This is a genomic window from Burkholderia alba (genome assembly GCF_034721475.1).
Taxonomy (GTDB): domain Bacteria; phylum Pseudomonadota; class Gammaproteobacteria; order Burkholderiales; family Burkholderiaceae; genus Burkholderia; species Burkholderia alba.
The window spans coordinates 55,357-111,917 of sequence record NZ_JAWJWL010000018.1 but is presented as its reverse complement, the minus strand read 5'-3'; the positions used below and the strand labels follow the sequence as shown (position 1 = coordinate 111,917).

General features: G+C 68.3%; 51 protein-coding genes and 1 pseudogene (1 of these 52 running past the window's edge). 22 read left to right on the top strand and 30 right to left on the bottom strand.

Going from position 1 to position 56,561, the window contains the following annotated elements; genetic code table 11:
- Positions 1-11 precede the first annotated feature (11 nt).
- On the bottom strand, positions 12-905 hold the full coding sequence (gene gluQRS / locus RZR99_RS20865; RefSeq protein WP_323121672.1) for a tRNA glutamyl-Q(34) synthetase GluQRS: 894 nt from the start codon (positions 903-905) through the stop codon (positions 12-14).
- A 10-nt stretch (positions 906-915) separates the two neighbouring features.
- Positions 916-1,803 carry a sulfurtransferase gene (locus tag RZR99_RS20860; protein ID WP_323121671.1) on the bottom strand — a complete coding sequence of 296 codons (888 nt, stop codon included), beginning with the start codon at positions 1,801-1,803 and terminating at the stop codon, positions 916-918.
- Between the two features lie 241 nt (positions 1,804-2,044).
- Between RZR99_RS20860 and dnaE the strand changes: the two genes are divergently transcribed.
- Together dnaE and RZR99_RS20850 are read left to right on the top strand one after the other, a co-directional pair.
- Positions 2,045-5,569, top strand: a complete 3,525-nt coding sequence (gene dnaE, locus RZR99_RS20855; protein WP_323121670.1) for a DNA polymerase III subunit alpha — start codon at positions 2,045-2,047, stop codon at positions 5,567-5,569.
- Positions 5,570-5,651: 82 nt separating this feature from the next.
- Positions 5,652-6,851, top strand: coding sequence for a glycosyltransferase family 9 protein (locus RZR99_RS20850; protein ID WP_407655481.1), 1,200 nt, complete (start codon positions 5,652-5,654; stop codon positions 6,849-6,851).
- A 68-nt stretch (positions 6,852-6,919) separates the two neighbouring features.
- Here RZR99_RS20850 and RZR99_RS20845 read toward each other — a convergent pair whose 3' ends face one another.
- The 3 genes from RZR99_RS20845 to RZR99_RS20835 all read right to left on the bottom strand — a co-directional run bounded on the left by RZR99_RS20845 (position 6,920) and on the right by RZR99_RS20835 (position 10,096).
- Positions 6,920-8,206, bottom strand: coding sequence for an O-antigen ligase family protein (locus RZR99_RS20845; protein WP_407655480.1), 1,287 nt, complete (start codon positions 8,204-8,206; stop codon positions 6,920-6,922).
- Between the two features lie 148 nt (positions 8,207-8,354).
- On the bottom strand, positions 8,355-9,197 hold the full coding sequence (locus tag RZR99_RS20840) for a glycosyltransferase family 2 protein (RefSeq protein ID WP_323121668.1): 843 nt from the start codon (positions 9,195-9,197) through the stop codon (positions 8,355-8,357).
- 143 nt (positions 9,198-9,340) lie between these two features.
- Positions 9,341-10,096: a glycosyltransferase family 2 protein gene (locus tag RZR99_RS20835; RefSeq protein WP_323121667.1), complete on the bottom strand. Its 756-nt coding sequence runs from the start codon at positions 10,094-10,096 to the stop codon at positions 9,341-9,343.
- A 215-nt stretch (positions 10,097-10,311) separates the two neighbouring features.
- Between RZR99_RS20835 and msbA the strand changes: the two genes are divergently transcribed.
- Positions 10,312-12,063, top strand: coding sequence for a lipid A export permease/ATP-binding protein MsbA (msbA, locus tag RZR99_RS20830; RefSeq protein ID WP_323121715.1), 1,752 nt, complete (start codon positions 10,312-10,314; stop codon positions 12,061-12,063).
- Between the two features lie 114 nt (positions 12,064-12,177).
- Positions 12,178-12,537, top strand: coding sequence for an RcnB family protein (locus tag RZR99_RS20825; RefSeq protein ID WP_323121666.1), 360 nt, complete (start codon positions 12,178-12,180; stop codon positions 12,535-12,537).
- 85 nt (positions 12,538-12,622) lie between these two features.
- Here the strand turns inward: RZR99_RS20825 and RZR99_RS20820 are convergent, their stop codons facing one another.
- From RZR99_RS20820 to RZR99_RS20795, 6 genes are all read right to left on the bottom strand, one after another.
- Positions 12,623-13,180: an FUSC family protein gene (locus RZR99_RS20820; RefSeq protein ID WP_323121665.1), complete on the bottom strand. Its 558-nt coding sequence runs from the start codon at positions 13,178-13,180 to the stop codon at positions 12,623-12,625.
- 33 nt (positions 13,181-13,213) lie between these two features.
- Positions 13,214-14,464 carry an MFS transporter gene (locus RZR99_RS20815; RefSeq protein ID WP_323121664.1) on the bottom strand — a complete coding sequence of 417 codons (1,251 nt, stop codon included), beginning with the start codon at positions 14,462-14,464 and terminating at the stop codon, positions 13,214-13,216.
- Positions 14,461-15,438 (bottom strand): PRC-barrel domain-containing protein, encoded by a 978-nt coding sequence (locus RZR99_RS20810; protein ID WP_323121663.1) that lies wholly within the window; start codon positions 15,436-15,438, stop codon positions 14,461-14,463. Before RZR99_RS20810 ends, RZR99_RS20815 begins: the two co-directional genes overlap by 4 nt.
- Positions 15,439-15,630: 192 nt before the next feature.
- Positions 15,631-17,223, bottom strand: coding sequence for a hypothetical protein (locus RZR99_RS20805; RefSeq protein WP_323121662.1), 1,593 nt, complete (start codon positions 17,221-17,223; stop codon positions 15,631-15,633).
- Positions 17,224-17,348: 125 nt separating this feature from the next.
- The gene (locus RZR99_RS20800) at positions 17,349-18,455 is read right to left on the bottom strand and encodes a ComEC/Rec2 family competence protein (protein ID WP_323121661.1); all 1,107 of its coding nucleotides are present in this window, start codon (positions 18,453-18,455) and stop codon (positions 17,349-17,351) included.
- 352 nt (positions 18,456-18,807) lie between these two features.
- The gene (locus tag RZR99_RS20795; RefSeq protein ID WP_323121660.1) at positions 18,808-19,725 is read right to left on the bottom strand and encodes a LysR family transcriptional regulator; all 918 of its coding nucleotides are present in this window, start codon (positions 19,723-19,725) and stop codon (positions 18,808-18,810) included.
- 114 nt (positions 19,726-19,839) lie between these two features.
- On the opposite strand from RZR99_RS20795, the gene RZR99_RS20790 reads away from it, so the two are divergent.
- Positions 19,840-21,063: an MFS transporter gene (locus tag RZR99_RS20790; RefSeq protein ID WP_323121659.1), complete on the top strand. Its 1,224-nt coding sequence runs from the start codon at positions 19,840-19,842 to the stop codon at positions 21,061-21,063.
- A 1,322-nt stretch (positions 21,064-22,385) separates the two neighbouring features.
- Positions 22,386-23,039, top strand: a complete 654-nt coding sequence (locus RZR99_RS20785) for a hypothetical protein (protein WP_323121658.1) — start codon at positions 22,386-22,388, stop codon at positions 23,037-23,039.
- A gap of 255 nt (positions 23,040-23,294) precedes the next feature.
- Here the strand turns inward: RZR99_RS20785 and RZR99_RS20780 are convergent, their stop codons facing one another.
- The 13 genes and pseudogenes from RZR99_RS20780 to upp form a co-directional block, all read right to left on the bottom strand.
- Entirely contained in the window at positions 23,295-23,486 is a 192-nt protein-coding gene (locus tag RZR99_RS20780; protein ID WP_323121657.1) for a 4-hydroxyphenylacetate 3-hydroxylase C-terminal domain-containing protein, read from the bottom strand.
- A 144-nt stretch (positions 23,487-23,630) separates the two neighbouring features.
- Positions 23,631-23,828 (bottom strand): annotated as a pseudogene (locus RZR99_RS33355) (4-hydroxyphenylacetate 3-hydroxylase N-terminal domain-containing protein); the annotation flags it as partial.
- Between the two features lie 52 nt (positions 23,829-23,880).
- Positions 23,881-24,240 carry a hypothetical protein gene (locus RZR99_RS20775; protein ID WP_323121656.1) on the bottom strand — a complete coding sequence of 120 codons (360 nt, stop codon included), beginning with the start codon at positions 24,238-24,240 and terminating at the stop codon, positions 23,881-23,883.
- A 142-nt stretch (positions 24,241-24,382) separates the two neighbouring features.
- On the bottom strand, positions 24,383-25,294 hold the full coding sequence (locus tag RZR99_RS20770) for a JmjC domain-containing protein (RefSeq protein WP_323121655.1): 912 nt from the start codon (positions 25,292-25,294) through the stop codon (positions 24,383-24,385).
- Positions 25,295-25,927: 633 nt separating this feature from the next.
- Positions 25,928-27,397 carry a ribonuclease G gene (gene rng / locus RZR99_RS20765; RefSeq protein WP_323121654.1) on the bottom strand — a complete coding sequence of 490 codons (1,470 nt, stop codon included), beginning with the start codon at positions 27,395-27,397 and terminating at the stop codon, positions 25,928-25,930.
- Positions 27,398-27,405: 8 nt separating this feature from the next.
- The gene (locus RZR99_RS20760; RefSeq protein WP_323121653.1) at positions 27,406-28,041 is read right to left on the bottom strand and encodes a Maf family protein; all 636 of its coding nucleotides are present in this window, start codon (positions 28,039-28,041) and stop codon (positions 27,406-27,408) included.
- Between the two features lie 47 nt (positions 28,042-28,088).
- A complete protein-coding gene (gene rlmH / locus RZR99_RS20755) occupies positions 28,089-28,559 on the bottom strand; it encodes a 23S rRNA (pseudouridine(1915)-N(3))-methyltransferase RlmH (RefSeq protein WP_323121652.1) in 471 nt (156 codons plus the stop codon).
- A gap of 22 nt (positions 28,560-28,581) precedes the next feature.
- Entirely contained in the window at positions 28,582-29,040 is a 459-nt protein-coding gene (gene rsfS / locus RZR99_RS20750) for a ribosome silencing factor (protein ID WP_323121651.1), read from the bottom strand.
- A 5-nt stretch (positions 29,041-29,045) separates the two neighbouring features.
- Complete coding sequence (locus tag RZR99_RS20745) at positions 29,046-29,795, bottom strand: nicotinate-nucleotide adenylyltransferase (RefSeq protein ID WP_407655484.1); 750 nt, start codon at positions 29,793-29,795, stop codon at positions 29,046-29,048.
- Positions 29,786-30,709, bottom strand: a complete 924-nt coding sequence (gene hemF / locus RZR99_RS20740) for an oxygen-dependent coproporphyrinogen oxidase (protein ID WP_323121650.1) — start codon at positions 30,707-30,709, stop codon at positions 29,786-29,788. The genes RZR99_RS20745 and hemF overlap by 10 nt, the downstream gene beginning before the upstream one ends.
- 110 nt (positions 30,710-30,819) lie before the next feature.
- Entirely contained in the window at positions 30,820-32,097 is a 1,278-nt protein-coding gene (gene purD / locus RZR99_RS20735) for a phosphoribosylamine--glycine ligase (protein WP_323121649.1), read from the bottom strand.
- Between the two features lie 100 nt (positions 32,098-32,197).
- Positions 32,198-32,926: a YebC/PmpR family DNA-binding transcriptional regulator gene (locus RZR99_RS20730; RefSeq protein WP_323121648.1), complete on the bottom strand. Its 729-nt coding sequence runs from the start codon at positions 32,924-32,926 to the stop codon at positions 32,198-32,200.
- A 177-nt stretch (positions 32,927-33,103) separates the two neighbouring features.
- Positions 33,104-33,754, bottom strand: a complete 651-nt coding sequence (upp, locus tag RZR99_RS20725) for a uracil phosphoribosyltransferase (RefSeq protein ID WP_323121647.1) — start codon at positions 33,752-33,754, stop codon at positions 33,104-33,106.
- A gap of 259 nt (positions 33,755-34,013) precedes the next feature.
- On the opposite strand from upp, the gene RZR99_RS20720 reads away from it, so the two are divergent.
- The 16 genes from RZR99_RS20720 (at position 34,014) to RZR99_RS20645 (ending at position 51,323) form a co-directional block, all read left to right on the top strand.
- Positions 34,014-34,793 (top strand): SDR family oxidoreductase, encoded by a 780-nt coding sequence (locus tag RZR99_RS20720; protein ID WP_323121646.1) that lies wholly within the window; start codon positions 34,014-34,016, stop codon positions 34,791-34,793.
- A gap of 64 nt (positions 34,794-34,857) precedes the next feature.
- Complete coding sequence (locus tag RZR99_RS20715; protein WP_323121645.1) at positions 34,858-35,250, top strand: methylglyoxal synthase; 393 nt, start codon at positions 34,858-34,860, stop codon at positions 35,248-35,250.
- A gap of 123 nt (positions 35,251-35,373) precedes the next feature.
- A complete protein-coding gene (locus RZR99_RS20710; protein WP_323121644.1) occupies positions 35,374-36,348 on the top strand; it encodes a quinone oxidoreductase family protein in 975 nt (324 codons plus the stop codon).
- 288 nt (positions 36,349-36,636) lie between these two features.
- On the top strand, positions 36,637-36,729 hold the full coding sequence (locus tag RZR99_RS20705; protein WP_323121643.1) for a potassium-transporting ATPase subunit F: 93 nt from the start codon (positions 36,637-36,639) through the stop codon (positions 36,727-36,729).
- Complete coding sequence (kdpA, locus tag RZR99_RS20700) at positions 36,726-38,534, top strand: potassium-transporting ATPase subunit KdpA (protein WP_323121642.1); 1,809 nt, start codon at positions 36,726-36,728, stop codon at positions 38,532-38,534. The genes RZR99_RS20705 and kdpA overlap by 4 nt, the downstream gene beginning before the upstream one ends.
- Before the next feature lie 59 nt (positions 38,535-38,593).
- Entirely contained in the window at positions 38,594-40,678 is a 2,085-nt protein-coding gene (gene kdpB, locus RZR99_RS20695; protein ID WP_323121641.1) for a potassium-transporting ATPase subunit KdpB, read from the top strand.
- 12 nt (positions 40,679-40,690) lie between these two features.
- Positions 40,691-41,272, top strand: a complete 582-nt coding sequence (kdpC, locus tag RZR99_RS20690) for a potassium-transporting ATPase subunit KdpC (RefSeq protein ID WP_323121640.1) — start codon at positions 40,691-40,693, stop codon at positions 41,270-41,272.
- Positions 41,273-41,414: 142 nt separating this feature from the next.
- Positions 41,415-44,270: a sensor histidine kinase KdpD gene (locus tag RZR99_RS20685; protein WP_323121639.1), complete on the top strand. Its 2,856-nt coding sequence runs from the start codon at positions 41,415-41,417 to the stop codon at positions 44,268-44,270.
- On the top strand, positions 44,263-44,961 hold the full coding sequence (kdpE, locus tag RZR99_RS20680) for a two-component system response regulator KdpE (RefSeq protein ID WP_323121638.1): 699 nt from the start codon (positions 44,263-44,265) through the stop codon (positions 44,959-44,961). Before RZR99_RS20685 ends, kdpE begins: the two co-directional genes overlap by 8 nt.
- Before the next feature lie 215 nt (positions 44,962-45,176).
- A complete protein-coding gene (locus RZR99_RS20675) occupies positions 45,177-45,473 on the top strand; it encodes a putative hemolysin (protein WP_323121637.1) in 297 nt (98 codons plus the stop codon).
- Positions 45,474-45,666: 193 nt separating this feature from the next.
- Positions 45,667-45,987, top strand: a complete 321-nt coding sequence (gene sugE / locus RZR99_RS20670) for a quaternary ammonium compound efflux SMR transporter SugE (RefSeq protein ID WP_323121636.1) — start codon at positions 45,667-45,669, stop codon at positions 45,985-45,987.
- 216 nt (positions 45,988-46,203) lie between these two features.
- On the top strand, positions 46,204-46,821 hold the full coding sequence (locus tag RZR99_RS20665) for a DUF4126 domain-containing protein (RefSeq protein WP_323121635.1): 618 nt from the start codon (positions 46,204-46,206) through the stop codon (positions 46,819-46,821).
- Positions 46,822-46,835: 14 nt separating this feature from the next.
- Positions 46,836-49,388 (top strand): ABC transporter permease, encoded by a 2,553-nt coding sequence (locus RZR99_RS20660; protein ID WP_323121713.1) that lies wholly within the window; start codon positions 46,836-46,838, stop codon positions 49,386-49,388.
- A gap of 48 nt (positions 49,389-49,436) precedes the next feature.
- A complete protein-coding gene (locus RZR99_RS20655; RefSeq protein ID WP_323121634.1) occupies positions 49,437-49,847 on the top strand; it encodes a group II truncated hemoglobin in 411 nt (136 codons plus the stop codon).
- A gap of 103 nt (positions 49,848-49,950) precedes the next feature.
- Positions 49,951-50,685, top strand: a complete 735-nt coding sequence (locus tag RZR99_RS20650) for an alanyl-tRNA editing protein (protein WP_323121633.1) — start codon at positions 49,951-49,953, stop codon at positions 50,683-50,685.
- 20 nt (positions 50,686-50,705) lie between these two features.
- Positions 50,706-51,323: a DUF924 family protein gene (locus RZR99_RS20645; protein ID WP_323121632.1), complete on the top strand. Its 618-nt coding sequence runs from the start codon at positions 50,706-50,708 to the stop codon at positions 51,321-51,323.
- 75 nt (positions 51,324-51,398) lie between these two features.
- Here the strand turns inward: RZR99_RS20645 and RZR99_RS20640 are convergent, their stop codons facing one another.
- From RZR99_RS20640 to RZR99_RS20615, 6 genes are all read right to left on the bottom strand, one after another.
- Positions 51,399-53,291 carry an ArnT family glycosyltransferase gene (locus tag RZR99_RS20640; RefSeq protein ID WP_323121631.1) on the bottom strand — a complete coding sequence of 631 codons (1,893 nt, stop codon included), beginning with the start codon at positions 53,289-53,291 and terminating at the stop codon, positions 51,399-51,401.
- A gap of 261 nt (positions 53,292-53,552) precedes the next feature.
- Positions 53,553-54,311 carry an SDR family oxidoreductase gene (locus tag RZR99_RS20635; RefSeq protein ID WP_323121630.1) on the bottom strand — a complete coding sequence of 253 codons (759 nt, stop codon included), beginning with the start codon at positions 54,309-54,311 and terminating at the stop codon, positions 53,553-53,555.
- 56 nt (positions 54,312-54,367) lie between these two features.
- Entirely contained in the window at positions 54,368-54,955 is a 588-nt protein-coding gene (locus tag RZR99_RS20630; RefSeq protein ID WP_323121629.1) for an LOG family protein, read from the bottom strand.
- On the bottom strand, positions 54,952-55,680 hold the full coding sequence (locus tag RZR99_RS20625) for a TetR/AcrR family transcriptional regulator (protein WP_323121628.1): 729 nt from the start codon (positions 55,678-55,680) through the stop codon (positions 54,952-54,954). Before RZR99_RS20625 ends, RZR99_RS20630 begins: the two co-directional genes overlap by 4 nt.
- 172 nt (positions 55,681-55,852) lie before the next feature.
- A complete protein-coding gene (locus RZR99_RS20620; RefSeq protein WP_407655483.1) occupies positions 55,853-56,374 on the bottom strand; it encodes a diacylglycerol kinase in 522 nt (173 codons plus the stop codon).
- An 8-nt stretch (positions 56,375-56,382) separates the two neighbouring features.
- Positions 56,383-56,561: the end of a glycosyltransferase family 4 protein gene (locus RZR99_RS20615; protein WP_323121627.1), read on the bottom strand. Its footprint extends 856 nt past the window's final position; only the last 179 of its 1,035 coding nucleotides appear in the window; its start codon lies off the right edge, out of view; the stop codon is at positions 56,383-56,385.

Below are 56,561 nucleotides of genomic sequence, written 5' to 3'. Positions count from 1 at the left end.
TCGGTAGCCGGCTACCGGGCATCGGGGCCGAAGCGGACGGACCACGCGGCCGTGGCCGCCGCGAGGAACGCGTCGAGCGACGCGTGCGTGCCGGCATCGAGCGTGAGACCGAGATGGCCGGCCGCCTCGGCGAGCGCGGCCAGCGGCGCTTGCGCATCGAGCGCGGCGGCGCCCGTCTGCTTGCTGAGTTTCTCGCCATGGGCGTCGACCACGACCGGCACGTGCAGATAGGCCGGCACCGGCAGGCCGAGGCAGTGCTGCAGGCGGATCTGGCGCGCGGTCGAGTCGAGCAGGTCGGCGCCGCGCACCACGTGCGTGATGCCCGCGTCGCCATCGTCGACCACGACCGCGAGCTGATACGCCCATTGGCCGTCCGCGCGCTTCAGCACGAAGTCGCCGACTTCGGTCGAGAGATCCTGGACTTGCCGGCCTTGCCAGCGATCGTCGAACGCGACGCGCGCCGCCGCGCCGTCCGGCACCCGCAGCCGCCACGCGCGCGCGGGCTTGCCATGCAGCCCGCCGCGGCAGGTGCCGGGGTACGCGAGCGTGGTGTGCCGTTCGTGCGCGGTGCGCAGCGAATCGGCGATCTCCTTGCGCGTGCAGCCGCACGGGTAGACGAACCCCGCCGCGATCAACCCGTCGAGCGCTGCCGCGTAGCGCGCGCCGCGGGTGCTTTGCCACAGCACCGGCTCGTCGGGGACGAGGCCGAAGCGCGCGAGCGTCGCGAGGATCGCGTCGGCGGCGCCCGGCACGGTGCGCGGGCCGTCGATGTCCTCGATCCGCACGAGCCACGCGCCGCGATGCGCGCGGGCGTCGAGCCAGCTCGCGAGCGCGCCGACCAGCGAACCGATATGCAGCGCTCCGGTGGGCGAAGGCGCGAAGCGTCCGCGATAGCCGGCGGCCATGCGGCGGGCGTTAGACGGCGCTGGCCGCGCCGACGTCGGCGCCGGGCCGCCGGGGCGCGTCCGGATGGCACGCGGGACACGACGCGCCCGACACGTAGTGCGGCGAGCGCTGATCCGCCGCCGATACGACCGACCGGCACGCGAAGCAGGTGATGTCGGCCGTCGGCTCGAGCCGCGGGTTGAGCGCGGTGCGGTAGTCGAACACGAAGCAGTCGCCGTGATAATGCGCGCCGCCCACTTCCTCGAAGTACTTGAGGATGCCGCCTTCGAGCTGATAGACGTGATCGATGCCGACGTCCTTCATGTGGATCGCGGCTTTCTCGCAGCGGATGCCGCCGGTGCAGAACGACACCACGGTCTTGCCTTCGAGATCGGCGCGGTTGGCCTCGATCACGCCGGGAAATTCGCTGAACTTGTCGATCCGGTAGTCGAGCGCGTGGTCGAAGGTGCCGACGTCGACCTCGAACGCGTTGCGCGTGTCGAGCATCACGACCGGCCGGCCCGCGTCGTCGTGGCCGCGGTCGAGCCACGCCTTCAGGGTGCGCGCGTCGACCGACGGCGCGCGGCCCAGCTCGGGCTTGATCGCGGGCTTTTTCATCGTGATGATCTCGCGCTTGAGGCGCACGAGCATCCGTCGAAACGGCTGCGTGTCGGACAGGCTTTCCTTGAACTGCAGGGTCGCGAACTTGCCTTCGAACAGCGGATCGCGGCGCAGGTAGCCGATGAACGCATCGGTGGCGTCGCGCGGGCCCGCGACGAACAGATTGATGCCCTCGGGCGCGAGCAGGATGGTGCCGCGCAGCCCGAGTTCGTTGCAGCGCGCGGTGACGAGCGGCCGCCATTGTTCGGTCGTGTCGATCGACACGAAGTGATAGGCGGCGAGATTGACGATGCTCATGATGATCGGACGATAAAGCGGCGGCGGCCGCGTCGCCGACGATTCGCATAAAAGGGGTGCGAAGCCTGGGCGGACGGAGCCGGAGCGTGGAGAACGGAAACCGCCATTATCCCGCAAACGCCCGGGTTGTTCCTGGTCGGCTGTTCGGGCGGGCCGCGGCCGGTCGCCGCGGCGGCCGGCGCGGCAATTTTTTGGGCGGCTTCGACCATGGGCCGGCGGCGACGCGGCTACAATAGCGCCCATGTCAGATCCCCGTTTCGTCCATCTCCGCGTTCACTCCGAATTCTCGATTGCCGACGGCATCGTGCGCCTCGACGACGTCGTCAAGGCGGCCGCCGCGGACGGTCAGGGCGCGCTCGCCCTCACCGATCTCGGCAACGCGTTCGGCCTCGTCCGTTTCTACCAGGAAGCCCGCGGCAAGGGCATCAAGCCGATCGCCGGCTGCGATGTCTGGATCGCCAATCCCGACGATCGCGACAAGCCGTCGCGGCTGCTGCTGCTCGTCAGGGACAAGCGCGGCTACCTGAATCTGTGCGAGCTGCTGTCGAAGGCGTGGCTCACGAACCAGTACCGGGGCCGCGCCGAACTCGATCCGCAGTGGCTCGAGACCGAACTGGCCGAGGGCCTGCTCGCGCTGTCCGGCGCGCAGCACGGCGACATCGGCCTCGCGTTCGCGGCCGGCAACGACGAGGCCGCGCGCCGGCATGCGCAGCGCTGGTCGCGGCTGTTTACCGGCGGTTTCTATATCGAACTGCAGCGCTATGGCCAGCCGGGCGCCGAGGCGTACATCCAGCAGGCGGTGACGCTTGCCGCCGAACTGAAGCTGCCGGTCGTCGCGACGCACCCGCTGCAGTTCATGATCGACGACGATTTCACCGCGCACGAGGCGCGCGTGTGCATTTCCGAGGGCGACATCCTCGCGAATCCGCGCCGCCAGAAGCGCTTCACGACCGACCAGTTCTTCCGTACCCAGGACGACATGGCGGCGCTGTTCGCCGATCTGCCGTCGGCGCTCGCCAATACGGTCGAGATCGCGAAGCGCTGCAACCTCACGCTCGAGCTGGGCAAGCCGAAGCTGCCGCTGTTCCCGACGCCCGACGGCATGTCGCTCGACGACTACCTGGTGCAGCTGTCGAAGGAGGGGCTCGAGAAGCGTCTCGAACAGCTGTATCCGGACACGGCGGAGCGCGATCGGCAGCGCGACACCTACTACCAGCGCCTCGAATTCGAGTGCGGCACGATCACGAAGATGGGCTTTCCGGGCTACTTCCTGATCGTCGCGGACTTCATCAACTGGGCGAAGAACAACGGCGTGCCGGTCGGGCCGGGCCGCGGCTCGGGCGCGGGCTCGCTCGTCGCCTACGCGCTCGGCGTCACCGATCTCGATCCGCTGCGCTACAACCTGCTGTTCGAGCGTTTCCTGAATCCGGAGCGGGTGTCGATGCCCGACTTCGACATCGACTTCTGCCAGCACGGCCGCGATCGCGTGATCCAGTACGTGAAGGAGAAGTACGGCGCGGATGCGGTGTCGCAGATCGCCACGTTCGGCACGATGGCCGCGAAGGCGGCCGTGCGCGACATCGGCCGCGTGCTCGACCTCGGCTACATGTTCACGGACGGCGTCGCGAAGCTGATTCCGTTCAAGCCCGGCAAGCACGTGACGATCGCCGACGCGATGAAGGAAGAGCCGCTGCTGCAGGAGCGTTACGACAACGAGGACGAGGTCCATCAGCTGCTCGATCTCGCGCAGCGCGTCGAAGGCTTGACCCGCAACGTCGGCATGCACGCGGGCGGGGTGCTGATCGCGCCCGGCAAGCTCACCGATTTCTGCCCGCTGTACACGCAGGGCGACGACGGCGGCGTCGTCAGCCAGTACGACAAGGACGACGTCGAAGCCGTCGGCCTCGTGAAATTCGACTTTCTGGGTCTCACGACCCTGACCATTCTCGACTGGGCCGAGCGCTACATCCGCCGCCTCGATCCGTCGAAGGCGGACTGGTCGCTCGCGCAGGTGCCGCTCGACGATCCGGCGTCGTTCCAGATGCTCAAGAAGGCGAACACGGTCGCCATCTTCCAGCTGGAAAGCCGCGGCATGCAGGGCATGCTGAAGGACGCCCAGCCCGACCGCTTCGAGGACATCATCGCGCTGGTCGCGTTGTACCGGCCGGGCCCGATGGACCTGATCCCGAGCTTCTGCGCGCGCAAGCACGGCCGCGAGAGGACCGAGTACCCCGATCCGCGCGTCGAGCCGATCCTGAAAGAGACCTACGGCATCATGGTCTACCAGGAGCAGGTGATGCAGATGGCGCAGATCATCGGCGGGTACTCGCTCGGCGGCGCCGACCTGCTGCGCCGCGCGATGGGTAAGAAGAAGCCCGAGGAAATGGCGAAGCACCGCGAGCTGTTCCGCGAGGGCGCCGCGAAGAACGGGCTGACGGGCGAGAAGGCCGACGAGATCTTCGACCTGATGGAGAAGTTCGCGGGCTACGGCTTCAACAAGTCGCACGCCGCCGCGTACGCGTTGCTCGCGTATCACACCGCTTGGCTGAAGGCGCACCATCCGGCCGAATTCATGGCGGCCAACATGACGCTCGCGATGGACGACACCGACAAGGTGAAGATCCTGTTCGACGACTGCGTGACGAACAACCTGGCCGTGCTGCCGCCCGATATCAACCAGTCGCACTACCGGTTCGAGCCGGTCGCCGAGGCGGACGGCAAGCGTTCGCGGACGATTCGCTACGGGCTCGGCGCGGTGAAGGGCAGCGGCCAGAACGCGATCGAGGAAATCCTGCGCGCGCGTGAGGAAAAACGCTTCACCGACCTGTTCGATTTCTGCGAACGGATCGACCGGCGGGTCGTGAACCGCCGCACGGTCGAGGCGCTGATCCGCGCGGGCGCGTTCGATTCGATCCATGCGAACCGCGCGCAGCTGCTCGCATCGGTGCCGCTCGCGATGGAGGCGGCCGAACAGGCGGCGGCCAACGCGCTGCAGGCCGGCCTGTTCGACATGGGGGCGGAATCCGAACATCGGCACGAACTGCTCGACGAGCCGGCATGGGACGACAAGCGGCGCCTGCAGGAAGAGAAGGGCGCGCTCGGCTTCTACCTGTCCGGCCACCTGTTCGATGCGTATCGGGACGAGGTGCGCCGCTTCGCGCGGCAGAAGCTCGGCGAGCTGAAGGAGGGCCGCGACAAGCTGGTGGCCGGCGTGATCGCGTCGCTGCGCACGCAGATGACCCAGCGCGGCAAGATGCTGATCGCGCTGCTCGACGACGGCACCGGCCAGTGCGAGATCACGATCTTCAACGAGCAGTTCGAGGCCAACCGCGCGCTGTTCAAGGAAGACGAACTGCTGATCGTGCAGGGGCAGGCGCGCAACGACGCGTTCACGGGCGGCATCCGCTTCACGTCCGACACCGTGATGGATCTGGAGCGCGCCCGCAGCCGCTACGCGCAGGCGGTGCGACTGACGGTCAACGGCAACGCGGACGCGCTGGCGCTGCGTCGCGTGCTCGACGCGCACGCGGCAAAGACCGATGCCGCGCCAGCGGTCGAGGCGCCCGCGCCGCGCGGCGGCCGCGACGGCGGCCGGCGGCCCCAGCCGCCGCTGCCGAACGGGCTCGCGGTGCAGATCGCGTACCGCAACGCGCGCGCACAGGGCGAAATGCGCCTGAGCGATGCGTGGCGCGTGAAGCCGAGCGATACGCTGCTCGCCGATCTGCGCGACGCGTTCGACGGCAGCGTGGTCGAGATCGCTTATTGAGTGATGCGCCGCCGCCGCGTGCGCCGTCACGCGGCGCGGCGGAATCGAGTACATTGCCAGCCCATCAGCCAGCTATACGGACATGCCCTTGGCCGCTCTCTTTCCCGACCACCGCCCGCCGCGCACGATCCTGGTCGTCAGCACCCGCCGGATCGGCGACGTGCTGCTCACCACGCCGATCGTCCGCTCGCTGAAGGCGCGCTGGCCGGACGCGCAGATCGACATGCTGGTGTTTCGCGGTACGGAAGGGGTGCTCGAAGGCAATCCGGATCTGCGCAGGGTGATCGTCGTCGCGCAGCGGGCGAAGTTCGGCGAGCGGTTGCGCGACGCGGCCCGTTTGTGGCGCCGCTACGATCTGGCGTGCGCTGCGCTCAGCTCGGACCGGCCGCGCTTTTACGCATGGTTCGCCGGGCGCCGGCGCGTCGGCCTCGTCGATCCGAACCGGGTGAGCTGGTGGACGCGCCTGATGCTGAACGGCATCGCGATCAACCATCACGAGTCCGCCCACACTGTCGTCAGCACGCTCGCGCTCGCGCCCGTGATCGGCATCCCGCCGGTCGCCGAGGTGGTCGCGCCCGGCATCGGCGACGATCCCGCCCGGCGCGCGCGCTTCGACGCCTTGCTTGCCGGCTCGCCCGCCCTGGCCGCTGGGCGGCCGCTCGTCGTGCTGCATCCGTATCCGATGTATGCGTACAAGCAGTGGCGCAGCGACGGCTGGATCGCGCTGATCGGCTGGCTGCGCGCGCAGGGTTACGCGATCGCGCTGAGCGGCGGGCCCGCGGCCGGCGAGCGCGACTACGCGGAGCGGGTCGCGGCGGGCGCCGGCGGCGACGTGCTGAATCTGGTCGGCCGGCTGAGCTTCGGCGAGAGCGCGGAGCTGGTGCGGCGCGCGCGGCTGTTCGTCGGCCCCGACACGGGCGCGACCCATGTCGCCGCCGCGACCGGAACGCCGACCATCGCGCTGTTCGGGCCGTCGGACCCGGTGCGCTGGGGACCGTGGCCGCAGCATTGGCCGGCCGACCTCAATCCGTGGCCGCTGCGCGGCTCCGGACGGCATGGGAATGTCTGTCTGCTGCAGGGCGAGGCGGCGTGCGTGCCGTGCCGGCATGAGGGATGCGAGCGGCATGTCGACAGCCGCAGCGACTGTCTGGTCAATCTCGGCGTCGGGAGGGTGATCGGCGCGGCGGCCGAGATGCTCGGGCTGCCGCCCTCCGCCGCGGCCGCGGCGGCTTCAGCGACGATCGATACCTCGGCGCTCGCGCGCCCGCCGCGCGCCGGCTGACGGGGTGCGGCCGCCGATAGAGCGAACCGCGGTCCGCTCGAGCGCGGCGGTCCGTCGTCCCTTGCGCGTCAACCGCGCAGCGCGGCCGGCCGTTGCGCGGACGCGGGCGCGGAGCGATAGCCGCAGCCAAGCAGGATGCCCGCGAGCAGCACCAGCAAATGCCCTTCGGCGAAATCCAGCAGCAGCGAATTGGCCAAACTGCCGATCGCGAAGATCGCGAGCCAGGCAAGCAGCAGATGTCGCGAGCGGGCGTCGAGCGACCGGCTGTCGCGCAGGATCTGCACGAGCAGGTTCACGAACAGCAGTACGCCCACCGTGCCGAGCTGCACGGCCATCAGCAGATATTCGTTGTGCGGGTTCGACGTGGCCTGGCCTTCGGCCTTGGTCCGGCCTTCCGTCAGCTTCGCGAATTCGAACTGGAGGCCGCCCGCGCCATAGCCGAGGACCGGACGCTGCGCGTACAGATCGAGGCCCTTGCGGTACCACTCGAGGCGCAGGCCGGTCGACGTCACCGCGTCGGTCTGCTGGTACTGGCGCACTTCCGTCGTCACCTTCATCAGCCGGCCGCCGTGCATCGTGCAGGCGACGATCACCAGCGCGGCCACGCCGGCCACCAGTACGCCCGCGGTCAGCGCGGCGCGCACCGGCGCCTGCTTGCGCTGGACCAGGATGAAGCGCAGCGCGACGACCAGCGCGAGCGCGATGGCGATCAACTGCCCGGTGCGTCCCTGCAGCATCACGAATACGTTCAGCAGCGCGAGCGCGCCGATCGCGGCGAAGCAAAGCCGCGCGGCGTTCGTGCGGGCGGCGAGCATCAGGTCGGCGGCCTGGTAGAACAGCAGCGCGCCGAACATGCCCGCGGCGATGTGGTTCTTGAAGACCCACGCACGCGACAGCGGCAGCTCGATCTTGTGCGCCGGCCCGATCGCGGTGAGTCCGAGGTAGTTGGTGGTCGACAGCAGCAGGATCACGCACAGCGTCGCGAACCAGCTCCAGCGCGCGATGGCGGACCAGTTGGGGTTCGAATCCTTGAACGCGATCACCGCGAACGGCAGCAGCAGCACTTTGTCGTACTTGGCGACCCATTCCCACGCGATCGATTTGGGGATCATCACCGTGTAGGACACGCTGAGCGCGAGCGCGCCGATCAGCAGCAGCGCGGCGAGCGACGAACGATGGCGGATGAGCGACGACAGGTTGCGCCAGAATTCCGGCGCGCTCAGCAGCGCGACGGCGAAGAGTGCGCAGAACACGTTGGTGAGCGCGGTGGACACCGGCACCATGCACAGCGCGATGATGGCGAAGATGCGGGCGACGCTCAGGCGTCGCGTCACGGTTTGCGAAACGGATTGCATCGGGAAGGATTCGGCGAGTGGTGTGAAGGGCCGGCGCGTCCAGCGCCGACGGGGTCGCATCCGTGTGCGGCGGCGCTCACCGCGACGGTCGACGGCGAAGTATACGTGATGCGCGCAGGCCGTCGCGCCAATTGGGCGCGGCGCACGCTCAGCCGAACGCGCGCTTGATGCGCGAGCGCAGCAGCGCCCGCTTCAGCCGGCCGTCGGCCGTCGGCTCCGCGAGCGCGAGCGTCGCGCCGGCCGGCTCGCCGCGATGCAGGTAGAAGCGGTCGAAGGTGGCCTGGGTCATGCCCCATTTGTTGAGGAACTGCTTGCGGCCGTTGTTCTTCACGACCTTGCCGGTGCTTTTCTGCTGGAAGTGATAGACGAGGCTGTCGCCCGCGCCGAGGAAGATCCGGCAGCCGGCATCCCACATCTTCATCGAGAAATCGTTGTCGCTGCTCATGCCCGGGCTCAGTTCGCTGCTGTAGCCGCCCACCCGGTGCCACCAGTCGCGATGGACGAGGGTCGGCGGCCAGGTCGCGCCGAGCCAGTCGGCGCGCTTCAGCGTGTCGACCGAGCCGACCAGGCCGGCCGTGTCGAGCAGGTGCGCGTCGCGGCCGAAGTCGCGCACGACCACGCACGGATTGCCGGTGTCGACGGGCTCGATCATCGTGCCGGACAGCATGAACAGGTCGGTCGGCATCCGCGCGATACGTGCTTCGAGCGCCGTGTCCCAGCCCGGGCAGCAGTACATGTCGTCGTTCATGTAGACGATGTAGTCGCGGGTCGCGCGCGCGGCGGCCAGGTTCACGGCGTGGCAGATGCCGATGTTGCCGGGCGACGCGGTGTGTTCGATGCCCTCGCCGCGGACCCAGTCCAGCGTGCCGTCCGACCCGTCGTTCACGTGCACGATGATCTGGTGGGCGTGCCTGGAATGCTCGCGCAGGCTTGCGACGACGAGCTTCAGATAGGGAAGGTTGTTCCAGGTCGGGATGATGATGGAGAACATGGCGATCGGGCTCGAGTCTTGGGAATGCCGCAAGGGCGGGTCACGCGGTTCGCGACGCCGGTCGCGCGACGGAGTGGCCCGCATTGTACCGTCGCGCGTCGGCGGGGCCGCGCGATTCGGCCGAGGGTGGGCGGGGGCGGGCGTTACGCGCCGTCGCGCGGTTCGCCGAGCTTCAGGAAGCGGTAGTAGACGGTTTCCGCGTTGAACACGGCGATCATGAAGCCCGCCCGGCCGTCGAGGAAGCCGCGCCGCAGCAGGTAGGTGCGAACGAATGCCCAGGCGCCGCGGCCGACGGCCTTGCCGAAACCGCCGCGCTGGCCCGCCGCGCGGCGCTGGCGGGCGCCGGCGCTCGAATAGGCGTCGAGCTTGCGCAGCACCGTTTCGAAATCTTCATAGGAATAGTGCATCAGCTTGCCGCCGAGCCGCCGCGCCGGTCCGTCGAACACCAGCCGCTCGTGCACGAGGTCGTCGGAAAACCGCGCGGCGCCGCGCTTGAACAGCCGCGGCACCCAGTCCGGATACCAGCCGCTGTGATGCACCCACCGGCCGCAAAAGCTCGACAGGCGGTCGAGCGCATAGACGGCGGCGTCCGGCGCAGCGAGCGCCGCGCGGATCGAGCCGGCCAGCTCCGACGACACGATCTCGTCGGTGTCGATCGACAGGATCCAGTCGGTGTCGAGCGCCGCCAGCGCACGGTTCTTCTGCGGACCGAAGCCAGGCCAGTCGGGCGCGACGATCACGCGCGCGCCGTGCGCCCGCGCGATCGCAACGGTGTCGTCGCTGCTGCCGCCGTCGACGACGACGATCGCGTCGGCGAACGACAGCGCGGCGAGGCACTGGGCGAGCCGCGCGGCGGCGTTGTGGGCGATCAGCGCGACGCCGAGAGTGGGGTCTGCCATGAAGTCGTAAGAGGCGTGCAATGGAACAGAGCGCGAGTATACCTGCGGCGCCTCGGGCGGCGCGCGGTGCCGCGGGAGCGGTGCGGCTATAATGTTTCGCCTTTTCGGCATGCATGCCGCCGTCTGTGGCCGGAGGCCGCCCGGTGCGATCGCCGTGGTCCGGCTGCGGCATTGGAAGGATCGTCTTGGAAACCCAGAACACTCTACGCAAATCGATGGACCCGGCCGGCACGTCGCCGCGATCGGTACTGCGGCGCCTGTGGCCGTACATCAAGCCGTTGCTCGGCGCGATCGTGCTCGCGGTCGTCACGATGGGCGTGGTCGCCGCGACGGAGGCCGGGATCCCGGCGCTTCTCAAGCCGCTGCTCGACCATGGCTTCGGCTCGCGCGGCAGCGACCTCGCGAAATGGTACGTGCCCGCCGCGGTGATCGGCCTCGCGCTGGTGCGCGGCGTCGCGCAGTACGCCTCCAACTACCTGCTCAACTACGTATCGAACCGCATCCTGCTGCAACTGCGGCTCAAGATGTTCGACCGCCTGATCCACACCAGCGCGTCGTTCTTCCAGCGCGAGACCGCGAGCACCGTGATCAATGCGGTGGTGTTCGAGGTCAACCAGATTCTCGCCGTGCTGACGGGCGTGATGATCACGCTGGTGCGCGATTCGCTGACGGTGATCTTCCTGCTCGGTTACCTGTTTTACCTGAATTGGCGACTGACGCTGATCGTCGCGGTGATCCTGCCCGGCATCGGCTGGCTCGTCAGCAAGATCAACCGCCGGCTGCGCCGCCTGAACCGCGAGCACCAGACGCTGACGAACGAACTGTCGTACATCGTCGAGGAGACGGTGGCCGGCTACAAGGTGGTCAAGGTCCACAACGGCGAGCCGTACGAGCTCAATCGCTTCACCGAGATGAGCAAGCGCCTGCGCGGCTACGCGATGCGCATGGCGGTGTCGGGCGGGCTCGCGCAGCCGCTCACGCAGTTCCTCGCGTCGATCGCGCTCGCGGTCGTGATCACGATCGCGGTCGTGCAGTCGACCAGCGACCAGACGACGGTCGGCGGCTTCGTCGCGTTCGTCACGTCGATGCTGCTGGTGATCTCGCCGCTCAAGCACCTGATCGACGTCAATCAGCCGCTGCAGCGCGGGATGACCGCGGCCGAACTGATTTTCGGGCTGATCGACGAACCGGTCGAGCCGAAGGGCGGCGGCCGTCCGCTCGCGCAGGCGCGCGGCGAGATCGAGTTCCGCAGCGTGTCGTTCGACTACGGCGCGACCGAGCGGCCCACGCTCGACCGGATTTCGTTCAAGGTCGCGCCGGGCGAGATGATCGCGCTGGCCGGCCCGTCCGGCAGCGGCAAGACGACGCTGGTGAACCTGCTGCCGCGCTTCTTCGATCCGACGGGCGGCGCGATCCTGCTCGACGGCGTGCCGATCAACGAGTTCGACGTGCACGCGCTGCGCAGCCAGATGGCGATGGTGAGTCAGGACGTCGTGCTGTTCAACGACACGATCGCGGCGAACGTCGCATACGGGCATACGCCGGACCGCGCACGCGTGCAGGCGGCGCTCGAGGCGGCCAATCTGGCGGACACGGTGGCGGCGATGCCGAACGGCCTCGATACGCTGGTCGGCGGCAACGGCATGCGCCTGTCGGGCGGCCAGCGGCAGCGCCTCGCGATCGCCCGGGCGATCTACAAGGACGCGCCGATCCTGATCCTCGACGAGGCGACGTCGGCGCTCGATTCGGAGTCCGAGCGCCACGTGCAGGCCGCGCTCGAGCGGCTGATGGAAGGCCGCACGACGCTCGTGATCGCGCACCGGCTGTCGACCATCGAGCGCGCCGACCGGATTCTCGTGCTCGAGGGCGGCCGGATCGCCGAAGAGGGCAGCCACGATGTGCTGCTGCAGCTGGGCGGTCTGTACGCGCACCTGCATCGGATCCAGTACCAGCAGCAGGCGGCGTAACGTCGCGCGGCGGGCGCCCGCCCGCCGGCGAAATGTCCGCCGACACCCGGCTGTGCTAGTCTGGTCGGACCTCCTCGCAAAGGGTGCGGGGTGGTTCGACACGGGAGATCATCGATGAGAATGCATCGTGTGTTGCTGGCTTCACTGGTTGCAGCCACGCTCGGATCGCCGCTTGCGTTCGCGCAGCAGTACGGTCCGGGTCCGGGTGACGAGCATGGACGGCCGGAGCGGGGTGAGATGGCGCCCCCGGGGCATCGTCCGGACGCGCCGCCGCCGCGTGTCGAGGAGCAGCACCGCGACTGGCGCCGGGGCGACCGGCTGCCGCGCGAGTACTGGGACCGCCAGTACGTGATCGACGACTGGCGCTCGTATCGCCTGACGCCGCCGCCGCGCGGCTATCACTGGGTCGGGGTGGGCGGCGATTACCTGCTGGTGCAGATCTCGAGCGGCATCGTGCTGCGGATCGGGCCGTGACGCGGCTCGCATGACGCATGGGCGCCGGTCGCCCGACCCCTGCAGAACGGGCGCCGCGGCGCCCGTTTTTTTCTGTCGCGCCGCTTCAGCGTTTCGCGAACCCGCGCCGCTCGATCACCGACAGCGTCCAGCTGACGGCCACCGCGCAGACGGTGCCGAGCGTCACCTCGCCGAGCCGCACGAGCGGGATGTCCCAGAGCGGCCCGTTGCCCGGGAACAGCAGCACGATCGTCGCGGTGATCGCGCCGAGCCGGGCCGCGCTGCCGACATTCAGGCACCAGCAGCAGACGATCACGACGACGATCGTGATCGCATACGCGACGTAATGGCCGCCGCCGAGCGCCGCGCCCGCGAAGCCCAGCAGTCCGCCCACCATCGCGCCGATGAACTGGTCGCGCGACAGGTTCATCGTGTCCGCGTAGTTGTGCTGGGTGACCGCGATCGCGGTGATCGCGGCCCAGACCGCCTGCTCGGAATGCAGCGCCCGCCCGATCCCGTACGCGATGCTCGCGCCGATCACGGCCTGCAGCGCCATCAGCACGCCTTGCAGCAGGCGCTCCTTGAGCGACAGGCCCTTGAACAGGTCGAACACGGCCTGCTGGATCTGGCGGCGGGTCTCGTTGAAGGTTTTCAGGGTTTCCATGCGGAGTCGACTCGTCGGGCGTGACGCACCGGGCTATTGCGCCGGTTCGGCGGGCGAACCCGCCGTGCCGTCGTCCGTCTGCAGGTCGCGCGTTTCCGGCATCGCCGCCCACACCAGCAGCACCGCGAGCGCGCCCGCCCCGGCGAGGCCGAAGAAGCTGATCGCGTTGCCGAAGTGGTCGGCGGCGAAGCCGGCGAGCGCGGTGCTCAGGGTCGCGCCGACGCCTGCCGCGAGCCCGAACAGTCCGATGCACAGGTTGTAGCGCCCCTTGCCGCCCGCGACGTCGGCCGCGATCAGCGGAAGCATCACGCCGAACACCGCGGCGCTCAGGCCGTCGAGCATCTGCACCGGCACGAGCAGGTAGGGGCTGCTCACGCCCGCGAACAGCAGCGCGCGGATCGGCAGCGCGGAGAACCCGAGCAGCAGGATCGGCCGGCGGCCCCAGCGCTGCGCGGAACGCCCGACCCACGGCGACAGCATCGCGACGATCGCCTGCGGCACGATGATGCACGCGGCGATCACGAGCTGCACGTTGTCGCCCATGCCCGCCGTCACCTCGCCGGCGGCGAGGTTCAGCATCGCCGCGTTCGACAGGTGGAACAGCACGATGCACGCGGCGAACGTCAGCATCCGCTTGTCGCGCAGCAGTTCGCGCAGCGTCTCGCGCGCCTCGTCGTCGCGGCGCGGCTTCGGCAGCGGCGACGGCAGGGCCACCGTGTGGGTCGGCTGGATCATGCTGAGCGCGACCAGCGCGGGCAGCGCGAGCGCCGCCGTCAGCCAGAACACCGCGCGCGCCGACACGTATTCCCCGCACAGCCCCATCAACCCCGCCGCGACCGCGCTGCCGATCGACGCCCAGCGCGCGTTGCGGCCGAGCCGGTCGCCGAGATTCGCGCGGCCGACGAGCGAGAACGAGATCGCCGCCATCGCGGGCACCAGCATGCAGCTCGCGAAGCCGTGGAACACTTCGGCGGCGATCACCGGCACGATGGTCGGGCTCGACGCGAGCAGCACCGCGCTCAGGATGATCGCGCCGATCGCCCAGGCGGCGGCGCCTTTCTTGTTCTTCAGCGCATCGACGGCGGCGCCGCCCGGCACCTGGCTCACCATCGCGCTGATCGTGCCGATCGACAGCACCATGCCGATCTCGCCCTGGGTCCACTTGTGCGAGGCAAGGTACGACGCGATGAACGGACCGAAGCCGGTCTGTACGTTCGCGACGAAGAAGTTGAGCCAGTCGAGAGCGCGTAGACTGCGTGCGCTAACCGCCTGCTGGACCGTCATCGGCTGGCACCCGGGGCGGGCGGCGCGGACGCCGGGGCGGGCGGGGGCGCGGCGGGCGAGACCGCGAGGATCGGCTTGTCGCTCGCGTAGACGGGCGACGCCTTGAGCTGGGCTTCGTTGAGATCGAGCAGCGCGCGCAGCGATTTGTCCTTCGGTGCGAAGCGCAGCGCCGACCAGCTCGCGGCGATCGCGCGCCGGTCGGGATTGACCATTCCGCTCACGTCGAGCACGACGGCCTGAGGCTGCGCATCGCGATCGATCAGCACGTCGATCACGCGGCCGACCTTCGCGCCGTTCGGGCGCTCGACGTCGGTGTCGAGGATCGGCATGCGCGACGCCGCCGCGTTCGCGCTCACCGGGCCGGCGAGCGGCACGGTCCTCGGCCGGACGGCTGCCGGTAGTTGGCCGGCCGGCACGTCGAGCGTGATCGGCTCGCTCCGGCCGCCCGGCGTGAAGCGGAACAGGCTCCACGGGAAGCTGACCTTGCGGTCGCCGACGCCCATGAAGCCCTGCAGGTTCACGATCATCTCGCGCGGCTTGCCGGCCGCGTCGGCGACCATGTCGACCGCGCGGCCGATCACCTTGCCGCCGCGCTTCTGCACTTCGCTGTCGAGCAGCGAATGCACCTGGCCCCGATCGATCGCGCGAGTCGTGATCAACGGCGGCGGCGGCGGGGCGGGCGGCGGCGTGACGGGGGGCGGGCGCTTGATCTTGCGCGGGTGCACGACTTCGCGGCGCGGCCGCTTCTGCGCGTCCGCATCGGATGCGTCGGGCTCGGAGGCCGGCTCGGGCGCCGCCACCGGCTCGCTGGCCGGTTCGACCGGCACCGCGACCGCTTCGGTGATCGGCGCGGGCGCTTGCGGCGCGTGCAGCAGACCGCATCCCGACAGCATCAGCGTGGCGAGGACGACAGGGGTCGCGGTAACGACGGGATTCGGCAAACGAAAGACAGAACGCGGGACGCCGCCGCTCATCAACACGTACTCCATGGACCGGGGCAGTGCCGCGCGGGCGGCGCTGCTGCTATTGATCGCAGATGCCCGGCAGGGCATCGCGCAAGGCCAGAGTTTAACCTGTGACGCAAACGGCCCGCGCAAATGCTGCGCCGCACCCGTTGTCCGGCGGGCGGTGTCGCGCGCGGCCGGGCGGCGAGCCGGAAGCGGGCGCTAGGCCGGACGGCCGGTTTCCCGCAACAGGGCGCGCAGCGCATCGCCGACCTGCGCGACGACGGCGCGCCAGTCGTGCAGCACGTCCTGGCGGAACAGCCGCATGCCCGGATACCAGTCCGAGCGGTCGCCCGCGAGCCCCCAGCGCCACTCCGGCGCGGCGGGCAGCAGCCCCCAGGCCGGCTTGCCGAGCGCGCCCGCGAGATGGAGCGGCGACGAATCGATCGAGATCACGAGATCCAGCGCGTCGATGAAGCCGGCCGTATCCGCGAAATCGCGCCAGCGAAGCGTGTAGTCGCGCGTGACGAGGCCCGCCTGGATCGCGGGCGCGTCGTTCGCGCCGTTCTTCTGCAGCGCGAACCAGTCGATGCCCGGCAGTTGCGCGAGCGGCGCGAGCGCGTCGGCGGGAATGAAGCGGTCGATGCCGCTGAAGTTGTGCGGGCTGCTGTACCAGCACAGCCCGACCTTGAGCGCGCCGGCGTGCGGGGCAAGCTCGGCGGCCCAGCGCAGCCGAGCGTCGTCGGGTGCGCGCAGGTAGCCGGCCGGATAGGCGGGAATCGCGCCGTCGGGCGCGCCGAGATAGGCGGGCAGCAGATAGTCGAATACCCAGTAGTCGAACGTGTCCCAGCGTTCGATGAGCCAGGTCGCGCTCACCTCGTCGGCGCCGTCGAGGTCGTGCAGCAGCCGCAGCAGCTCCGGGCGGCAGGCGAAGGTCACGTGCGCGCCGGCCGCCTTGAGGTCGCGCGCGTAGCGCGCCATCATCAGGTTGTCGCCGATCCCCGCGTAGTACGCGACCACGATGCGCTTGCCCGCGAGCGGCTCGCCGCGCCATTTCCGGTCGAGAAACGGCGCGAGGCCGGGATAGCGGGCGCCGAGATGCGCATCGTTCGCGAGCGCTTCGAGCTGCCGCCAGCCGGCGGCGCGCTCGCCGAGCAGCACGCGCAGTTCGCCGAGCGCGCCGATCGCGTCGACCCGCGACGGCGCGAGCGCGAGCGCGCGTTCGAACAGCGGCCGCGCGGCCTCGAATTCGCGCTGCATGTAGAGCGCCTTGCCGACCGCCAGCAGCGCATCGACGTCGTCGGGATGGTTCGCGAGCCACGCGTGGCCTTCGGCGGCCGCGCCGGCGTAGTCGGACAGGTAGCGGCTGCGGATCTGCAGCGCGCTCGCGGGGTCGGCGCCTGCGAGCGCGCGCGTCGCGTGAAAACGCATCAGCGCGGGCTCGAGCGCGAACAGGTAGAGCTGCGCGAGCGCCGCATGCGCGCGGTGGTCCCGGGGGGCGCGGCCGAGCGCGCGATGGAAGCTCTCGATCGCGCGCTGGCTGTCCGCCAGGTGATTCGCCTCGAGGATCCCCGCCTGGATCCAGGGCAGCGCCGAATGGGGCTCGGCCGCCGCCCAGCGTTCGCACAGCGCGATCGCCTGCGATGCCGCGCCGCGGTCCGCGAGCCGATGCGACAGGTCGAGCGCGCCGCCCGCCTGTGCCGGATCGTGTTCGACCGCCTGCTGCCACAGCGTCAGCGCGTCGTCGGCGCGGCCGGCTTCGGCGGCCTCGTTGGCCTGCTGGGCGAGCGAGGCCGCTCGCGACAGATTCTTCATTCCGGATCCTTCTGGTGTGCTGCCGGCACCGGCCGGCGACCCATCATACGGGAACGCGGCGCGGGTCCGAAATGCGGCGGACGGGAAGGGCGCGCGTATGGAGCGGGTGAGCCCCCGTTCGCCCGTCAAGGGTGACTCAGGCGGGTATGCATGATGAAGCGATCGGAACGTTCGTCCATGACCAGCGCGGGCGCGATGCGACGCCGCAGCAGCGTGGCCAATGCGTTGTCGTCGGGATGCCCGTACTGCTTCTTCGATCCTACCGGCACCAGCCCGATTTCGACATGCTTCATCTGGTCGAGCAGCGTCTCGTCGAAATCGCTCGCCGATCCGTGGTGAGAGAGCATGAAGACGGAAACGTCGTCCAGCTGAGGCTTGAAGTAGGTCGTGAATTTCCGGGCGAGCTTCTTCACGCGGAAAGGGTAGTCGGCCGTATGCATCCAGCCGACGCGCATGCGGGATGATTTTCCGGTCAGCCATGTCCAGCTGATGAGCGTGGTGTCGACGGTCCAGCGGTCGTTCAGCTTCGTCGTCGGGCCGCTGTACAGGCACAAGGAGACGCGATTGTGATCGCCGGCGTATTCCTTGACGAAGAAATCCTTGATCTGCTTCGTGCCGACGGCGCCGCTCAGCAGCCATTCGATCGCCTTGGCGTCACTTCGAAAGCGCTTGCGGAAGTGAGTAGCCAGCTTGGTGCGGAAATGCTTGTCCTGATCGATCGCGCAAAAAGTCTTCAGTTGCCAGATGGCCATCGAGGGGCGTTTCCCGCCGCCCACGGACAGGTTGAGGGTCGCCGCGGCGGGACGGGCGGGCGGCGTGTGATCGACGCCGCCGTCCCGATCCAGATCGACGATTTCGGGATCCAGCCGGGCGGGGTCGGGGTCGTCGGGGATCTCCCGGACCTCCGCGACGCCTGCCCGCACGAGCCACGCGCGGGTGTCGCGAATGAATGCCTCGAGCGTTGCCGACAGCGCGCCCTTCGCCAGATTGGTCGCCAGAAAATACAGGCGGGCGTTGTCGTGCAGCACCGGGATGAAGGCTCGCTGCACCCGGTGGTGCGCAAGCAGGTGTTCCAGCCCTGCCACGTGGTCCTCGTCGAAGTGGCTGACGTATAGCGCGTCGATGACCTCCCCGGGGGAGAAGTACGCTGCCACGCCTTGCTCGATGAGATCGAGGCGGCCTCCGCAATCATGGACATACAGAAATCCGCCCGGATTGCGGGCGCGGCTCAACCCCCGGATTCTTCCGTAGCTGAAGCACCCCTGGCCAACGGGTATCTGTCCGCGTTCTATTTCGAGTTCCAAGTGTTCTCCCGGTCGTTGTGATTTTTCTTGATGCAGGAACAGCGCGTGATTGCGTCAGTGTCGCCGCACGATGCCGCGCGTGCGGCCTGCGCACCGTTGGCGAACCGGTGCGGTTTTGCGGGCAGGCCGCCCCCGGGTCATCGCGTGGCGCGCCGCCGCCACTTGCCGGATACGCCGGCAAGTGGGCGCATCTTATCGCGAGCGGGTGCGGGCCAGCGGACCGCTGCCGGGCGCGAGGACGAAGCGCGGCGCTTCGCAGCCGTGGATCGGGCCACGGCCGCTACGCCGCCACCGCGAACAGCTGCTCGCGCAGCCAGCCGTGCGCCGCATCGGCATGCAGCCGCGGATGCCATGCGGCGGACAACGTGAAGCCCGCCACCTCGACCGGCAGCGGCAGCAGGTCGATGCGCTCGGCGAAGCGCATCAGGAACTGCTCGGGCAATGCGCAGACGTAATCCGTCGCTTCGATGACGAGCGGCGCCAAGTGATATTGCTGAACCGAGACGATCACCTGGCGCGTGCGGCCGAGTCGCCCCAGCGCGTCGTCCATGAAGCCGTGAAACTTGCCGCCGTCGCCCGAGACGATCACATGCCGCAGCGCGCAGTACGCATCGAGATCGGGGGGCCGGGCGCCGCGCGGATGTCCCTTGCGCTGGGCCATCACGTAGCGCTCGCGCAGCAGCGCCTGCGATTTCATCGCGCGCGGCACGGCGAAGTCGGCGGTGATCAGCAGATCGGCCTCGCCGCGCTCGAGCAGCGCGCCGGGGGTGCCGTCGGGGACATGGCGGAACCCGATGCGGATGCCCGGGGCGAGCGCGGATACGCGCCGCACGAGATCGAGCCCGACCATCACGACGCCGTTGTCGCTCGCGATGATCTGGAAGGTCCGCTCGGCGGTCGACGGGTCGAAGTCCGCGCCGTGCTGCAACGCGGCCTGCAGCTCGCGCAGCGCGGCCCGCAGCGGCTCGCGTAGCGCGAGCGCGCGGGCGGTCGGCGTCATCCCGCGGCCGTTCCGCGCGGGGACCAGCAGCGGATCGCCCAGCAGGTCGCGCAGCCGCGCCAACTGCGCCGACAGGGCCGGCTGGCTCAGATGCAGCCGCGCCGCCGCGCGCGTCACGTTGGTTTCCTCGAGGAGCACGTCGAGCGCGCCGAGCAAGGCGAGATCGGCGCTGCGCAACGGCGCTGACATATTTGTCATGTGGATAGCTCCCATATCGATAATCGATTTCAAATATAGCAAGCAAATGCCCACACTGTCGCCGGGCGTGGCCGAGGCGGCCGCGCGACCGTGTTTCGAGAGGGGTATATGGGCATGACAACGAGTCGGACGGAACGGCGCGCGCTGCGGGCGCTCGCGAGCGCCAATTTCGCAATGGGCAGCATGTCGTACGGCGTGGTGGGCGCGCTGCCGTCGCTGGCGGCGGATTGGCGGATGCCGGCGGGCCGGGCGGCGCTGCTGATGGCGGCGTTTTCGTTGACGTTCGCGCTGGGCGCGCCGGTGCTGCAGATGCTGATCGGCCACTGCCGGCGGCGCAGCGTGCTGGTCGGCGGCTTGCTGGCGATGGCGCTCGGCACGCTCGGCTGCGCCTTCGCGCCGAGCTTCGCCTGGCTGATGGCGCTGCGGGTCGTGGCGGGTCTCGGCGCGGGCGCGGTGAGCCCGGTGGCGACCGCGATCGGTGCGGGACTGGTTTCCGCCGAGCGGCAGGGGCGGGCGCTCGCGATCGTGTTCGTCGGCGTGACGCTGTCGAGCGTGATCAGCGCGCCGCTGGCCGCGTGGATCGCGCACGGGTTCGGCTGGCGGTGGGTGTTCGGCCTGCTGGCGGCGCTCGCGTTGGGTAGCGCGGCGTGGATCCTGATGTGCGTGGACGATCGTTCCCGCGGCGAGCGGATGCGGCCGGCGGGACTGGTGCGTTTGCTGATGCGGCCGGCGACGGCGGCGGGGCTGGCGGTCGTCGTGTTGCAGACGGCGGCGTTTTTCGCGACCTATACGCTGATCCTGCCGCTGCTGCAGGGCCGCTTCGGCGCGAGCCCCGCCGCGGGCGCGTTCGCGTTGCTGGTGTTCGGCGTGACCGGCGTGCTCGGCAATCTCGTCGCGCAGCGCGCGTCGCGGCACAGGTCCGCCGATTGCCTGCTCGGGGTCGCGATGGGCGTGATGCTGCCGGTGTTCGCCGGTTTCGCGCTGCTGGCCGGAGCGGCGTTCGACGCCGCCTGGCGGCTGGCGGCGGCGCTGGCGCTGCTGATGGTCTGGGCGCTGATGCAGGATCTGTTCTTTCCGTCGCAGTTGCGGCGAGTGGTGGGCCTCGAGCCTCAGTATCGCGGGATGGTGCTTGCGCTGAATTCGTCGGGCATCTTCGCGGGCATTTCGCTCGGCGCGAGCCTGGGCGGCAGGGTGGCGGACTACTGGGGGCTGGACGGACTCGCGCCGGTGTCGGCCGGCCTGACGCTGGCCGCGCTCGGCGCGTGGTGGCTGTCGCGGCGGTGGCTGGCGGCGGGGACGGCCGCTGCCGGGGGACTTCGGCTGCAGGCCCGCGAGTGAAGGGCGCGCGGTGCCTTGCCGGCGTGTCGACGGCGGGTCGTCGCGCCGCGGTTCCGTCATTTTGTTCGCGAGAGGTGCGCAGGCCGTTCGCCGGTGCGACATGGCGGTATGGGCGATCCTCTCGAACCGGGTCGTGCCAGCACGGTCGAGCAGCGCGGTGCGATTCGATGCGAACGCGTCTCGTCGGCATCGCTCGCCGCCCACGGCCTCCCACGAATAGCGATGTTTTGGATGGCCGTTGCCGCCGCAGGATGCGAGATATCAGGCCGACCACGAGCGGTATCGATACGCGTCGATATGCGCGTCGATCCAGGGCGCTCGTCATCGCCGCCCATTTCATCCCGACCATCTTGACGATGGCGTCGGTCGCGCTGTTTCTTGCTCACGCCGCGTTGCGGAACCTCTCGATGAGGGCGCTGCGGCGCCCCTTCATGCGCGACCTGTCTGCGCATCATTGCCGGTTCCTTTCATCGCCTCGTCCTTTTTCGGCGCTGGGGCGAGGTTTGCGCTCGTTCGCTCAGGCGCGATGTATAGTGCTGCCGGCCGGGATGCGAGGCGATCCGAGCGAACGCCGGGCACCGGGGCGCGAGAGCCCGGGCACGGGATGGCGCGGGCGGATCATGCCTGAGGGCGATCTGTTTCACGGACCGGGCTGCGCCGCAAGGCAGGCGATATCGGATGCCAGTAGACTGATCGCCGGGAGATGAAGAAAGAATAGCCACGGCTTTCCTCGTGGTGATATGTTCTGACGAGATTGACCGATATACGGGAAAGCCGCTGCGAACCGCGGCTGGCTGCTCCCGGCAGTGCCAACTTGTCGCAAAGCGCTGACGAAGCGCGGGACTCCCCAGCGAAGTTGTGTCCGGGCCGCGATTGCCGGGCGGCCGGGCGATTCACGTGGCGAAGGCCTCAACGTACTTCCCGGGTAATCCGTATCGATTCCAGCAAAATCTGCAAGGCGGTTCGCGCGCGGACGGAACAATCGGTTGCGACGTTGCTGAGCGAAGGGCAGGACGATCTTCGTCCGCGGGCGGCTTATCGGAGCGCATTCGACTCCGTTTCTCACGGAAGCAGGGCGACACCCTGCCGCGCGAATGGGGCGGTCGATGGCGCATGCGGTCTTTTAAGACACTCCTGGCAATTGTTTACCGGTTGCGCTCCCTGGTACGACACATCGTCCGGCGCCGACGCGCCGGCACCCTTGAACACGACGATCACGCCGGCTTCCCCTGAGGGCGATGCGGCGAATCCCGTCACTATTGAAACCTGCTCCGCTTGAGCGAGACGAGAACAAGCGAGGGCAGGCTCTGTTGGAGAAAGGCATGAAGAGTAACGACAAGTCCCGAAAGGCACGCAGCGAGCTGGAAAAGATGTTCGCAGGGGTGCAGCAAGGGCCGACTTCCACGGCGCGCCGCGCGGAAAACCCGTTCGCGGATACCGCGCCCGCGCGTTCCGACGACGTCACCCGCACGGAGCCGAAGAGCACGATCTGGAAGGACAGCGTGGTGTCGCTGCCCGTCGGGATCGAGGTGCCGCCCGGTTATCGGTCGGTCGAGCAGGTGCGGGAAGCCATGCAGCGCGCATGGCAGATCAAGCCGGTGCGGCAGAGCCGGGATGCGATCGAAGTCGAATTGCTGCCGGGCTGGAAGGCATCGAAGCTGCCGAACGGCACGACCGAGATTCGCGACGCCGCGGGGGTGACGCGCGCGGTGTACGGCTGGTCGCATCAGGCCGAGCTGAGGCTCTTGCCGCGTTACGCGATCGAGTCGCGCGAGGGCGCGTCGGACGGCAAGTATCAACTGATCGTCCGCGACCGCGAACGCAACGCCATCCTCGAGCGGTCGTTGTTCTCCGCGCAGAACGGCACGAACCATCCGGAGTGGCGCAAGTGGAATGCGTGGCTCGACGAAGCGTTTCCTTTGCATCGCGACCCGTTGCGCTGCTGGGGGGATTGCGAAGCGATTCTCGGCGGGTGAGTCGCAGGGAGACGGGTGTGCCGGCCGATGTTTGGTCAGCCACGATGTGGGGCTTCGAGTCGGTATCTGGCCATCTCCCGAAACTGCGTCGCTAAAAGGCGTGTTTGCCGGAGGCTGACTCTTTCCGGTCATTCAGACTCTCCCTGCCGGTGGTAGGGCGCTGTGCTGCTGGGGGAGCCGGAATGTGTGGGTCCAAGGGGATGGCTGGGCGACGTCCTTCGGAAGGGATCCTTCCTGGGTGAGACACGATGCGTTTCATGAGCGACAGAGAAATGCCCTGACCCTGGCCATTGCGTCCGAACAGTCCTTCTCTCGAAACAGGCGCGATGCCATTTGGGCGGGATCGCCGAAGAAGAAGCGCTCATAGAGGACCTGTCGGCCGCCGAATGCCGAGGCGGCGGTGTCCCACGCCAATCGGTACAGCGCGATACGGTCGTGCGCATCCATGCGGGCTCGCGCCCCAGCATCCCCATGCCGTATCGGGCACTGTGCTGGAGTGCATCGCCGAGTGAGACGAGGTCGGCACGCGTGCCGGGAATACCGAAATGAACGATTCACCGTGCTGCCGCTGGGGCCGGTTTCGAGCATGACCTCCGCGGCGCTCCACTGGTAATCGTAAAGTCCGGCCAGTGTGGCTACGCTATTCTTGAATGCCGGATCGACGGTGACGTCCGCTACACGCTCGCCGCGATGCCAGATTTCTGCAGGTTGTTCGCGTAACCGCGCGATGACATCGACGCTTTGCCGTGCTCCGGCGCGTGGTCTCCTGGGTACCTGGGAGTCGTTCATATCCATTGGAGTCGAAGCGCGTGTGAGTGAAGGGCGTGTCGGAGGGGGCGGGCTATGGATGGCTCAGCAGGTCGTTGGACGTTTCGGGTTCTCTCAGATGATCTTCGTAGCAAAGCGCGGCAATCTGCCAGCGACCGCTGTTGATCAGCCATAACTCGAGGAAATCGAATCGTGAGAGCGTCTTGTTATCGCGCTGCATGGCGCCAGTGCCGGAAATCGTCGCCCATCGCTGACTTTCCGCGACGTTCTTGATCTCGTTGTGGATGTCCAACCCGAAGTTGCGCCAAGTTTTCTCGGCCCCGTGTCGCTGTATATAAGCAATTTGCTGAGATTTAGTCAGTATTCTGTCCCCTCGTTTTACAAAGAAATGTGTGCTTTCCACGAAGTTCAACTGATCGGTATCGCCATTCATGTAAGCATCGATCCAAACATCTCTCATTTGCGACAAGCTATATTTGATATTCATGAGATGGCAGGAGTTGGATTTAATTTTAACCTCGATTGGTACGATGAGCTTTCAGCTGTCTGATCGCGATGAGGGTAATCGCGATTTATCATGGATGAGGCTTATGTTGGTGGTTTGGGAGATCGAATGCAGGACGTTTTTTGCGATGAAGATCGAGCGGGGCTTTCATGCATGCCTCGAAATCGAGTCCTCGGATCGCAGCGATCAGATTTTCTCGGAAAACATAAAATTCCGGAGATTCAGGTGCGAAGTCGACGATCCCGCGGAACATCTCGTTCATCCCGAGTTGGTTGGCCATGGTGCGCACGATGTCCAATTTTCTTGGGAAATCCAACCCGAATGTAACGTGTAGCGCAAATGCAGACATGGTTTCGACGTCATGCCAGTAGCCAGAGGGGAGGTATAACCCCGATCCCGTGGATAGATTCTCGAACCGATCCGGTACGCCGGCAGGGGGAGTCAGGTAAAAACTTTTGTCCCCCCTGTTGGGTGACACGTAGGTGGGCTGGTAGATACGCCACGTCTTTACACCGGATAACTGTACTGAAATGATGTCGTGATCGTCGAAGTGGCATCCGAAACTCGTTGCGGATCGAGTTGAAATGTAAAGATTAGCCCACGCCTGACACTCGAGGGAGCGTTCGATCTCATCTGTCAGCGCCAGGATTGAGGGAAAGTAATCTTGGCACCCGTCGATGATAACTGTGCAACCATCATCCAATGCTCGATACAGTAGATCGGGGATGATCGTTGCGAATTTTCCTCCGCGCGGATTCGAACTGTATCTAAGAAATCCGCAGTATCCACGAGCGTACTCCATGCTGGTGCTACTGATCCTGATCTTGGGGTAGTCGAGTAGCCCACTTTCCAGAAGCCTATTTACGTCGACCCAGTCAGGTAGGCGCTGATATGTCACTTTGCCAAGCGAATAGAGTTGAATGTGCAGGACTTGCTTCGTGAAGAATTCGAAATCGACGTTTTCGAGGAGAGTGTTATTCATGAATTATCTCTATGGAATTAGAGTCAACACTCCTCGTCAGGACAAATATGAATGGCGTTTTTCATGATTTATCGCTATGTCGTGATGCACTCATGTCGGATGAATATGATCTATTGGGCATCCGGGCTCGTTTCTATTTTTAATGATAGGGTGGCTTTGGGTCGGTGAATATAAGAACTGTCTGAATTTTATTTTTTTTGTAATCAATGAAGCGATGGGGCGGCGCGTATCTGATTTCCCTAGCAGAAGGCATGACCGGGGTTGGCGAAAATCGAGGGTCTTTTCTGTGCCGACATGGCATCCGGAGATGTCGCGGGATCCGATGCGATGCCACGAAACCATGCGGGACAGGCCTTCGCGCGGGGAGCGCGGTGGCGTTTCATTGGCGATCTGCTGCTATTGAGCCAGTCTCGTGTGACGAGCGCAGATCAAGGTGGGCTTGCGCGTGGCGGGATTAGTGGTGCTGTGCGTGCAGGTTATGGGACAAGGCCGCACATGCGGGCATGCTTGGGCGAGTTACTTTGCGTCCTCTCGCCGAAAGTACCGGACAACGCAGTCTCGGCGCTGTCCGGTAAGCAAGGATAACGATCTGCGGTCGTGTAGCGGAGTGGGGAAGCGCGCAGCAAACGCTAGCTACATCAGCACGATATCGTACTGCTCCTGACTCAGATTCGATTCCACCTGCAACGACACCGGCTTGCCGATGAAGTCGATCAACATCGCCAGATGCTGCGATTCCTCGTCGAGGAACAGGTCGATCACCTGCTGCGACGCGATGACCCGGAACTCGCGCGGGTTGAACTGGCGCGACTCGCGCAGGATCTCGCGCAGCACGTCGTAGCACACGGTGCGCGGCGTTTTCACCTGACCCTTGCCCTGGCAGGTCGGGCAGGGCTCGCACAGCACGTGCGCGAGCGATTCGCGGGTACGCTTGCGGGTCATCTCGACGAGACCCAGCTGCGAGAAGGTGTTCACCGTCACGCGCGTGCGATCGCGCGACAGCGCCTTCTTCAGCTCGCTCAGCACCGCGTCGCGGTGCTCGGCATTCTCCATGTCGATGAAATCGATGATGATGATCCCGCCGAGATTGCGCAGCCGCAGTTGCCGCGCGATCGTATGCGCGGCTTCGAGGTTGGTCTTGAAGATCGTGTCGTCGAAGTTGCGTGCGCCGACATAGCCGCCCGTGTTGACGTCGATCGTCGTCATCGCTTCGGTCTGATCGATCATCAGGTAGCCGCCCGACTTCAGGTCGACGCGCCGCGACAGGGCCCGCAGGATCTCCGCCTCGATGTTGTACAGGTCGAACAGCGGCCGCTCGCCGGTGTAGTGATGCAGCTTCGGGCTGACGGCCGGCGTGAAGGCGCCCGCGAATTCGGCGAGCCGCTGGTAGGTCTCGCGCGAATCCACCTGGATGCGCGTCGTATCGTCGTTCGCGAAATCGCGCAGCACCCGCTGCGCGAGATCGAGATCCTGATAGAGCAGGCTGGTAGCCGGCAGCCGCTGCCCTTGCGCGACGATCGTCGCCCAGGTCTTGCGCAGGTACGCGACGTCGGCGGCCAGCTCGTCGCCGGTCGCATCCTCGGCGATCGTGCGCACGATGTAGCCGCCTTTCTCCTCGGCCGGGATCACCGCGGTCAGCCGCGCGCGCACCGCCTCGCGTTCGGCCTCGCTCTCGATCTTCTGCGAGATGCCGATGTGCGGCTCCTGCGGCAAGTACACCAGCGTGCGCCCGGCGATGCTCGCCTGCGTCGACAGCCGTGCGCCCTTGGTGCCGATCGGGTCCTTGATGACCTGCACCATCAGCGTCTGTCCTTCGTAGACCGTCTTCTCGATCGGCTGGTGCGGCGTGGCGCTCTGCGCGTCGCCGGGCAGCCTCGGCTGCCAGATGTCGGCCACGTGCAGGAAGGCCGCACGCTCCAGCCCGATGTCGATGAACGCCGACTGCATGCCGGGCAGCACGCGCACGACCTTGCCGAGATAGATGTTGCCGACCCGTCCGCGCGACAGCGTGCGCTCGACGTGAAGCTCCTGCACGGCGCCTTGCTGGACGAGCGCGACCCGCGTTTCTTGCGGCGTGATGTTGATCAGGATTTCTTCGTTCATGGTGCGGTTCAGAAGGAGACGTACGCCGCGCGCAGCAAGGCGGCGGTCTCAAAAAGGGGCAGACCCATGATACCTGAATGGGAACCGTCGATTTGCGCGACGAATTCGGCCGCGCGGCCCTGGATCGCATATGCGCCCGCCTTGCCGAACGGTTCGCCGCTGTCGACGTAGCGTTGCAGTGCGGTGGGCGTTGCCGCCGCGAAGCGCACGGTGGACCGGGACAGCGCAGGCGGCATCAGCTCGCCCCGCGCGTCGACGACCGCGAGCGCGGTCAGTACCTCGTGCGAACGGCCGGCGAGGCGCGTCAGCATCGACAGGGCATCGGCGGCGTCGGCCGGTTTGCCGAGGATCGCGCCGTCGATCGTCACGGTGGTGTCGGCGACCAGCACCGGCGCGGCGTGCATGCCGCTCGCGACCAGCCGGGCCCGCGCGGCTTCCGCCTTCGCGACGCAGACCCGCAGCACGTAGTGGTCGGCCGCCTCGCCGGGCTGTTCGGCCTCGAGCGCTTCCGCATCCTCGTCGGCGCGCGGTAGCAGCAGTTCGAAACGCACGCCGAGCTGGCGCAACAACGCTTGCCGGCGAGGGCTTTGCGATGCGAGGTAGACGAACGGATAGGCGGGGGTGTCGGCGGCGTGGTCGGACATCGTCGGGTTCTCGGTTGGCGCGCGCGGCGCGTCGAGAGGACGACGCGTCACGCGCGATGATAGGGGTGATTCTGCGTGATGCTCCACGCGCGGTAAAGCTGTTCGGCAAGCAGCACGCGTACCATGCCGTGCGGCAGCGTGAGGCTCGAGATGCGCAGCAGCAGATCGGCGCGGGCCTTCAGATCGGGATCGAGTCCGTCGGCGCCGCCGATGATGAAGGCGACGTCGCGGCCGTCCTGCTGCCAGCCGGGCAGTGCCTGCGCGAGCTGCATCGTGGTCCAGTCGCGGCCCCGCTCGTCGAGCGCGACGATGCGCGCATGCTTGGGCAGCGCGGCCTCGATCTTCTGCTTCTCGGCGGCCATCACGCTGTCGGCGCTGCGGCCGCCCGAGCGCAGCTCGGGCTTGATCTCGCGCAATTCGATGCGCAGCTCGGGCGGCATCCGCTTCGTGTATTCGTCGAAGCCGGATGCGATCCAGCCGGGCATCTTGTGACCGACCGCCAGGATATGCAGTTTCATGCGAACCCGCTTGCCGCCGGGTTCAACGGCGGCGGGCGGGGGTCTTGCGGGCGGGGCGGGCCGGCGCGTCGGCTTCGTCGTCGTCCTCGCCGTCGAGCGGCTCGCTCGCGCGCGCGCCCGAGAACGCGCCCGCGTTGTTCGCGAGCTTCAGGCGCACCGGCTTGTCGCCCCAGATCTCTTCGAGGTTGTAGTACTGGCGCAGCGCGGGCTGCAGGATGTGCACGACCGCGTCGCCGCAGTCGACCAGCACCCATTCGCCGGTGTCCTCGCCTTCCGAGCTGACGATGTCGCCGCCCGCTTCCTTGACCTTGTCGCGCACGTTCGACGCAAGCGCCTTGGTCTGGCGGTTCGACGTGCCGGACGCGACGATCACGCGATCGAACAGCTCGGTCAGGTGGCTCGTGTTGAATACTTTGATGTCTTGCGCCTTGACGTCTTCGAGGGCGTCGACGATCACGCGCTGGAGTTTGCGGATATCCATGGAATTCAGGGGTGGTAAAGACGGTGTTGAAGAATATAGGCCCACACGGCGGCGGGAACGTGTTCGGCGGATGCGTCGGGCATCCGTGCGTGCCGCGCGATGCATTCGCGCAGGTGTGCGCGGATGTCGGTCGCGGCGATATCGAACGACAGCGCGGTGTCGATCAGCAGGTGGCCCGCGGGGGTCGCCTGCAGGACGTCGGGCGTGGCCCGGCGCTGCGCGACTTCACGCGCGACGGCGGACGACGCCGTCGTCAGCTCGAAGCCGGGACGGGTCGCCGCGCAGACATGCGCGAGCGCGAACAGCTTCGGCCAGTCGCGCCATGTATCGAGCCGCACCAGCTGGTCCGCGCCGATCAGCAGCGCGAGCGACGCGTCGGGGCCGATCCGCGCGCGCCAGCGTTCGAGCGTATCCACCGTATAGGTGGGACCGGCGTGCTCGATCTCGTCGGTCGCGACCGTCACGTCGACGCCGGGCAGCACGAGCGACGCGGCGGCGGCGCGGGTCATCGCGAGGCGGTGACCGGCCGGCGACACGTCGCGCTTCTGATACGGCTGGCCGGCGGGCAGCAGCACCAGTTCGGTGAGCGCCAGCAGCTCGGCGAACCGGCGCGCGAGCGCGAGGTGTCCGTCGTGGATCGGATCGAACGTGCCGCCCAGGATGCCGATACGGCGCGGCAGCGGGGCGAGGCGGGCGGAAGTGTTCAGAAGAACGTCCTTGGGTCGGGTCGGTCGGCGCGCCGGGCTCAGGCCCAGTCGCGCGGCACGAGGAAATCGCTGTAGAGGCGCGCTTCCGGCGTACCGGGCTCGGGCTGCCAGTCGTAGCGCCAGTTCGCGGACGGCGGCATCGACATCAGGATCGATTCGGTGCGCCCGCCGCTCTGCAGGCCGAACAGCGTGCCGCGGTCGAACACCAGGTTGAATTCGACGTAGCGGCCGCGCCGGTACGCCTGGAATTCACGTTCGCGTTCGCCGTACGGCGTATCGCGGCGGCGCTCGATGATCGGCAGATACGACGGCAGGAACGCGTCGCCGACGCTTTGCATCAGTTCGAACGATTTCTCGAAGCCCGGCTCGGAAAAATCGTCGAAGAAAATCCCGCCGATGCCGCGCGATTCGTTGCGGTGCTTGAGGAGGAAGTACTCGTCGCACCCGGTCTTGAAGCGCGGATACAGTTCGGCGCCGAACGGATCGAGCGCCGCGCGGCACGCGCGGTGGAAATGGCGCGCGTCGTCTTCGTAGCCGTAAATCGGTGTCAGATCGATGCCGCCGCCGAACCAGAAGATCGGCGCCTCGCCGTCCTTGGTGGCGACCAGCATCCGGACGTTCATATGCACGGTCGGACAGTGCGGATTGCGCGGATGCAGCACGAGCGACACGCCGAGCGCTTCGAAGCCGCGCCCGGCCAGCTGCGGGCGCGCCGCGCTCGCGGACGCGGGCAGCGCGTCGCCCGCGACGTCCGAGAAGCCGATGCCCGCGCGTTCGAAGAACCGGCCGTTTTCGAGGATCCGCGTGCAGCCGCCGCCGCGCAGGCGCTCGCCCGGGCCGCGCTGCCATGCGTCGGTGGCGAGCGGCAGGCCGTCGAACGCGCCGAGCGCGTCGGCGATGCGGGTTTGCAGGCCCTGCAGATAGGCCCGCACGCGGGTCACGTCGTAAGTCGAATCGGTCATGGGGTACGGATGGCGCCCTTTTTAGAGAGGCGCCGTTAAAAAAAGCTTCTGCCGGGCATTCTATCGAACCCCGGCAGAAGAGAGGGAACCCGGCCCGCGCGGGGGCCGCGTCAGGCTGGCTTGCGGCTGAGCGCGCGGTAGCCGATGTCGCGGCGGTACTGCATGCCTTCGAAGGTGATCTGGTTGATCGCCTCGTACGCGGCTTGCTGCGCGCCGCGCACCGAGTCGGCGAGGCCGACCACGCACAGCACGCGGCCGCCCGACGTGACGAGCTTGTCGCCGTCGAAGGTGGTGCCCGCATGGAACGTGACCGCGTGCGCGGTTTCTTCCGGGATGCCATTGATGCGGTCGCCCTTGCGCGGTGCGTCCGGATAGCCGGGCGCGGCCAGCACGACGCCGAGCGCGGTGCGGCGGTCCCAGTCGAGTTCGACCGTGTCGAGCGTGCCCGCGATCGCCTGTTCGACGACCTTCGAGAAATCGCTCTTCAGGCGCGCCATGATCGGCTGCGTTTCGGGGTCGCCCATCCGGCAGTTGAATTCGAGCGTGCGCGGATTGCCGTCCTTGTCGATCATCAGGCCCGCGTATAGGAAACCGGTGAAGCGGATGCCGTCCTTCTCCATGCCGCGCACGGTCGGCATGATGACCTCGCGCATCACGCGCGCATGCATCTGCGGCGTGACGATCGGCGCGGGGGAGTAGGCGCCCATGCCGCCCGTGTTCGGGCCGCGATCCTCGTCGAGCAGGCGCTTGTGATCCTGGCTCGACGCGAGCGCGAGCGCGTTCTTGCCGTCGACCATCACGATGAAGCTGGCTTCCTCGCCGTCGAGGAATTCCTCGATCACGACGCGAGCCCCCGCGTCGCCGAGCTTGTTGCCGGACAGCATCATGTCGACGGCCGCGTGCGCCTCGTCGGCGCTCATCGCGACGACGACGCCCTTGCCGGCCGCGAGGCCGTCCGCCTTCACGACGATCGGCGCGCCTTTCGCGTCGATGTACGCGTGCGCGGCGGCCGCATCCGTGAAGGTTTCGTAGTCGGCGGTCGGGATGTGGTGGCGCTTCATGAACGCCTTCGCGAAATCCTTCGAGCTTTCGAGCTGCGCGGCTTCGCGGGTCGGGCCGAACACCTTCAGACCGCGCGATCGGAACACGTTGACGATGCCCGCCGCGAGCGGCGCTTCCGGGCCGACCAGCGTGAACGCGACCTGCTCGGCCTCGGCGAAGTCGGCGAGATCGTCGAGCGACGTGAGATCGACGTTTTTCAGGCGCTCGTCCTGCGCCGTGCCGCCGTTGCCGGGCGCGACGTAGACGAGCTGGACGCGCGGCGACTGGGCAAGCTTCCAGGCGAGCGCATGTTCGCGGCCGCCGGAGCCGACGACGAGTAGTTTCATGGGAATTCCCCGCAGACTATGAATTTGGGGCGGCCGGCGTGCCGGCCGCGAAATCGATCCGGCCGCCGCGCGCCTTGCGGCCCGCGCGGCGGCGCTACGCTTATTCCCCGGCGATGACGGCGTTCGTGTAAACCTCCTGCACGTCGTCGAGGTCTTCGAGCGCGTCGAGGAGCTTCTGCATCTTCACCGCATCGTCGCCGCCGAATTCCACTTCGTTCTGCGGCTTCATCGTCACTTCGGCGTGTTCGGCCTTGAAGCCCGCGGCCTCGAGCGCGTCCTTCACCTGCGAGAACGCCTGCCAGTCGCACAGCACTTCGATGCTGCCGTCCTCGTTGGTGCTCACGTCGTCGGCGCCGGCTTCGAGCGCGGCTTCCATCAGCGCGTCCTCGGAGGTGCCCGGCGCGAACAGGAACTGGCCGACGTGATCGAACAGGAACGCGACCGACCCGTCGGTGCCCATGTTGCCGCCGAACTTCGAGAACGCGTGGCGCACTTCGGCGACCGTGCGGACCCGGTTGTCCGTCATCGTGTCGACGATGATCGCGGCGCCGCCGATGCCGTAGCCTTCGTAGCGGATTTCCTCGTAGTTCGCGCCGTCGGCGCCGCCGGCGCCGCGATCGATCGCGCGCTTGACGTTGTCCTTCGGCATGTTCGCGTCGGCGGCCTTGTCGACCGCGAGCCGCAGCCGCGGGTTCGAGTTCGCATCGCCGCCGCCGAGGCGCGCGGCGACCTGGATTTCCTTGATGAGACGGGTCCAGACCTTGCCGCGCTTCGCGTCGGCAGCCGCCTTCTTATGCTTGATGTTGGCCCATTTGGAATGACCAGCCATACCTTTCTCCGTCGCCCGCGCGCACCGCGCGCAAGCGTTTTAGCCATCTGTCGTTGAGTCCGCCGGCCGTTTGCAGGCGGAATCCGCCTGGGGCCGCGCGTTTTGAGTGGAGCGTGATTTTATCATGCGGCGGGGCCGCGCCCGGGCGAGCGCGCGCCGCCGCGTGATGCCCGCGTGTCAGTTTTTCGTGCCGAACAGGCGGTCGCCGGCGTCGCCGAGGCCCGGGATGATGTACGCGTGCTCGTCGAGGTGCGAATCGAGCGACGCGACGTAGAGTTTCACGTCCGGATGCGCGTCCTGGAACACCTGGACGCCCTCCGGCGCGGCGACCAGCGCGAGGAACATGATGCTGCCGCCGGGCACGTTGCGGCGCTTCAGCACGTCCACCGCGTGCGCGGCCGAGTAGCCGGTCGCGACCATCGGGTCGCACAGGATGAACACGCGGTCCTCCAGGTCGGGCAGGCGCACTAGGTATTCGACCGGGCGGTGATCGTCCGCGCGGTACACGCCGATGTGGCCGACCCGTGCCGACGGCACCAGATCGAGCAATCCGTCCGACATCCCGATGCCCGCGCGCAGCACGGGCACGATCGCGAGCTTCTTGCCCGCGATCACGGGCGCGTCGATCTCGACCAGCGGGGTTTCGACCCGTTTCGTCGTGATCGGCAGATTGCGGGTGATCTCGTAGCCCATCAGCATCGTGATTTCGCGCAGCAGCTCCCGGAACGTGCGCGTCGACGTGTCCTTGTCGCGCATGTGGGTGAGCTTGTGCTGGATGAGCGGGTGATCGAGGATGAAGAGATTCGGGAAACGGCTGTCCTGTTTCATGGCGAAGCGCCTGGCGGCAAAAAGGATTCGGGAGCGGCGGACGGCGTCGAGGCGCGTTCGCGCGCGGCATGGCCGCAAGTTTACCGAAGATGGACGCCGCTATCCGGATATTATCGACGTTTCGGCGCAATCCGGACGGCGCCGCTGCCCGGATTGCGCGGCGCAATCCCTCGGGCCGGCCGCCGGCGGACGGTGCGGCGCAGCGGTCGGGCGCCCGTGTTTCAACGATCGGCCGGACACCGGCCAAGGAACAGTTCAGATGAATCTCGGCATCGCAGGACGGACCGCGCTGGTATGCGCGGCCAGCAAGGGTCTCGGGCGCGGCTGCGCGCAAGCGCTCGCGGCCGAGGGCGTGAAGCTCGTGATCGTCGCGCGCACGCAGGCGACGCTCGACGCGACCGCCGAGGCGATCCGCGCGGCGACGGGCGCCGACGTGACGGCCGTCGCCTGCGACATCACGACGCCGGAGGGCCGCGCGCTCGCGCTGGCCGCGTGCCCGCAGCCGGACATCCTGGTGACGAACGCGGGCGGTCCGCCGCCCGGCGACTTCCGCGATTTCTCGCGCGACGACTGGATCCGCGCGGTCGACGCGAACATGCTGACGCCGATCGAGCTGATCCGCGCCACCGTCGACGGGATGATCGCGCGCCGCTTCGGCCGGATCGTCAACATCACCAGTTCGGCGGTGAAGGCGCCGATCGACGTGCTTGCGCTGTCGAACGGCGCGCGCTCGGGGCTGACGGGCTTCGTCGCGGGGCTGTCGCGCAAGGTGGCGGAGCACAACGTGACGATCAACAACCTGCTGCCGGGCCTGTTCGACACCGACCGGATCGCGACGACGCTCGCCGCGTCGGCGCGGGCGAGCGGCACGACCGTCGACGCACTGCGCGCGCGGCGCGTGCAGGACATTCCCGCGAAGCGCCTCGGCGAGCCCGACGAGTTCGGCGCGGCCTGCGCGTTCCTGTGCAGCGTCCACGCCGGCTACATCACCGGCCAGAACTGGCTGCTCGACGGCGGCGCCTATCCCGGCACGTTCTGAGCGGCCGGCGCCGCGGCCTACCACCTCCCGGACAGATGACGAACCCCGATACCAGGATCGATCGATGAGCCCACCCCGCATTGCCCTGATTTCGCACGATGCGAAGAAAGACGAGATCGTCGCGCTCGCGGGCGAATACCGGTCGACCCTCGCGCGCTGCCGGCTGGTGGCGACGGGCACCACCGGCGCGCGGATCGCGCAGGCGCACGGCCTGGCAGTCGAACGCAAGCTGTCGGGGCCGCTCGGCGGCGATTTGCAGATCGGCGCCGAGCTGGCGGAAGGGCGGGTCGACGTCGTCATCTTCCTGCGCGATCCGATGACCGCGCAGCCGCACGATCCCGACATCACCGCGCTGGTGCGCGCGTGCGACGTGCACAACGTGCCGTGCGCGACCAACGTCGCGACCGCGCGCATGCTGCTCGACGACCTGATGCGCAGGATGGCCGTGCAGCCGTAATCTCCGCCGGGAATCCCTGCTGCCCGAAGGGGGATGCAGGGATCGCCGCAACGCGGGAGAATCGGGCGGCGCGGCTTTCCGGCCGCCTCATTCCGATTTTTCTCGATACCAAGGAGCGACACCATGCCGAAGGCGATTCGATACGACCAGCCGGGCGGTCCGGAAGTGATGAAGTGGGTGGATGTCGAGGTGGGCGCGCCGCAGGCGGGCCAGGTGCGGATCCGCCAGCATGCGGTCGGGCTGAACTATATCGACGTCTACTTTCGCACCGGGCTCTATCCGCAGCCGCTGCCGGGCGGGCTCGGCATGGAGGCGGCGGGCGAGGTGACGGCGGTCGGCGAGGGCGTGAGCGCGCTGAAGCCGGGCGACCGGGTCGCCTATGTGTCGCCGCCTCCGGGCGCGTACGCGCAGGAGCGCGTGCTGCCCGCCGACAAGGTCGTCAGGCTGCCGGACGGCGTCAGCTACGACGACGCGGCATCGGTGATGCTGCAGGGCCTGACCGCGCAGTACCTGCTGCGCCGCACCTATCCCGTGAAGGCCGGCGACACGATCCTGATCCACGCGGCCGCGGGCGGCGTCGGTCTGCTCGTCTGCCAGTGGGCGAAGGCGCTCGGCGCGACGGTGATCGGCACGGTCGGCTCCGACGACAAGGCCGAGCTGGCGAAGGCGCACGGCTGCGACCACCCGATCGTGTACACGCGGGAGAACTTCACGCAGCGCGTGAAGGAGATCACGAACGGCGCGGGCGTGCCGGTCGTCTACGATTCGATCGGCCACGACACCTACGTCGGCTCGCTCGACTGTCTTGCGCCGCTCGGCTACTTCGTCAGCTTCGGCAACGCGTCCGGCCCGCTGCCGGCGATCGACTCGAAGGAATTCTCGTCGCGCGGCTCGCTGTTCTTCACGCGCCCGACGCTGTTCTCGTACATCGCGAAGCGCGAGGACCTCGATCGCAGCGCGGGCGAACTGTTCGACGTGATCCAGTCGGGCAAGGTCAAGACCAGCATCCGCCAGCGCTATCCGCTCGCGGACGTCGCGCAGGCGCATATCGACCTGGAATCGCGCCGCACGACGGGCTCGACGATCCTCGTGCCCTGATCGCCCGGCACCTCCCGCCGCGGCCGCCCGGCGGCCGCGCAACCAGGCGGCGCGCGGGCGCCGCCTGGCCGTTTACGGCAATGTTTACGGGTTTTTTATACCCCTTGTCCGACCTTTGACCTGTCCTTTACGCGCATTCCCATAACGTTCTACCCGTCTGATTCCCAAGACGGAGAACATAAAAATGGATGCGGTGTATGTAGGCGGTCTGGTGCTGTTTTCGGCACTGATCTTTGCGCTGATCGCCGGTTGCGAAAAGCTTGCGCAATATGGTCGCGGGGGGCGTTCATGACCTGGATGCTGTGGTTGGCGGGGGGGTCCACCGCCCTGTTGTTCGCGTATCTCGTCTATGCGCTGCTGCGCGCGGAGGACATCGAATGAACGCGAACAACCTCTTTCAATCGTTGCTGTTCGTCGTCGTCCTCATCGCGGCCGCGGTGCCGGTCGCGCGCTATCTGACGCGCGTGATGGACGGCTCGTCGGTCGTCACGCGCGTGTTCGGGCCGCTCGAGCGCGCGCTGTACCGGATCGCGGGCGTCGACGCGCAAGCGGAAATGACCTGGAAGCAATACGCATTCGCGACGATCGCGTTCAACGTGCTCGGCGTGCTGTTCCTGTATGCGCTGCTGCGCCTGCAGGGTTTCCTGCCGGGCAATCCGCAGCAGTTCGGGGCGATGACGGTCGACGGTGCGTTCAACACCGCGGTCAGTTTCGTCAGCAACACGAACTGGCAGGACTACACGCCGGAGCAGACCGTCAGCTACCTGACGCAGATGCTCGGCCTCACCGTGCAGAACTTCCTGTCGGCCGCGACCGGGATCGTCGTCGTGATGGCGTTGATCCGCGGTTTCGCGCGCCACACCGCGCAGACCATCGGCAACTTCTGGGTCGACATCACGCGCGTGACGCTGTACGTGCTGGTACCGATGGCGGCCGTGATCGCCGCGCTCCTGATGAGCCAGGGCGTGATTCAGAACATGAAGGCGTACCAGGACGTCCCGGCTCTGCAGACCACCACCTACGCGGCGCCGAAGCTCGACGCGCAGGGCAACCCGGTCAAGGACGCGAAGGGCAACCCGGTGACGGTGCCGACCGCCGTGAAGGCGCAGACGCTGGCGATGGGACCGGTTGCATCGCAGGAAGCGATCAAGATGCTCGGCACCAACGGCGGCGGCTTCTTCAACGGCAACTCGGCGCATCCGTACGAAAACCCGACGCCGTTCTCGAACTTCCTGCAGATCTTCTCGATCCTGATCATCCCGGCCGCGCTGTGTCTCGTGTTCGGCAACGTGATCGGCGACCGCCGGCAGGGCGTCGCGGTGCTGACCGCGATGACGGTCGCGTTCGCGGTGGCGGTCGGCGTCGAGGTGAGCGCGGAGCAGGGCGGCAGCCCGGTGCTGGCCGCGCTGCACGTCGACCAGACGGCGAGCGCGCTGCAGGCGGGCGGCAACATGGAAGGCAAGGAAACCCGCTTCGGCATCGCGCAGTCCGGGATCTTCACGGTGGCGACCACGGCGGCCTCGTGCGGCGCGGTGGACGCGATGCACGATTCGCTGACCCCGGTCGGCGGCCTGGTGCCGATGCTGCTGATGCAACTGGGCGAGGTGATTTTCGGCGGCGTCGGCTCCGGCCTGTACGGCATGCTGGTGTTCGCGCTGCTCGCGGTGTTCGTCGCGGGGCTGATGATCGGCCGCACGCCCGAATACGTGGGCAAGAAGATCGAGTCCTACGAGATGAAGATGGTATCGATCGTGGTGCTGCTCACGCCGCTGCTGGTGCTGGTCGGCACGTCGATCGCGGTGCTCTCGGACGCCGGCCGCGCCGGTATCGCGAACCCCGGCCCGCACGGTTTCTCGGAAATCCTGTACGCGTTCAGCTCCGCCGCGAACAACAACGGCAGCGCGTTCGCCGGCCTGTCCGTGAATACGCCGTTCTACAACTGGATGACCGCGATCGCGATGTGGTTCGGCCGCTTCGGCACGATCATCCCGGTGCTCGCGATCGCCGGTTCGCTGGCCGGCAAGAAGCGGATCGCCGCGACGAGCGGCACGATGCCGACGCACGGCCCGCTGTTCGTCGTGCTGCTGCTCGGCTCGGTGCTGCTGGTCGGCGCGCTGACCTACGTGCCGGCGCTCGCGCTCGGCCCGGGCGTCGAACATCTGATGATGTTCGTCGGCGGGCAATGAGCGGGCTGAACCAGGAAACAACGGACACGCGCATCTAGAAAGCGCATCTGAGGATTGCAATGAATCAACATTCCGCTACGCGATCCATGTTCGACCCGGCGCTGGTGCGCCCGGCGATCGTGGATTCGTTCAAAAAACTCACGCCGCGCACGCAGTTCCGGAACCCGGTCATGTTCTGCGTGTACGTCGGCAGCATCCTGACGACGATCCTCTGGATCGCCGCGCTGACGGGGCAGGCCGAGGCGCCCGCGGGCTTCATTCTGGCGGTCACGCTGTGGCTGTGGTTCACCGTGCTGTTCGCCAACTTCGCCGAGGCGCTGGCCGAAGGCCGCTCGAAGGCGCAGGCCGCTTCGCTGCGCAGTGCGAAGAAGGACGTGATGGCGAAGAAGCTCAATGAGCCGCATCCGAAATCGCCGATCCGCATCACCACCGCGAGCGATCTGAGGAAGGGCGACGTGGTGCTCGTCGAGGCGGGCGACACGATCCCCGCCGACGGCGAGGTGGTCGAGGGCGTCGCGTCGGTCGACGAATCGGCGATCACCGGCGAATCCGCGCCGGTGATCCGCGAATCGGGCGGCGACTTCTCGTCGGTCACGGGCGGCACCCGCGTGCTGTCCGACTGGATCGTCGTGAAGGTCACCGCCAATCCCGGCGAGGCGTTCCTCGACCGGATGATCGCGATGGTCGAAGGCGCGAAGCGCCAGAAGACCCCGAACGAGATCGCGCTGACCATCCTGCTCGTCGCGCTGACGATCGTGATGCTGCTCGCGACCGCGACGCTGCTGCCGTTCTCGATCTTCTCGGTCGAGGCGATGAAGGCCGGCCACGTGGTGACGATCACCGCGCTCGTCGCGCTGCTCGTGTGCCTGATCCCGACCACCATCGGCGGGCTGCTGTCCGCGATCGGCGTGGCCGGCATGAGCCGGATGATGCAGGCGAACGTGATCGCGACCTCGGGGCGCGCGGTGGAAGCCGCGGGCGACGTGGACGTGCTGCTGCTCGACAAGACCGGCACGATCACGCTCGGCAACCGCCAGGCGTCCACGTTCATCCCGGCGCCGGGCGTGACGGAAGAGGCGCTCGCCGACGCGGCGCAGCTTTCGTCGCTCGCCGACGAAACGCCGGAAGGCCGCAGCATCGTCGTGCTCGCGAAGGAGCGTTTCAACATCCGCCAGCGCGACATGGCTTCGCTGCACGCGACCTTTCTCGGCTTCTCCGCGCAGACGCGGATGAGCGGCGTCGATCTGCCGGGCCGCGAGATCCGCAAGGGCGCGGCCGATGCGATCAAGCGCTATGCCGAGACGCACGGCGGCCGCTTCCCGGACGAGCTGCGCAAGTCGGTCGACGACGTCGCCCGTCGCGGCAGCACGCCGCTCGTCGTGGCGGATCTGCACGACGGCGCCGCGCGCGTGCTCGGCGTGATCGAGCTGAAGGACATCGTGAAGGGCGGTATCAAGGAGCGCTTCGCCGAACTGCGCAAGATGGGCATCAAGACCGTGATGGTGACGGGCGACAACCGCCTGACCGCCGCCGCGATCGCCGCCGAGGCGGGCGTCGACGACTTCCTCGCGGAAGCGACGCCGGAAACCAAGCTCGCGACGATTCGGGAGCATCAGGCGGCGGGCCGTCTCGTCGCGATGACGGGCGACGGCACCAACGACGCGCCGGCGCTCGCGCAGGCCGACGTCGCGGTGGCGATGAACACCGGCACGCAGGCGGCGAAGGAGGCCGGCAACATGGTCGACCTCGATTCGAATCCGACCAAGCTGATCGAAATCGTCGAGATCGGCAAGCAGATGCTGATGACGCGCGGCTCGCTGACGACGTTCTCGATCGCGAACGACATCGCGAAGTACTTCGCGATCATCCCGGCCGCGTTCGCCACCACCTATCCGCAGCTGAATGCGCTCAACGTCATGCATCTCGCGACGCCGGCGTCCGCGATCATGTCGGCGGTGATCTTCAACGCGCTGATCATCGTGATGCTGATTCCGCTCGCGCTGAAGGGCGTGCGCTACCGCGCGCTGGGCGCCGCGTCGCTGCTGCGCCGCAATCTGCTGGTGTACGGGCTGGGCGGGATTCTCGTGCCGTTCGTCGGCATCAAGCTGATCGACGTCGTGCTTGCCGCCTTCGGCTGGGTTTAAAGGAAGATCGTCATGAAAACAATGTTTCGTCCGCTCATCGTCGTGTTCGTCGCGCTGGTTGCCGTGACGGGCCTCGCTTACCCGGCCGTGATGACCGTGTTCGGGCAGGCCGTGTTTCCGGCGCAAGCCAACGGCAGCCTGATCGAGCAGGGGGGCAAGGTAGTGGGCTCGGCGCTGATCGGCCAGCAGTTCGACGCGCCGCAGTACTTCTGGGGCCGCCTGTCGGCCACCAGCCCGATGCCGTACAACTCGACCGGCTCGGGCGGCTCGAACCTCGGTCCGCTGAATCCCGCGCTGACCGATCAGGTGAAGGGCCGGCTCGACGCGCTGAAGGCGGCGGGCACCGACATATCGAAGCCCGTGCCGGTCGATCTCGTGACCGCGTCGGCGAGCGGCCTCGATCCGGAAATCAGCCCGGCTGCGGCCGACTACCAGGTCGAGCGCGTCGCGCAGGCGCGCAAGCTGCCGGCGCCGGAGGTTCGCCGGATCGTCGCCGAGAATACGACGGGGCGGCAGTTCGGGATCCTCGGCGAAGCGCGCGTCAACGTGCTGAAGCTGAACCTGGCGCTCGACGCGGCCCAGACCGCGCACTGAGCGGCCCGCGCCGCCGGGCGATCCGGCGGCTTGACGAGGTCCGCGCTCATGCAGGCGGCGCCGGTTCGGCGCCGCCTTTCCCTTTTTGGCGATTTGGAACGACAATGCATTCCATCGCGCGAACCGGAGACTTTCCCCCCGCATGAACCGCCCCGATCCCGACCAACTTCTCGACAAGCTCCAGCGGGAGGAGGAAAAGCTGCAGCGCGGCCAGCTGAAGATCTTCTTCGGCGCCTCCGCGGGCGTCGGCAAGACCTACGCGATGCTGCAGGCCGCGCGCGCGCGGCGCAAGGACGGCGTCGACGTGCTGGTCGGCATCGTCGAGACGCACGGCCGCGGCGAGACCGCCGCGCTGCTCGACGGGCTCGACGTGCTGCCGCTCACGCAGATCGACTACCGGGGTCGCCCGCTGGGCGAGTTCGATCTCGACGCGGCGCTCGCGCGCAAGCCGGCGCTGATCCTGGTCGACGAGCTGGCGCATTCGAACGTGCCGGGCGCGCGGCACCTGAAGCGCTGGCAGGACGTCTACGAACTGCTCGACGCGGGCATCGACGTCTACACGACCGTCAACGTCCAGCATCTCGAAAGCCTGAACGACGTGGTCGGCGCGATCACCGGCATTCGCGTGTGGGAAACCGTGCCGGACCGCGTGTTCGACGCGGCCGACGAAGTCACGCTGGTCGACCTGCCGGCCGAGGAGCTGCTCGGCCGGATGCGCGACGGCAAGGTCTACATGGCGCAGCAGGCCGAACGGGCCGTGCGCAACTTTTTCCGCAAGGGCAACCTGATCGCGCTGCGCGAGCTGGCGTTGCGCCGCACCGCCGATCGCGTCGACGCGCAGATGCGCGAGTACCGCGCGGACCGCTCGATCCAGCGGATCTGGCAGGCGCGCGAGCGGCTGCTGGTATGCATCGGCCCCGGTCCCGAGGCGCCGACCCTGGTGCGTGCGGCGGCGCGGCTCGCCGCGAGCCTGAAGGCCGACTGGATCGCGGTGTACGTCGAGACGCCGCGCCTGCAGCGACTGCCGGACGCGGTCCGGCAGCGTACGCTCGACGCGCTGCGGCTCGCGACCGAACTGGGCGCCGAAACGGCCACGCTCGCGGGCGCCGACGCGGTGGCCGCGCTGATCGGCTATGCGCAGGTCCGCAACGTGTCGAAAGTGGTCGCGGGCGGCTCGACGAAAACCGGCCTGGTCCGCCGGCTGGCGCGGCCGTTCGGCGAACGGCTCGCGGAGCGCGCGGGCGACGTCGACCTGATGCTGATCCGCGCGTCGGCGAGCGACGACCCGCGCGCGACGCTGACCGACGCGGGCGCGAGCGCGTGGCGCGAAGCGTTCGCGAGCCTCGGCGGTCATCGCTCGCCGCCGCGCAACTATGCGTATGCGGCGGCGATCTGCGCGGCGATCACCGGCATTGCGAGCCTGCTGCACGACCGGCTCGACCTGACCAACCTGGTGATGCTCTACCTGCTTGGCGTCGTGTTCACCGCGGTGCGGCTCGGGCGCGGGCCGGGCGTGCTGCTGTCGTTCCTGGCGGTGGCCGCGTTCGACTATTTCTTCGTGCCGCCGCGCATGTCGTTCTCGGTGACGGACACGCAGTACCTGTTGACCTTCTTCGGCATGCTGCTGACGTCGCTCGTGATCAGCCACCTGACGTCGAGCCTGACCCGCGAGGCGAGCGTCGCGCAGCGCCGCGAGCGCCGCACCGGCGCGATGTACGCGATGGCGCGCGAGCTGGCGGCGGCGCTGACCACCGAGCAGATCGTCGAGATCGGCAGCCGCCACGTGGCCGAGGTGTTCCGCGCGCGCGTCGCGATGCTGCTGCCCGACAGCGGCGATCAGGTCCAGCAGAAGATCGAGGACCCGGACGAAACCGTGACGCTGACGGGCACCGGGCTCGACATCGACGTCGGCCAGTGGGTGTACGACCAGCAGAAGCCGGCCGGGCACGGCACCGACACGCTGCCCGCGGCGGTCGCGCTGTATCTGCCGCTGAAGGCCCCGATGCGTACCCGCGGGGTGCTCGCGGTCGTCACGAAGGAGACGCGCGAACTGGAGGTGCCGGAGCAGCAGCGCATGCTCGACGCATTCGCCGCGCAGATCGCGCTGGCGCTCGAGCGGGTCCACTACGTCGACATCGCGCGCGACGCGCTCGTCAACATGGAGTCGGAGCGGCTGCGCAACTCGCTGCTGTCCGCGATCTCGCATGACCTGCGCACGCCGCTGACCGCGATCGTCGGCCTGTCGTCGATGCTCGCGAACGTGCGGGCCGTTGCGCGCGACAGCGGCGCGGGCGCGGCCCCCGGCCGCGAGGACGAGCTGGTCGAGGCGATCCACGACGAAGCGCTGCGGATGACGGGCATCGTCACCAACCTGCTCGACATGGCGCGGCTGCAGGCCGGCAGCCTGCAGCTGAAACGCCAGTGGTCGCTGCTCGAGGAAACCGTCGGCGCGGCGCTCGCCGCCTGCAAGCGGGTGCTCGCGCGTCACCCCGCGCAGGTCCGGCTGCCGTCCGACCTGCCTCTGCTGCAGATGGACGCCGTGCTGATGGAGCGGCTGTTCGCCAACCTGTTCGAGAACGCGGCGAAGTACACGCCGCTCGATTCGCCGCTCGAGATCGGCGCGGAACGCGTCACCGAGGACGGCCTGCCGTTCGTGCGCGTGTTCGTCGACGATCGCGGCCCCGGCTTGCCGGCCGGGATGGAAACCCGCATCTTCGAGAAGTTCACCCGCGGCGAGAAAGAATCGGCGACCCCCGGCATCGGGCTCGGGCTCGCGATCTGCCGCGCGATCGTCGATGCGCACGGCGGCAAGATCGGCGCGCAGAATCGCCTGACGCCGGACGGCAAGGTCGCCGGCGCGCGCTTCTGGTTCACGCTGCCCGTCGATACGCCGCCGCCCGAACCCGACACGTCGAGCGACGAGGCCGATTCCGAGGCGCCGGGCGCCCCTGCGCCGGGCGCCCCTGCCCACAACGATCATCCGGATACCCATGAGTGAACCGACTCTCACCGTCGTCCTGATCGAGGACGAAAAACAGATTCGCCGCTTCGTGCGCGCCGCGCTCGAGGAAGAGGGCATCGCGGTGTTCGACGCCGAGACCGGCAAGCAGGGCCTGATCGAGGCGGCGACCCGCAAGCCCGATCTGGCGATCGTCGATCTCGGCTTGCCCGACACCGACGGGCTCGACGTGATCCGCGAACTGCGCGGCTGGTCGGAGATGCCGGTGATCGTGCTGTCCGCCCGCACGCAGGAAGAGGAGAAGGTCGCGGCGCTCGATGCGGGCGCGGACGACTACCTGACCAAGCCGTTCGGCGTGTCGGAACTGCTCGCGCGGATCCGCGCGCACCTGCGGCGCCGCAATCAGGGCGGCGCGGCCGAGTCGCCGAAGGTGACGTTCGGCAAGGTGACGGTGGATCTCGCGCTGCGCCAGGTGTGGCGCGACGGCGAGGCCGTGCACCTGACGCCGCTCGAATACCGGCTGCTCGCGACGCTCGTGCGTCACGCGGGGCGGGTGCTCACGCACCGGCAGTTGCTGCGCGACGTGTGGGGCCCGTCGCATGTCGAAAGCCACCACTACCTGCGGATCTATATGGCGCACCTGCGCCAGAAGCTCGAGAACGATCCCGCGCAGCCCGAGCACATCGTCACCGAGACGGGTGTCGGCTACCGGCTGGTCGGCGCGCTTTGAGCGGGCGGGCCGCTGTCCGTTCGGCGTCCGCGCCGCGCGCGGCATGTGACGGTCCCGGCTCGGCCGCCGGTGTTTCGGCGGCGCTCGAGCCGCGGCGTTCGCGTGCCGCCGGGTCGTCCCGGCGTTGCAATCGCGCACTGCGGGGAGGGCGAGCGGACGCCGCGCGGATTTCTCCTTTATGCTGGTCGCTCAACAATCAGAACAAGGAGCTATCCATGCTTGCTCGTCTTTGGTTCGGCTGCGTCGTCGGCGTGTTTGCGACGGGGGCGCTGGCGCAGCCGCTGCCGTCGGCGCCGAAGATCGGAATGGCGAATCCCGCTTCGGTCAACTGCGCGAAGCTCGGCGGCAAATCGGTGATTCACGACAGCCCGCGCGGCCAGTACGGGATGTGCGTGTTCCGGGACGGGCGCGAGTGCGAGGAGTGGGCGCTGTACCGCGACGACCGCTGCGTGCGGGTCGATGCGCAAGGGCTGCCGATCGCGGAGCGCGGCGGCCAGAACGCGCCGAAGTAGCCGCCGCGCGCGCCGGGCCGCGCCGCATCCGTCGGCGGCCCGGCGCTTACACCTTAAACCTTGCCGCGCGCCAGGTCATATGTTTCCTTCCGGCGGCGATGTAAGGCGCTTGTTATACTCAGCCCCGCTCGAGGACGGCCTCGAGCCGATTGTACGAACGGGGACGGCCCCATCTGACCAATGGAGTCTCTTCATGCATTGGGTTCTGCTCCTCATTGCCGGTGTGCTCGAAGTCGCGTGGGCGGCCGGGATGAAATCGTCCGAGGGCTTCACGCGCCTCGGCCCCTCCGTCTTCACGATCGTCACCGCGCTCGGCAGCTTCATCCTGCTCGCCATCGCGATGCGCCAGCTGCCGCTCGGCACCGCCTACGCGGTGTGGACGGGCATCGGCGCGGTCGGCGCGTTCATCTTCGGGATCGTGATGATGGGCGAGGCGGTCACGGTCGCGCGGGTCGCGAGCGCGCTGCTGATCGTCTTCGGGTTGATCGGCCTCAAGCTGTCGTCGGCCAGCTAGGCCGGCGTAGTGCGCCGCGCGGCCGGTTTCCGGCCGCGCGTTTCGAACGGCTCGCGGGAGTGCGCGTCTATAATGAAGCGAAATCCACTGGAATCGTCCCGTCCCGTCGCGTGATCCGTGAAAGGGCGGGACCGGCCGCTTCACGAGCCCGGCCTCCCGGCTCGCTGGCAGCGGGGCGATTCGGCGAACCGCGCGCAATGCGCAAGGAGGCGGCACATGGTTGAAGCCATTTCGCTCGGCGCGGGATTGGCATGGGCGAGCGGCCTGCGCCTCTACCTGACCGTGCTGATCGCGGGCCTGCTCGCGCGCGCGGGTCTCATCCACCTGCCCGATACGCTCGCCGTGCTCACGTCGCCGTGGGTGATCGGCGCCGCCGCCGTGCTCGCCGTCACCGAATTCCTCGCCGACAAGATCCCCGCGTTCGATTCGCTCTGGGACGCGGTCCATACGTTCATCCGGATTCCCGCCGGCGCGGTGCTGGCCGCCGGGGCGCTCGGCCACGCCGATCCGGCGATGCTCGCGGTCGCGGGCCTTGCGGGCGGCACGCTGGCCGGCTCCGCGCACATCGCGAAGGCCGGCACGCGCGCGCTGATCAACCTGTCCCCCGAACCGATCTCGAACTGGATCGCCTCCACCACCGAAGACGGCTTGGTGGTGGGCGGTCTGGCGCTCGCCTTCTTCGTCCCGCTGCTGTTCATCGTGCTGATGATCGGCTTCGTCGCGTTCTCGGTGTGGGCGCTGCCGCGCCTCTGGCGCGGCGTGTCGGGCGGTTTCAAGGGCATGGCGAACCATATGGTGTCGCGCCTCAATTCATTCGGGAGCAAGCGCGATTGACGCAGCAGCATGATGTGACGCCGGCCGGGCGCGGCCGGCGGTTCGGTTGGGGCGATCTGCTGCGGCAGGCGGGGCGCATGACGATGCGCGACTGGCGGGCGGGCGAGCTGACCTTGCTTGTCATCGCGCTGGTGCTGGCCGTCGCTGCGCTCACGAGCGTCGGTTTCCTCGCCGACCGGCTCCGCCAGGGGCTGGAGCGCGACGCCCGCCAGATGATCGGCGCGGATTTCATCGTGCGCGGCGACCGGCCGCTCGATCGCGACTTCGCAGGCCGCGCGCACGCGCTGGGTCTGCGCACCGCGACCACCGCCGTGTTTCCGAGCATGGTCGGCGCGACGGGCGCGGACGGCGCGTCGCGGCTGGCGGCCGTGAAGGCCGTGTCGCCCGGCTACCCGCTGCGCGGCGCGCTCGAGATCGCATCCGGCGCGAATGCGCCGGCACGCAAGGCCGACGCGATTCCCGCGCCGGGCACGGTCTGGGCCGATCCCGCGCTGCTCGACGCGTTGCACCTGACGGTCGGCGACGCGCTGCGGATCGGCAGCCGCACCTTCACCGTGAGCGGGGCGATCGCCCGCGAGCTCGATCGCGGTTTCTCCTTCGTCAATTTTTCGCCGCGCGTGATGCTGCGCGAGGACGAACTGGCCTCGACCGGACTCATCACCTACGGCAGCCGCGTCACCTACCGGCTGCTGGTGGCCGGCGACGAGGCCGCGGTGGACCGCTTCGCGCAGTACGCGCACGAGCGGACGGACGGCGGCAAGCTGCGCGGCGTCGCGCTCGAATCGCTGCAGGAAGGGCAGCCGCAGGTGCGGCAGACGCTCGACCGCGCCCGCCACTTCCTCACGCTCGTGGCGCTGCTGACGGCGCTGCTCGCGGCCGTGGCGATCGCAATGGCCGCGCAGCGCTACATGCGTCGCCACCTCGACGGCTGCGCGGCGATGCGCTGCCTCGGCGCGAGCCGCCGCACGCTCGGCGCGCTCTTCGCGATCGAATTCATGCTGATCGGTGTCGCGGGCGGCACGCTCGGCGCGGCGCTCGGCTACGCGGGCCATCTGGCGCTGCTGGGGGCGCTCGGCAGCCTGATCGACGTCGCGCTGCCGTTGCCGTCGGCGTGGCCCGCGGCGGTGGGGATTGCGGCGGGGCTCGTGTTGCTGCTGGGTTTCGCGCTGCCGCCGCTCGTGCCGCTGACCCGCGTGCCGCCGGTGCGCGTGCTGCGCCGCGAGTTCGGCGACGCGGCGCGTACCGCGTGGGTCGGATACGGATTCGGCGTCGCGCTGTTCGCCGCGCTGCTGATCCTCGCCGCCGGCAATCTGAAGCTGGGGCTGATCGTCGCGGGCGGTTTTGCCGGCGGGCTGGTCGTGTTCGCGCTGCTCGCCCGGCTCGCGCTGTTCGCCGCCGCGCGCCTGGTGCGCGACGGACGGGTGGCGACCGGGCTCGGCTGGCGCTATGCGCTCGCGTCGCTGCATCGGCGCGGCGCGGCGAGCGCGCTGCAGATCACCGCGCTCGCGCTCGGCCTGATGTGCCTGCTGCTGATCGCCGTGACGCGCAACGACCTCGTCGCGGGCTGGCGGCAGTCGACGCCGCCCGATGCGCCGAACCAGTTCCTGATCGATATCCAGCCGGACCAGCGCGCACCGGTCGCGCGCTATCTGGCGTCGCACGGCGTCGCATCGCCGGTGCTCGCGCCGATGGTGCGCGGCCGGCTCGTCGCGGTGAACGGCAAGCCGGTCAATCCCGACGACTACCCGAGCGCCGACGCGCGCCGTCTCGTCGACCGCGAATTCAACCTGTCGTACACGACGGCGTTGCCGGACGACAACCGGATCACCGAGGGCGACTGGTACGGCGCGTCGAGCGCGCCGCAGATCTCGATCGAGGCCGGCCTGGCGAAGACGCTCGGCGTGAAGCCGGGCGATCGCCTGCGCTTCGACGTCACGGGCCTCACCGTCGACGCGCCGGTGACCAGCGTGCGCAAGCTCGACTGGGGGTCGTTCAAGGTCAACTTCTTCGTGTTGATGCCGCCCGCCGCGCTGCGCGATTTTCCGGCCACCTACATCACGAGCTTCCACCTGCCGCCCGAGCGGCAGCGGATGCTCGACGGGCTGATCGCCCAGTATCCGGGCCTGACCGCGATCGACGTCGCGCCGATCCTCGCGCAATTGCAGCGCGTCCTGCTGCAGGTGATCGGCGCGGTGCAGTTCCTGTTCGGCTTCACGCTTGCGGCCGGGGTGCTGGTGCTGTATACCGCGCTTGCCGGCTCGCGCGACGAACGCGTGCGCGAGGCGGCGCTGCTGCGCGCGCTCGGCGCGTCGCGCGCGCAGGTGGGGGCGGTGCAGCGTGCGGAGTTCATCGTGGTGGGCGTGCTGGCGGGCGCGATGGCGGCGGTCGGCGCACTGGCGATCGGCTGGGTGCTCGCGTCGCGCGTGTTCGATTTCCAGCTCGTGTTCAATCCGTGGCTCGTGCCGGCCGGCGTGCTGGCGGGGGTCGCGTGCGCCGGCGCGGCCGGCTGGCTGAGTCTGCGCAGCGTGCTGGCGCGGCCGGCGCTGCAATCGCTGCGGGACGCGTGAGCGCCGCGGCATCGTTGGGACTTTTTCGTTTGGGCCACTGAATCCTGTATGACCGATGTCATTGATGACGCGCCGTCGCAACCGACGGCGTTCGAACTCGTGGGCGGCGAGGCGCGGGTGCGCGATCTCGTCGACCGTTTCTACGACCTGATGGATCTCGAACCGGAATTCGCCGGCATCCGGGCGCTGCATCCGCCGACGCTCGACGGTTCGCGCGACAAGCTGTTCTGGTTCCTGTGCGGCTGGCTGGGCGGCCCCGATCACTACATCAGCCGCTTCGGCCATCCGCGCCTGCGGGCGCGCCACCTGCCGTTCCCGATCGCCTCGTCGGAGCGCGACCAGTGGCTGCGCTGCATCGCCTGGGCGATGGAGGACAGCGGGCTGGACGAGCCGCTGCGCGAACGGCTGATGCATTCGTTCTACGATACCGCGGACTGGATGCGCAACCGTCCCGGTTGAACCGCCGGTACGCCGCCGCCGGACCGCCCGCCGGGTGGATCTGTCGCGGCCCGCTCCCGCGCGTCACGCTGGCTCCGATGATCACAATCGACGAGGCATCCCCATGAGCACCCAAGCGCTGTTTCGAGAAGACGCGTATCTCGTCCGCTGCGACGCGATCGTGACCGCGGTCGACGAGGCCGGCATCCATCTCGACCGGACCGTGTTCTATCCGCTCGGCGGCGGTCAGGCCGGCGACAGCGGCAGACTGATCCTGGCGGGCGGCATCCCGATCGCGATCGCGGATACGCGCAAGGCGAAGTTCGACGGCGCGACCCCCGACGATGCGCTCCACCTACCCGCGCCCGGCCAGGAAGCGCGTGTCGCGAGCCTGAAGGCCGGCGACGCGGTGATCGCCGAAATCGACTGGACGCGCCGGCATCGCCACATGCGTCTGCATACGGCCGGCCATCTCGCGTGCGCGGTGCTGCCGTACCCGGTCGACGGCTGCAGCGTGACGGCGGACTACGTGCGGATCGATTTTGCGACGGTCGAGCCGATCGAGCGCGAGCAGGTCGAGGCGCGGCTTGCCGAACTGGTGGCGGGCCGGCACGTCGTGTCGACCGAATGGATCACCGACGAGGAAATGGCCGCGCGGCCCGAACTGGTGCGCACGATGAGCGTGAAGCCGCCGGTAGGTCTGGGGCGGGTCCGGCTGCTGAGAATCCAGGATGTCGACCTGCAGCCGTGCGGCGGCACGCATGTCCGCAATACCGGGGAAATCGGCGTGCTGCGCGTCGCGAAGCTCGAGAAGAAAAGCGCGCGCACGCGCCGGCTGGTGCTTGAACTGACGGAATGACGGAACAGGAGGAGGTCCGGATGGCAGTCTACGAATCGTCCGCGGACTACGCGGCGCTCGACGCGCCCGCACGCGAGGTGCTGGATTTCTGGTTCGGCGCGCCGCATGACGCGCACTTCGGCACCGCGCGGAAGATCTGGTTCGGCGGCGGCGAGACGCTCGACATCGCGCTGCGCGAACGGTTCGGCGCGCAGGTCGATGCGGCCCGCGACGGCGCGCTCGACGGGTGGACCCGCACGCCGCTCGGCGCACTGGCGCTGATCGTCATGCTCGATCAGTTTTCGCGCAACATCCATCGCGGCACGCCGCTTGCGTTCGCTGCGGATCCGGCCGCGCTCGCGCACGCACAGGCGATGGTCGCAAGCGGCGACGACCGCCGCTTGCCGAGCGCGCATCATCGCGCGTTCGTCTATCTGCCGTTCGAACACGACGAGTCGCCGGACAGCCAGCGCGAGTCGGTGCGGCTGTGCGCGCAGATCCGCCATGAAGCGGAGTGCGCGGGCTATTACGACTTCGCGTTGCGGCACGCCGAGGTGATCGAGCGCTTCGGCCGGTTTCCGCATCGCAATGTCGTGCTCGGGCGGCGGTCGACCGATTCGGAGCTGGCATTCCTGCGGGAGCCGGGTTCGTCGTTCTGACGGGTCCATGAAAAAAGCCCGGCCGCGGGTCGCAGCCGGGCTTGCACGCGGGCGAGTCCGGTCGGGCGGGGCGCGTCAGTGCGCGGCCGTTGTCGAGGACGGCGCGGGCGTGCGCACGTAGACACGCAGCAGTTCCTCGCTGTCGCCCGGCCGCGCGCCGGACCAGAACGGTTTCCATTCGGGGGCGAGCTTCGGCGTCTCGGCACGCAGTCCCTGCACGATCAGCCACGTGCAGGCGCGCGCCTCGGGTTGTCCGACGGGTACGTGCAGGATGCCCGAGAAGTAGTACAACATCGGCGCTTCCGATTCGCCGAGCCCCAAGCTGGCCATGCAGTCGCCGTCGTTCCATTCGAGCGCGAGGTGGCCGTTCAGGTCGTCGAAGACCGACCGGTAGCTCTTCGCGATATCGAGCCACGGCAGCAGCAGCGTGTAGACGAGACCCCAGACGAGCAGCACGCCCGCGGCCCACGACAGCGCGCCGCGCCACTTGCCGGCCATGCGCAGCGACGGCAGCAGCCACAACCAGCCGATCGTCAGCGCGAGCGCCGACAGGATCAGCGCCGGCTCGATCGGCATCGTCCAGTTGAGCGGCAGCCAGCGGCCGAGCCATTGCAGGCCGAGGCGCGTCGAGTTCGGATCCGCCATCATCGACCAGATCACCCACGCGAGTACCGCGGCGGCGCCGAATATCAGCCGGCTCAGATAGTCCCAGCCCGTGTGCAGGCGCTGCGGCAGGCGCGCGACGGCTTGCGCGGCCACCAGCGACAGCGGCGCGATGAACGGCAGGATGTACAGCTGGCGCGAGGTCGCCGACAGGTGCAGCACGATCATCCCGACGCCGGCGAACACCATCGGCAGCGCGATACGGGGCGCGTGCCAGTCGCGCCATGCGCCGCGCGCCAGCGCGACGACCGCGAGCGGCCCGACTGGGAAGCCGACCGTCAGCAGCGCGCGCCAGATGAACAGGGGCTTGTCGTTCTCCGCACCGAGGTTCGGCACGGAAAAGCCGAAGAACCGGCCGACGTTGTTTTCCCAGAACCAGACCATGAACAGCGCTTCCGAGCGCATGAAGAGGGCGGTCGGCCAGATCAGCGCGAACGGCGCGAGCGCCAGCGCGGCAATACCGAGCGACGCGGCGAATGCGCGGCTGCGACAGGCGGGATAGAGCACCAGCACCGCGCAGACGGTCGCGGCGAATACCAGCGGGACGAACAGCCCTTTCGACAGCAGCGCGACGCCGACGCCCGCGCCGAACAGCGGCGCGGCGAACCGGTTGGCGGGCCGGCGCGGCTTGCCGAGCGCATCGGCCTGCGCGTCGCGGATGCGCTGCAGCACGAGTTCGAGCAGCCCGCAGAAGCCGATCGCGGCACCGGCCATCAGCGCGACGTCGGTCATCATGTCGTGGGTGTGCTTGACGACCACCAGCGTGCCCGCGCACAGCGCGACGGCACCGATCACGTCGAGATCGCGCCAGCGGCGCGCGCCCGTCGCGATCCGGGCGGCGCGGGCGGTGAAGCCGAACGCGAGCGCGGCGAACAGCGCGCTCGCGAGGCGCGCCGCGTCGTGCAGCGGCAGATACCGGCCGAGCAGCCAGGCGAAACCCGTCGCGACCCAGTCGTACAGCGGCGGTTTTTCGAGGAACGGCTGCCCGGCGTTGGTCGGCACGACCCAGTCGCCGCTTTCGAGCATGTGCTGGATGATGCCGAACGTATAGGTTTCGTCCTGCTTCCACGGATCGTGGCCGAGGATACCCGGCAGCACGTACGCGCACAGCACGGCGGCAACGGCCAGCCAGGTGCGCAGCCCGAGCCACGATGCCGCCCGCTCGGCGGCGGCATGGCCGGTCGCGGCGGGGGCGCCGGCCGAGAGCGTGGCGGCCGCGGGCGTGCCTTCGTCGTTTTGACGGGCGTGAGGCGTCGAAGCGGACGCGCGCGCGCGACGTCCGCCGGGAGCTGCGGTTCCCTGCATCTGGAATGATCTCTGGTGTGCGTGAGCGGACGGGCTGTATGGGCCTGCCGGCGTTCTCTGCCGCGAGGGGAGGCGGATGGCAGCGGGCGGCGACAGCCGCCGCAATGGTCGCTAGTAGACCATGAAATTGTTACGGATGTTTACGAAAACTGTTGCTGAATTGTGGTGATTGGTGTGGATTGTGCAGATTTGTGGTCGGACCGCAACGATGCAGCCCTAAATCTGCGGAGGCAGCCCGCGTGCTTGCGTGGGTTCAGCCGCTCAGCGGCCGCCGCCGACGTCGAGGAGCGTGCCCGTCACGTACGATGCCGCGTCGCTCAACAGCCAGACGATCGCTTCGGCCACCTCGTGCGCTTCGCCCGCGCGGCCCAGCGGCGTGAGCGAGCCGAGGCGGGCGGCACGCCCGGGCTGGCCGCCGCTTGCGTGGATCTCGGTTTCGATCAGACCCGGGCGCACCGCGTTGACGCGCACACCGTGCGGCCCGAGTTCCTTCGCGAGTCCGAGCGTCAGCGTATCCACCGCGCCTTTCGCGCCGGCATAGTCGACGTACTCGTTCGGCGAGCCGAGGCGCGCCGCGATCGACGACACGTTGACGATCGCGCCGCCCGGGCCGCCGCGATCGGTCGACAGGCGTCGCGCCGCTTCGCGTGCGCACAGATAGGCACCCAGCACGTTGACGTCGAACATGCGCTTGAGGCGATCGGACGTCATCTCCGCGAGCGGCAGCGAGGGCGCGACGATGCCCGCGTTGTTGACCAGCGCATCGAGCCGGCCGAACGCGGTCTGCACGGTGTCGAACATCGCGATCACATCGGTTTCGTCGGCCACGTCGCCGCGCACGAGGCACGCCTGGCCGCCCGCCGCGCGTACTTCGTCGGCGCTTGTCCGCGCGGCGGTTTCGTCGTGCGCGTAGTTGATGCCGACGTGCCAGCCGCGCGCGCCGGCGAGCCGCGCGGCCGCCCGGCCGATGCCTCGGCTCGCGCCCGTGATCAGAACGACTTTCGCTGCGGTGTTCGTCATGCCATCGGCCTCGATCGTGAGAAGCGGTGAGCGCCGGCGCCGGCCGGCTCTCGGAATCAGGCGCCCGGTGCGGGCGCGGGTTCCCACTTGTCGCGCGCGGGCGGACGATAGCGCTCGAGCTGGCCGATCAGCGGCTCGGCCGCGGCGTCGATGCAGAGTGCGTCGAGATAGGCGCGCTGCATGAAGCCTTCGTCGACCGTATGCTGCAGCAGGGCGATGAGCGGATCGTAGAACCCGTCGATGTTGTACAGCGCGACCGGCTTGCGGTGGTAGCCGAGTTGCGCCCAGGTGTACACCTCGAAAAATTCCTCGAGCGTACCCGCGCCGCCCGGCATCGCGACGAACGCGTCGGACAGGTCGGCCATCATTTTCTTGCGGTGATGCATGTCGGGTACGACGTGCAGTTCGGTGAGGCCGGCGTGGCCGACTTCCTTGTCGACCAGCAGCTTCGGGATCACGCCGATCGCGCGGCCGCCCGCCGCGAGCACCGCATCGGCGATCACGCCCATCAGGCCCACGCGCCCGCCGCCGTAGACGAGCGTGAGATCCGCTTGCGCCAGCGCGCGGCCGAGCGCCTGCGCGGCGTTCGCATAGACCGGTTTGTTGCCGGCTGCCGAGCCGCAATAGATGCACACCGACTTCATTGCTTGGAATCCTTGGGCGTGGAACGGGGAGAGCCGTCGCGCGGAGGCAGGTAGTCGGTGAATTCGCGCTTCGGCAGCTTGCCGGACACCAGATCGTCGAAGATTTGCCGCGAGCGGCCGCGCAGGTACGGCGCCATCACCGAGATGACGTGCATGCTGACCTGATGCAGTTCGTCGCGAATCGCGTCCTGGTCGTTGTACTTGCGCGGATGCATCACGTACTGATACGACAGCCAGTAGGTGGAGATCACCGCCATGTTGGTCGCGATGACCTCGATCTCGGCGGGGGTCGCGACGAGTTCGTCGTCGGACACGAGCAGTTCGCACATCTCGCGCGCGAAGCGCACCTTGTGGCTGATGATCTGCTTGAAGTGCGTTTCCAGCGTGCGGTTGCGCGCGAGCAGGTCGTTCAGGTCGCGATACAGGAACCGGTAGGTCCACATGAAGTCGGCCATGTACTGCAGGTACGACCAGGTTTCGTCGATCGTCGGCCGATGATCTTCGGGAAAACGCAGACGCCGTTCGATCTGCTGTTCGAACTGCGCGAAGATGCTGTTGATGATGTCGTCTTTGTTGCGGAAATGGTAGTACAGGTTGCCTGGACTGATTTCCATTTCCTCGGCGATCGTCGTCGTCGTGACGTTCGGTTCGCCGATCTCGTTGAAGAGTTTCAACGACAACTCAAGAATCCGTTCGCGCGTGCGGCGGGGAGGTTTCGCTTCCATGTCGTCCGGCCCTGGGTTTGCCGGACTGGCGGGCGCTGCAATCGATGCTGCGTGATTCGTCCGGCTCGGGTTGCTGTTTTTTGAGACTATCGGACGATTATAAACCGGGGTTTTGCGCGACCGGGGTATTTCGTGATGGGGGCATACCCGGCGTGCCGGGCCGCCCGCCGGTTCAGTCGGCGAACCAGTGCCAGACTAGCGGTCCGAGGATGAAGCCCCAGGTGGTCACGCAGGCGAACAGGGCGACCGTCACGGCGGCGCTGCCGAGGTCCTTCGCGCGCTTCGACAGTTCGTGGCGCTCGAGCGAGATCCGGTCGATTGCCGCCTCGACGCTCGAATTGAGCAGTTCGACGATCAGCACGAGCAGCACCGAGCCGATCAGCAGCGCGCGCGATGCCGGTTCGACGGGAGAGAACGCGCCGATCGGCAGCATGATGGCCGCGAGCGTCAGTTCCTGGCGGAACGCGCTTTCCTCGCGGATCGCGACGCGAAAGCCGTTGAACGAATGCTTGAGCGCATACCAGGCCCGCGTCAGGCCGCGATTGCCCTTGTACGGATTGGGCGGCAGCGGCGCGAGCGGATCGTCGGGCCCGAGCGGCTCGTGCGCGTCGTGCGGCTCGTCCGCGTGATGCGCGGGCGCGACGGGGGCGGCGGGCCGGTGCGGCCTGGAGGAGTGGGGCGCTTTCGCGCGCATTGCGTGTTTCAAACGGCGGCGCCTTCCGGTTGCGGCTCGGCGGATTTGGGCAGCGGTTTCAGGTGCGACGCGAACTGCTCGGACGCGGCGCGCCACGAGAAGCGCTCGGCCCACGCACGCGCGTCGGCTCGGTCGATCTTGAGCGCTTCCAGGCATGCTTCGCGCAGATCCTCGTGCATCGATCCCG

Bases quoted from the DNA above. Each gene is read 5' to 3' on its own strand.
- gluQRS (WP_323121672.1), bottom strand. From the start codon at position 905: ATGGCCGCCGGCTATCGCGGACGCTTCGCGCCTTCGCCCACCGGAGCG.
- RZR99_RS20860 (WP_323121671.1), bottom strand. From the start codon at position 1,803: ATGAGCATCGTCAATCTCGCCGCCTATCACTTCGTGTCGATCGACACG.
- dnaE (WP_323121670.1), top strand. From the start codon at position 2,045: ATGTCAGATCCCCGTTTCGTCCATCTCCGCGTTCACTCCGAATTCTCG.
- RZR99_RS20850 (WP_407655481.1), top strand. From the start codon at position 5,652: ATGCCCTTGGCCGCTCTCTTTCCCGACCACCGCCCGCCGCGCACGATC.
- RZR99_RS20845 (WP_407655480.1), bottom strand. From the start codon at position 8,206: ATGCAATCCGTTTCGCAAACCGTGACGCGACGCCTGAGCGTCGCCCGC.
- RZR99_RS20840 (WP_323121668.1), bottom strand. From the start codon at position 9,197: ATGTTCTCCATCATCATCCCGACCTGGAACAACCTTCCCTATCTGAAG.
- RZR99_RS20835 (WP_323121667.1), bottom strand. From the start codon at position 10,096: ATGGCAGACCCCACTCTCGGCGTCGCGCTGATCGCCCACAACGCCGCC.
- msbA (WP_323121715.1), top strand. From the start codon at position 10,312: ATGGACCCGGCCGGCACGTCGCCGCGATCGGTACTGCGGCGCCTGTGG.
- RZR99_RS20825 (WP_323121666.1), top strand. From the start codon at position 12,178: ATGAGAATGCATCGTGTGTTGCTGGCTTCACTGGTTGCAGCCACGCTC.
- RZR99_RS20820 (WP_323121665.1), bottom strand. From the start codon at position 13,180: ATGGAAACCCTGAAAACCTTCAACGAGACCCGCCGCCAGATCCAGCAG.
- RZR99_RS20815 (WP_323121664.1), bottom strand. From the start codon at position 14,464: ATGACGGTCCAGCAGGCGGTTAGCGCACGCAGTCTACGCGCTCTCGAC.
- RZR99_RS20810 (WP_323121663.1), bottom strand. From the start codon at position 15,438: ATGAGCGGCGGCGTCCCGCGTTCTGTCTTTCGTTTGCCGAATCCCGTC.
- RZR99_RS20805 (WP_323121662.1), bottom strand. From the start codon at position 17,223: ATGAAGAATCTGTCGCGAGCGGCCTCGCTCGCCCAGCAGGCCAACGAG.
- RZR99_RS20795 (WP_323121660.1), bottom strand. From the start codon at position 19,725: ATGACAAATATGTCAGCGCCGTTGCGCAGCGCCGATCTCGCCTTGCTC.
- RZR99_RS20790 (WP_323121659.1), top strand. From the start codon at position 19,840: ATGACAACGAGTCGGACGGAACGGCGCGCGCTGCGGGCGCTCGCGAGC.
- RZR99_RS20785 (WP_323121658.1), top strand. From the start codon at position 22,386: ATGAAGAGTAACGACAAGTCCCGAAAGGCACGCAGCGAGCTGGAAAAG.
- RZR99_RS20780 (WP_323121657.1), bottom strand. From the start codon at position 23,486: ATGGATGCGCACGACCGTATCGCGCTGTACCGATTGGCGTGGGACACC.
- RZR99_RS20775 (WP_323121656.1), bottom strand. From the start codon at position 24,240: ATGAATGGCGATACCGATCAGTTGAACTTCGTGGAAAGCACACATTTC.
- RZR99_RS20770 (WP_323121655.1), bottom strand. From the start codon at position 25,294: ATGAATAACACTCTCCTCGAAAACGTCGATTTCGAATTCTTCACGAAG.
- rng (WP_323121654.1), bottom strand. From the start codon at position 27,397: ATGAACGAAGAAATCCTGATCAACATCACGCCGCAAGAAACGCGGGTC.
- RZR99_RS20760 (WP_323121653.1), bottom strand. From the start codon at position 28,041: ATGTCCGACCACGCCGCCGACACCCCCGCCTATCCGTTCGTCTACCTC.
- rlmH (WP_323121652.1), bottom strand. From the start codon at position 28,559: ATGAAACTGCATATCCTGGCGGTCGGTCACAAGATGCCCGGCTGGATC.
- rsfS (WP_323121651.1), bottom strand. From the start codon at position 29,040: ATGGATATCCGCAAACTCCAGCGCGTGATCGTCGACGCCCTCGAAGAC.
- hemF (WP_323121650.1), bottom strand. From the start codon at position 30,709: ATGACCGATTCGACTTACGACGTGACCCGCGTGCGGGCCTATCTGCAG.
- purD (WP_323121649.1), bottom strand. From the start codon at position 32,097: ATGAAACTACTCGTCGTCGGCTCCGGCGGCCGCGAACATGCGCTCGCC.
- RZR99_RS20730 (WP_323121648.1), bottom strand. From the start codon at position 32,926: ATGGCTGGTCATTCCAAATGGGCCAACATCAAGCATAAGAAGGCGGCT.
- upp (WP_323121647.1), bottom strand. From the start codon at position 33,754: ATGAAACAGGACAGCCGTTTCCCGAATCTCTTCATCCTCGATCACCCG.
- RZR99_RS20720 (WP_323121646.1), top strand. From the start codon at position 34,014: ATGAATCTCGGCATCGCAGGACGGACCGCGCTGGTATGCGCGGCCAGC.
- RZR99_RS20715 (WP_323121645.1), top strand. From the start codon at position 34,858: ATGAGCCCACCCCGCATTGCCCTGATTTCGCACGATGCGAAGAAAGAC.
- RZR99_RS20710 (WP_323121644.1), top strand. From the start codon at position 35,374: ATGCCGAAGGCGATTCGATACGACCAGCCGGGCGGTCCGGAAGTGATG.
- RZR99_RS20705 (WP_323121643.1), top strand. From the start codon at position 36,637: ATGACCTGGATGCTGTGGTTGGCGGGGGGGTCCACCGCCCTGTTGTTC.
- kdpA (WP_323121642.1), top strand. From the start codon at position 36,726: ATGAACGCGAACAACCTCTTTCAATCGTTGCTGTTCGTCGTCGTCCTC.
- kdpB (WP_323121641.1), top strand. From the start codon at position 38,594: ATGAATCAACATTCCGCTACGCGATCCATGTTCGACCCGGCGCTGGTG.
- kdpC (WP_323121640.1), top strand. From the start codon at position 40,691: ATGAAAACAATGTTTCGTCCGCTCATCGTCGTGTTCGTCGCGCTGGTT.
- RZR99_RS20685 (WP_323121639.1), top strand. From the start codon at position 41,415: ATGAACCGCCCCGATCCCGACCAACTTCTCGACAAGCTCCAGCGGGAG.
- kdpE (WP_323121638.1), top strand. From the start codon at position 44,263: ATGAGTGAACCGACTCTCACCGTCGTCCTGATCGAGGACGAAAAACAG.
- RZR99_RS20675 (WP_323121637.1), top strand. From the start codon at position 45,177: ATGCTTGCTCGTCTTTGGTTCGGCTGCGTCGTCGGCGTGTTTGCGACG.
- sugE (WP_323121636.1), top strand. From the start codon at position 45,667: ATGCATTGGGTTCTGCTCCTCATTGCCGGTGTGCTCGAAGTCGCGTGG.
- RZR99_RS20665 (WP_323121635.1), top strand. From the start codon at position 46,204: ATGGTTGAAGCCATTTCGCTCGGCGCGGGATTGGCATGGGCGAGCGGC.
- RZR99_RS20655 (WP_323121634.1), top strand. From the start codon at position 49,437: ATGACCGATGTCATTGATGACGCGCCGTCGCAACCGACGGCGTTCGAA.
- RZR99_RS20650 (WP_323121633.1), top strand. From the start codon at position 49,951: ATGAGCACCCAAGCGCTGTTTCGAGAAGACGCGTATCTCGTCCGCTGC.
- RZR99_RS20645 (WP_323121632.1), top strand. From the start codon at position 50,706: ATGGCAGTCTACGAATCGTCCGCGGACTACGCGGCGCTCGACGCGCCC.
- RZR99_RS20640 (WP_323121631.1), bottom strand. From the start codon at position 53,291: ATGCAGGGAACCGCAGCTCCCGGCGGACGTCGCGCGCGCGCGTCCGCT.
- RZR99_RS20635 (WP_323121630.1), bottom strand. From the start codon at position 54,311: ATGACGAACACCGCAGCGAAAGTCGTTCTGATCACGGGCGCGAGCCGA.
- RZR99_RS20630 (WP_323121629.1), bottom strand. From the start codon at position 54,955: ATGAAGTCGGTGTGCATCTATTGCGGCTCGGCAGCCGGCAACAAACCG.
- RZR99_RS20625 (WP_323121628.1), bottom strand. From the start codon at position 55,680: ATGGAAGCGAAACCTCCCCGCCGCACGCGCGAACGGATTCTTGAGTTG.
- RZR99_RS20620 (WP_407655483.1), bottom strand. From the start codon at position 56,374: ATGCGCGCGAAAGCGCCCCACTCCTCCAGGCCGCACCGGCCCGCCGCC.